A 57,671-nucleotide genomic window follows, 5' to 3' on the forward strand; every position below is an offset into this window, starting at 1 on the left:
ATCGCCAGTGAGCTGCCCGTGCTGCCTCCCGTGTACTCCACTACAGTACCGCCGGGACGCAGATCACCACGCTTTTCCGCCCCTTCGATCATCAACAGCGCCATCCTGTCTTTCATACTGCCTGTAGGATTAGCACTTTCTATTTTTACAAAAACTTCAGCCGCTCCGTGTTCCTGCAGGCGAGACAGCTTGATCAACGGCGTATTACCGATCTGTATCATGGCAAATTGTTTAATCGCGAATGCTTATTGTAATTTAATGAATTCTAACGTTCATTATTCGCTTTTCAAACTATTCACCGGATTGGCGAGTGCTGCGCGCACAGCCTGGATACTGATGGTAAGCAACGCCACCAATAGCGCTACCACTCCTGCAACAACGAATATCCACCAACTGATAGCAACACGGTAAGCAAACTGCTGAAGCCAGGTATGCATCAGCCACCAGGTGAGCGGCACCGTTAGCAGTACAGCCCAGGCAACCAGTTTGAGCAGGTCGAATGAAAGCAACGCAACTATACCGGCAACGCTGGCGCCCAATACTTTCCGGATGCCGATCTCTTTCACTCTTCTTTGTGCAGTATAGATCACAAGGCCCAGTAATCCCATGGACCCGATCACAATGGCCAGTACCGCAGCCATCGCCATGAATGCCTGTTGCTTTTCTTCCTTTTTATATTGTTGTTGAAAATCTTCATCCAGGAAAAAGTATTCCATCGGGTAGCCGCTATACACTTTATCCCAGGCTGCTTTGGCGTTTTCTATCATCCTGCCCGCTGCAATGCCTTCATACCTGACTGCAAACAGGTTCACATTGGCCATCGGGCTGAGCACAACAGCCCTGATGGATTCCTGTAGCCCATGCTGATGGTAATCTTTCAATACACCTACTACCCTTCCATCCTTACCGGAAGTAGACAATTTCTTTCCCAGTGCATTGGCCGCATTGCCCCATCCGAAATAAGCTGCAGCGGCCTCGTTGATGATGAAGGATTCTTCTTCATCAGCTTTGCTCCCCTTGAGGAAATCCCTGCCCGCACTCAATTGCAGGCCGATTGTTTTTACATAGTCCGCATCCACGGGAATGAATTCCACCGACAACGCATCTTCCTTCGATCTTCCTTCCGGATATGCGAATTGTCCATTCCATCCTGTCCGGCCCGGCACAGCATTGCAGGCGCTCACATGCTTCACGCCCGAAATACCCAGCAGCGCAGTTTTGTATACTTCTGTTCTTTCATGCCGGAGCATCCAGGGAACTTTGTTTACACTCACGAGAATGGTATTCCCCTTATCAAACCCTAATTCCCTGCTCTGCATAAATTGCATCTGTCTCCACATGATGATGGTGGCCATTATCAGTCCCGCCGAAATGATGAACTGCGTAATCACCAGTGCTTTCCTGAGCAATGCCCCGGAATTGCTTCTTCCAAAATTCCCTTTCAAAACACTGATGGGCTTGAAGCCGCTGAGCACAAGCGCCGGATAGAATCCTGCAAGAGGGATCAATATCAGTATGGTGAAGAACAGGCTTGAAAGATTTGATAATGAAATTATATCCAGCCAGGTAAATGATTTTCCTGTGAATTGATTGAACGGTTGCAGTAACAGTAAGGTAAGCAGAAGACTGATGCCTGCCGCAAACAAGCAGAGGAATGCAGCTTCAGTGAGGAATTGTAAGATCAGTTTACCCCTACTGCTGCCCAGCACTTTTTGTACGCCGATCTCTTTGGCCCGCTCAACAGATTTGGCTGTACTGAGATTGATAAAATTCAAACAGGCGATCAGCAGGATGAACAGACCAATGCCTCCAAAAAGCTTCACCATTTTGATACTGCCAACAGGACCGCCCGCAGTGGATGCATCGGAGTACAGGTAAATGTCCTGCACAGGACGCAGGCTCAGTGTGGATTTGAAGCCGGTGAACGCTACAGCTTCTTTTCCCGCTTCCAGTACCAGATTGCTGATCTTTGCCTGAGTAGCCAAAACGGAATTACTGTTTTGCAGTTTTACATAATTGTATACGTTGAGATCGAACCAGCCGGATGCGAACTCCTGTTCACAATCCAAGGGGTACATGGAACAGAAACTGGCAAAGGAACCGATCATGTCGAATTTTAGATGGGAGTTTTCCGGTAATTCGCCGAATACCCCTGTGATCCTGTACTGGACTGAATCATCCAGCACCAGCACTTTACCGAGAGCATCCACACTACCGAAATATTTTTCCTTCAGCGCTGCACTGATCACCAGGGAGAAGGGATCTTTCAGGGCTGTAGCTGCAGAACCTTCCTGCAGCGGGTAACCGAAAACGGAAAAGAAATGTTCATCGGCCAGCAATGCTTTTTCATAATAAAATGCCTGCTGATGTTTGATGATGGGCCTCCAGTTGCGGAGATACGTAAGCGATGCAATGTCAGGATAATCCGCTCTCAAATGTTTTCCCACCGGCCAACCTGCGGTGGACGTGGTTTCCGAGCCCCCATCAGGCGTGATGAGCTGGGTTTCCACCCGGCAGACGGCCGGACCATTGGCGAAACCAGCATCGAAACTGAGTTCATCCCGGGCCCAGAGACTGATCAGGAAAAAAAGGGTGATCCCCAGGATCAGACTGCTGAGACTGATCAATGTGAAACTGCGGTTCTTCCAGGTGTTCCGCCAGCTGATTCGCAGAAAGGACTTGATCATAAGAAGGTTTGGTTTAGGACAATGAAAAGATCCAACCCGTGGCTTATGGGACTGGAGCTGCCTGCCCAACCGGGCCCTGGATTAAGACGTATAAATTAATGAAATGTTACAGATTCCGGAAATCGAAGCCAGCAGGCCACGGTTAATGCCTTTTTCTTGTCTTATGACAGTTACAACCCGGTGGAACAGCGTCGATTAAAAAATTTTAACGGGGACCTGTTACCGGTATCCGGCCCGGGAAATGTAAAAAATAGTAACTTCAGACAGACGTCAATAACTCAATGAAAAAGACTAAAAATCAGTGTATGAAAAATTGCCTTTCGGCCTTATTGCTGTTCATTTCGGCATCGGTATTTGCACAGGAGACGGTGGTAGAGAAATTCCAGAAGATCGTTACCGTTCAGCAGGCGCAACAGTATATTGATGCCAATCCACAACTCAAACCGGCCCTTCTTAAACTGTCTGCCGGAAAAGATACCACCCTGATCGATAAAAGATTGCTTCGCCAGAAACAAGGCGATATCTTCTCCGTTGGATATGTAACCTACAAAGTGCTGGAAGCAAAAGAATCCATTCAGTTCCGCGCCAGCTATATCTTCCTTGACGGCGGTTCCCTCACTCCTTCTGAAATTGAATCCCTGAAGAAAGAGATCATGCAGAAGATCAATGCAGGTGAATCATGGAACGCCCTCTCTGATAAATACACTATGGACGGCAACAAAACCAAGGGCGATACCGACTGGTTCTTTGGTGAATACAGTTTCCCCAAAGAATTCCAGGATGCTGTTCAGAAACATAATAAAGGTGATGTATTCTTTCTCGATGTAGCTGATAAAGACTGGCACTATATCATCAAAAAGACTTACGACGATGATGTAAAAAAAGACATTACCGTTCTGCGCGCCAATGGCCGCTAAATAGCCGGTGAATATTCGGTGAAGAGATGGCATGATTTCCGATCATGCCATCTCTTTTTTTTAACTTACACAAAACCGATCTACATGAGAATGCTATCCCTTATCCTGGCTGGCAGCCTGTACTTCATCGCCGCAAAGTCTCAGACCAATACTGCTGCCTGGCAGGCAGATCTTCGCTTACTTCAGCAAACCATTCACAGGGATTACCCCTTCCTTTTTAAGAATATCAGCGCCGGCGCTTTTGATTCAGCCGCCGATAAACTCTACCAGGCCATGCCCCGCATGCAGGAACACGAATGCCTTGCAGGTCTCACACGCATGGTGGCCAGTATCAAATATGGCCATACGGCCTTGCCGTGGCGCGATTCCAAACTGAAATTCCATATGACGCCCATCAATTTTTACTGGTTCGCAGATGGATTGTATGTGGAAGGCGCCACCAGGGAAAATGCGGATCTTCCCGGAGCCAGGATACTGAAAGTGGAAGGCATTCCCATTGCAACCGTTCTTGAAGCCATCAAATTACTGGTCCCCTCCGAGAACAATCAGTTCTTCAAAGCCAGGGGCCTGGATTATCTCGGCATACCCGAAGCCCTGCACGCACAGGGAATTACCCAATCACTGAAGAACAGCATCAATTATACTTTTGAAAAAAATGGAAAGACATTCGATAAAACGATACCTGCGCGCGAAGCCTTCCAGATCCCCCGTTTCTATGGCTTCACCAAACCGGGAAAGGGTTGGCTAACGGCCAGGGATACCAGCAATACTCCTTCATGGCTCAGGCATCAGGACCGGATCTATTATTACGAATATTTTCCCGACAGCAAAACAGTATACGTCCGGCATAGCCAGATACAGGACGAACCAGGAAATCCCATTTCCGTTTTCTACAAAGAATTATATGGATTCATCGAAAAGAACGATGTGGAAAGACTGGTGCTTGACCTCCGGCTCAACGGCGGTGGTAACAATTATCTCAATAAACCCATCATCACAGGTTTGATCGAAACGAAAAAGATCAACAAGCCGGGAAAATTCTTTGTCATCATCGGAAGAAGAACTTTCTCCGCCTGTCAGAACCTGGTGAATGAATTCTCCAATTACACCAATGCCGTGTTTGTGGGTGAGCCCGGTTCGGAAAATATCAATTTCTACGGAGATAATAACCGCATCACACTACCCAACACACAAACCACCGTATTATTGTCATTCGCCTGGTGGCAGGATAAACCCCAATGGGAGAACGCTCCCTGGCTGGCACCTACCATTGCAGCCGACATGAGCTTTTCCGATTATCAACGAAACAATGATCCTGTACTCGAAGCCTGTCTTGCACATAATGAACGCAATACCATAACAGATCCGATGGAAAAACTAAAACGTTTGTTCATGACCGGTAAAATGAATGAGGTGGAATCAGAGGCAAAGAAAATGGCGCAGGACCCATCTTTTCGTTATATCGATTTTGAAGGAAACTTTATAGATGCCGGCCGCATGTTCATCAACAGGAAACAACCTGAAGTTGCCATCCGGATCCTGGAAATGAATACAAGGATCTTCCCTGCCTCCATCCGCTCCTGGCAAGGATTGGCAGAAGCTTACCTTACAGCCGGTGAAAAAGACAAAGCCCTGCGGGCTTACCAGAAAATAAAAGAATTGAAAACAGGAAACTGATACGATCTATGGATGCCATCAGCACAGCAGAGAATTTGTTATTGCCTTTCAGATCCGCGCTGGGAGCAGATTATGAAAAATACAGGAACCACGTGCTCCGTGTTTTCCTGAACTGCATGATACTTGATCATGTCCCGGCCAACCAGGAACGCTACGCCATTGCAGCCGTTTATCATGATATCGGTATCTGGACGGACCACACCTTCGACTACCTGCAACCCTCTATCAGACAGGTCGAAAAATATCTTTCAGAAAATGGAAAACAGGAACTCATTCCGGAGATCAGTGCAATGATCTACTGGCATCATAAGATCAAACCCTATCAGGGAGAGCATGAGCAAACAGTGGAAGTTTTCCGTAAAGCTGACTGGATAGACGTTTCACTGGGCCTGCTTTCATATGGAGGCGATAAGAAAACGATGGCATCGTACAGAAGCCAGTTTCCCAATCGCGGCTTCCATTTCTTTCTGGTGAAACAGGCTTTTAAGAATTTTCTGAAACACCCGTTGAACCCGATCCCGGTTTTCAAAAAATGAGCAGGCTGTAGCAATGGTTCCTCTTAATGGAACTGCGCCGCTTCTGTGCTATCAGCCATTGCAACAGTGGAAGCCTTGCCCTGCTGGATCACATTCTGCACAGCATCGAAATAACCTGTTCCCACAAAGCTCTGGTGCTTCACCGCTTTGAAACCATCATCCTGCAAGGCAAACTCCCGTTGCTGTAATTGAGAGAAGCCCGCCATTCCTGATTCCTTGTATGCTTTCGATAATTCGAACATCGACGTATTCAATGCATGGAAGCCAGCCAGCGTAATGAACTGGAAACGGTATCCCAATGCAGCCAGGTCTTCGCGGAAGGTTCGCATTTCAGACTCACTGAGATGCTTAGCCCAGTTGAAAGATGGGGAGCAGTTGTAAGCCAGCAGCTTTCCGGGGAATTGCGCATGAATGGCTTCAGCAAATACACGTGCCATTTCGAGGTCGGGATGCGAGGTTTCCATCCACAGCATATCTGCGTATGGCGCATAAGCCAAACCGCGGGCAATGCAGTTGTCGATCCCATTCCTGATAAAGTAGAATCCTTCATTAGTCCTTTGACCCGTAGTGAACGGCAGGTCACGGGGATCCACATCCGAAGTAAGCAGGTTGGCCGCCTCCGCATCTGTTCTGGCAATGATGAGCGTTTCAGTTCCCATCACATCGGCAGCCAGGCGGGCAGATACGAGTTTGTGGATTGCTTCCTGCGTAGGTACCAGTACTTTTCCTCCGAGGTGACCGCATTTTTTGGCGCTGCTGAGTTGATCTTCAAAATGCACTGCGGCAGCGCCGGCTTCGATCATGGCCTTCATCAGTTCAAAGGCATTCAGGTTCCCGCCGAAACCTGCTTCTGCATCAGCAATGATGGGGCGCATCCAATCCCGCGAATCCGTTCCATTCACAGAATCGATCTGCTCACAGCGCAGCAGTGCATTGTTGATCTTCTTCACCACTTCCGGAACAGAGTTCGCAGGATAGAGTGATTGATCAGGATACATCGCGCCGGCCATATTCGCATCGGCTGCCACCTGCCAGCCACTTAAGTAGATGGCATCCAGTCCCGCAGTCACTTCCTGCACAGCCTGGTTGCCGGTCATAGCCCCCAGGGCCGAAACCACCGGCTGCTCCTGCAAGAGCCGCCATAATTTTCCGGCGCCATTACTGGCAAGTGTATACGCTATTTCCACTTTTCCACGAAGCTTCAATACATCCTCCGGCGTATACGGACGGACAATACCTTTCCATCGGCTGTTGTGCTCCCAATCCCGGGACATCAACAGCGCTTTCTCTGTTGCACTCATACTTGTTTATTTTGACGGTGATTGGATCAGTGAAACATTCAGGCGGTTTTCATTTCCTCCTCAGGAATTGTCAGGGGATTTACGGATATGATCTCTTCGGTACATTGTTTCCTTTCTGCGTTGCTCAGTATCGATTGATAAGCCTGGGTGGTAAGGAATTCCTCAAAAGCAGGCTGCACTACCAACCTGTTGAAAATGCAAATGGCTTCCACATATTTTCCTTTCTGGTATCCTTCTGACCCAACACTTGATTGTATGGATTCGATCTCATCATCCCGCAGATCTTCATACAACTGCTGATCAAAGATCCTTCCATCACTCAGCTTCGCTTTGCTGTTCAGCCACTGCCATAACTGGGTGCGCGAGATCTCTGCGGTAGCTGCATCTTCCATCAGGTGATGGATAGCAGCAGCGCCATTTCCCCGAAGCCAGCTTTCCAGGTAGAGTATGCCTACATTGATATTGGCGCGGATACCCGTTTCCGTTATGTTGCCTGTAGGTAACTGCAACAACTCTGCTTCAGTGCAGGAAAAATCTTCCCGCTTGCGGTACAATTGATTCCTCTCCGGCATATACTCATCGAATATTTCCATGGCGGTGGCCACCAGCCCGGGATGCGCTACCCAGGTGCCGTCGTGCCCGTCCTTTACTTCGCGTATCTTATCCGCTTTCACTTTTTCGATGGCTGTCCGATTGGCTTCCGGATTGTTCTTTACCGGGATCTGCGCCGCCATGCCTCCGATGGCATGAGCGCCGCGCTCATGGCAGGTTTTGATCACCAACTGCGTATAGGCGCGCATGAATGGAACAGTCATGGTCACCTGTGAGCGGTCTGGGAACACATAACCCTGGATATTCCGGAACTTTTTGATAAATGAAAAAATGTAATCCCAGCGGCCGCAATTCATACCGGCAGAATGATGCCGGAGCTCATGCAGGATCTCGTGCAGTTGAAAGGAAGCCAGGATGGTTTCCACCAGTACAGTGGCTTTGATGGTTCCCTGGGGAATTCCACAATAGTCCTGCGCAAAAACAAACACATCATTCCATAGCCTGGCTTCTTTATAATGTTCCAGTTTTGGTAAATAGAAATATGGACCGCTGCCTTTGCTGATCAGCTTTCTGGCATTTCGGATAAAGAACAGTCCGAAATCCACGAGACTTGCACTGGCTGGCTCTCCATCGATGAGGATATGCTTTTCTTCCAGGTGCCATCCTCTCGGGCGAACCATGAGTGTAGCTGTATGCTCATTTAGCGCATATTCCTTTCCGTTATCGGGAGCAACAAAACGGATACTGCCGTCAATGGCATCGGTGAGATTGATCTGCCCTTCGATGATATTCCTCCAGTTAGGCGCATTGCTGTCTTCAAAATCAGCCATGAACACTTTAGCGCCTGAGTTCAGCGCATTGATGATCATCTTACGGTCTACCGGGCCGGTAATTTCCACGCGCCTGTCCTGCAGATCATCCGGAACGGGATCCACAGTCCATTTGCCTTCCCTGATGGACTTTGTTTCGGCCAGGAAACCAGGTTTCCAGCCCTGATCAATACGTTGCTGATTTTGCTCTCTTTCCAGGAGGAGGACTTTTCTCCGGTGGTTGAAACTGCGTTGTAATGCTACGAGGAAGCGCAGGGCTTCATCATTGAGTACATGTTCGTAACCGGGGTGCAGAGGGCCGGTGATCCGGAGCATGCTGTCAGGCAGATGCCCCATTTTGTTCGGGATGGTTGCCATAACGTAGAATTTACTCTAAAAATAGAAAATTCTTTCGAAAGCGAAAATTTCGCTGAATTATTTTTTTTCGGCAAAATTGGGTTTTTAGTTATTTTGGGCTCATGATATCTGAAAACGACAGCATAAGGCTGATCTTCGGTTTGAAAGTGCGTTCCCTCCGTCAGGAAAAGGGATTGTCATTTCAGCAACTGGCAGATAAAGCCGGGCTTTCCCTTTCCTATGTACACGATATCGAAACCGGAAAAAAATTCCCCAAGGCAGATAAGATCATTGCCCTTGCCAAAACCCTGGGCGTGGATTACGATTACCTCGTTTCCTTGAGAGGCAATAAAAAGCTGCAACCGATCATCGATCTTATCAACTCGGATTTCATCAATGCCATACCCTGGGAACATTTCGGCCTCTCGCCGGCATCATTGCTGGAATTATTTTCCAATACGCCAGACAAGGTTACGGCCTTCATCAGCACCCTCCTGAAAATTGCAAGAAGCTATCAACTGAGCCGCGAAAGCTTTTACCAGTCCGCATTACGCTCGTACCAGGATCTGCACGACAACTATTTTGAAGACATTGAAGAGGCAGTGGGCAGGTTCAGGGAACAATACAAGATGCAGGACCAGGTGCCTGTTGACGGCTCGCGGCTTGAAGCCATTCTCCTCGGCATGAATGTAAAAGTGAACAGGAAGAAAATGGCCGGCAACGATGCGCTCAATTCGGTTCGATCATACTATTCAGCCAATAACAATACGCTCTTCCTCAATAAAGGGTTGAGCCGAGCCCAGGAAAACTTTCTCCTGTCGCGGGAAGCAGGCTTTCAATTCCTGCAGTTCACAGAAAGGCCTTTTGAAACGGTGAGCCGCCATAGTGAATCTTTCGAGATCATGCTCAATAATTTCAAAGCTTCCTATTTCGCCGTGGCGCTCCTGATGCCGGAGGAACATTTTATTGATGATGTGAAACGGGTGATCAGTCAGCCAAAATGGAGCCCTAAATCCTGGCTGGACCTATTGAACAGCTATGATGTAACACCGGAAATGATGATGCAGCGGCTAACGAATATCCTTCCACGCCATTTCAGCATCGGCAATCTTTTCTTCCTGAGAGTGAATGGGTCCATGGATTCCGATCATTTCGAGATCACGAAAGAATTGCATCTATCCCAACTGCACAATCCCTATGCGAATGCATTGAATGAACAATACTGTCGCAGGTGGATCAGTATCAAAAGCATCAAACATATCGCGGAACTATTGAGGTCAAAGAAACTTCGTGCACCACTGGTTGAAGCACAGATCTCGGAATACTGGCAGACGCATAACAAATACCTCTGTATTTCCATTGCCAAACCGGTGGCAACCAACAGCAATGAACTGGTGAGCGTAACGCTGGGATTGCTGATAGATCAGAATCTACTTAGGACCATGCCATCTCTGAATGATCCGCTCATTCCTTCCTGGCTGGTGCATACCACCTGCGAAAGATGTGGGATAATGGATTGTAAGGAAAGAGCGGCTGCACCGGATATCATTACAAAAGCTGAAAAAGAAAAAAAGAAGAATAACGCACTGCGGATGCTGGATCAATGATATTCATTTTTAGCATCTTTTCCTGATCACCTGCAACAATCTTTCCTGGAAATCGGACAGCAATTGCCCGCCCCAGAATGCACCGTATACTGCCAGCAGAATCCCTCCATAGCACGTGAAAAAAATTTTCATGACAGAGGTTTAGGCTTTATTCCTTTCTTCCAGCAAATTCAGCAACTCAGGCAACTTACAATTCAACGTATTGGTAGAAATGGCAATCGGAGAACCGTAACTTCTCAGATTGTACTGCATTCCTTTTTTCTTCAAGATACTTTTCTGGTTTTCGATATAGAATTCCGGATTCTTCACAGCAATCACGAGGAATTGCTGTTTCATTACTTTTTCAATGGAAAAATTTTCGATATCCGTCCATGGGATGAAACCCGCTGCCAGCCCACCGGAATTATCGATGATCCCATTCTCATCTATGACCAGTCCTGGTTTCCTGTCCCACAGCTTGAACAGGTACATCACACCCAGGAAGCCGAAAAAGACGATCCCGGTAGCGGCAATACTATATTTGATCATGGGACTGGATAATAAGCCCCTGCCGGATGATGAATCTGTTGTGAGCATCCAGATGGAAGCAGCTACAAATATCACAGAGCCGGCAAAGCCTTTGATAAGCTTTCCTTTACTCAGGGGGATCTCTACAATTTTGTTCGGATTCATGATCAGGAAAAATAGACAAAACTTATGGAAGAAGGAAACCCCGGCAGCGGAAAACCCTATGAGCTCATTACATTACAATGCTGATACTCAAAAAAAATAAAAGGGATCACGATAGATCCCTTTATTCGCAGATGAGTGAATACCTGTAAAGGTTATTCTTACATGAGACAATAACAGTTACAATATTATCAAAACAACACGCCTGTTCTTTTTCCTGTTGGCTTCTGAATTGTTGGGCGCCACCGGCTGCAGATGCGCTCTGGATGTAGTTTGCAGGCTACCGGCGTCTACGCCTTCCGCTTTCAGTGCAGCAGCCACGGCATTGGCGCGCCCGAGTCCGATCCGCTTATTCACGGCGTCGGTCCCGATATTGCAGGTATGCCCTTCAATATTTACAATCAGCTCAGGGTGTTTCTTCAAAATTTCAGCAATGGCAATAACATGTTGCTTTGCGGAAGCAGATAAAGTAGTATCCCCTACTTTGCCGAACAGGAAAGGACTGCCCAATAACTTCATTTCATCGTCAGTGAGGCTATCTGCGTGAACCTCCGATACAACAACTGATTCTATCACTACGGGTTCAACCGGAACAGGAGTTACTACTACTGGCGTATCTATCACCAGAGCAGGTGGAGGGGGTGGTGGAGGAGCCGGTGGCGGTTCAATTTTCTTTTTCGTTTTACCGGAACCGAAGCCGATCCTCAACTTAATGCCATAGGCCATCAGCCTGGCATTACCGGTTTCATTCTTTAATGAAAAAACGCCGGCAGCTTTACTTTGTGCCAGACCTTCAGGTTGATAATTGAGTAAGCTCCCTTCTCCTTCTGATTTTTTGATATTGTTCAATCCGTAATCAACATAGAAACCTGCATACAGGTTATTGTTGGCTGCAATACGGAAACGCCATCCCAGTTCGGCTGCGGCTGACCAACTCAAATTGAAGTCGTACTCTCCTTTTCCTTTCCACCCATTCTGCGTACCGAAACCATGAACGGGCAGCTCAGTTATCTCCAGGTTGTAATCGGGATAATAACCTGTTGCGGATATCTGGTCAGCGCTGGTTGAATAACTGTTGCTTACGGGTAAGCCTAGTTGCACACCAAGCTGGGCATACAGCCCATTTTTATTGAATTCCGGATGGAGTTGCAACATCACCGGGATCTTCAGGGCCCAGAACTTTTGCTCTTCACGATAACCGTTTGCTTTTACACGATATTCAAAAGCGCTGTTCTCACTATCGATCTCATAACTGGTGAACTGTGTACCGGGATCAAGGCTCACCTTCGACTGGTATAATCCCAATTCTACTCCTGTTCTTATGCCCCATCTCCTGCCGATGCTTCGCATATATCCAAAGCCCAGTTGGAATCCGGGTTTCAGGGATACATCACCATGTTTCATGGAATAGTTGATCCCTTGCAAGCCACCGCCGGCAGCGATACTGAATTCCTGTTTTTGCGCGCTTGCAGAAACAGCCATTACCATTAAACAGCCTGCTGCAAACAAATTCTTACGGATCGATTTTCTTTTCATAACCGGATGATTAACGGATTACGGTTTTACGAGCACGTTAGTGGAATATGTTGCGCCGGATGCCAGCCTTAACTTAACAACGTATATTCCTGCAAAAGCCGGCATACTGATGGTTGTATTGGGCGTTACATTCTGAATCAAACCAACTTCGGTTCCCTGGATATTGATCAGGCTGATCAGTGCCCCGGTCAATTCAGCCTGTGTGAAACTGATCTTTGCCGTTACCTGCTGGCCGGTCCTTACCGGATTGGGTACAACAGTGATGGGATGTATGGTAGTACCCGGACTGATAGTAACCGGGCAGGTAGGCAATGCAATGCCTGCAGCGTTTGTTGCAGTGGCATAATAATCTCCGTTCAGTTTTCCACTTTCGTAGAAGTATTGACCGGTTGCATTGCTCACAGGCTGATCATTCCTGTACCATTGCCAGGCATTGTATTGCCTGCTGCTGTTATCGAAGAACAACACATCGTCCCAATGTTTTTTGATCAGGTAGGCAGGCAACCTGGAAGTAAGATCAAGTTGTACATTGGCAGCAGGGAGATAGTTCACATCGCCGCTCTGGATAGCTGTGATGGTGGCAAGACCCGGCGAGAGGAACGTCAGCTGATTTCCATTCACAGTTGCTACAACAGCATTGGAAGACTGATAGGTCACTGGCAAACCGCTATTGCTGCTGGCATTGAGAGCAAGTGTGGTAGCGCCATTACAATCGGATACGAGGGCCTGGGCCCAGTTGATTTGTTGCGTAGCCTGGTTGATCGTGAACTGTGCGCCTGTAAAAGCAATGGAATAATTCTGGTGATCCAGGCTTCCTGCCAAAATAGGATATACTCCGGCCTGTTCCCCTGCCGTACGGGACAGGGATCCGTTCAATACATCATTATTGATCAGGGCCGGAGTAATAGTGTAGGGCAATACAGGATCTGCATCACCATATGTTTTGGATGCATTCACTGCAGAAACGGCAATATTCTTTCTATCGATCACAAAATCATTGCCTGTGAACTGAAGGGTATAATTGTTGCTCAAAGCAAGGCTACCCTGTTGAATGGCATATGTGCCGGCATTTACTCCGGGCTCACGCGTCAATGAGCCTGTAAATGCATCGCCGGTAACAAGTGCCGGAGTAATATCATAAGTTAATGGCGGATCAGGATCGCCATAGGTTATACTTTTTGCTTCGGCATTGACTGCAATTCCTTTCGGTGTGATGGTGAATTCGGCGCCTGTAAAATTCAGAGCGTAATTGTCACTCAGCGATAAATTACCCTGACCGATATCATAGACGCCCACATCTGCGCCGGCTTCACGGCTAAGGCTACCCGTAATCCCATCTCCTGGTACCAGTGCCGGTGCAACAATGAAACTGAGCTCCGGATCAGTTTCTCCATATATTTTTGTTTTGTCCTCTGCTGTAATGTTTACAGGTTTCGGATCTACGGTCAATTGAAAATTCACAGGCTTTGCCGGATCATATTCAGCATTGCCCGCCTGGGTAACCTGAACGGTGGTTACTCCTTTTTTCCTTGCTGCGAGTTTGTTCATTCCATCGATGTCTAAATATAATTCTGCGATCGTATTATCAGCCGGAGCATAAGAAACGGGCAGTGGTGCAGTATTGGTGGCTGGAGCGATACCCGCAATACCATACACCACGGTCACATCGGAAGCAGCGATATGCTGCTGCTTCATTTGCCGCTCATGAGCGCCCAGATCGATGATCTTATCAAAATTCCTGATCTTCCTGTATTGGTCTATATCGTAGATCAGGCTATTGTTTCCAGGTTCTTCATCTGCTGCTTCATAGGCAGCATTATCTCCTGCATTGATGGCGGGACTACCGGCCAGCAATCCGAAATCTCCATTATTATTGACGAACCCGGGATCTGCATTCATCTGGTCTACACTTGCGTTATTCGCATAAATGACAGTGCCACCAAGCAGACTTTGGATAATATTCCGGTTAAGGGTAATTGTTCCTCCATTACTTACCTGCAACGAGCCACCACCCCACATAATATTATTGCTGAACCAGGATTGTGTACCGGGCATTGTTGAAATTGATTTTTCCATTCCCGGAATAATAGAAGAGTTTGCTACAAATGTGCAATTGGTGAGCCTTAACTCGCCTGCGCTCCGTATGGCCCCTCCCGTTGTATTGCAGTTATTACCAGAGAATACACAGTTCCATGCGTTCAATTTGCCCAGGTTGTTGATAGCCCCGCCCTCCACTCCATAATTTCCTGTAAACCTGCAATAGGTAAGTTGCAGATCGGCGCTGCTTTGAATAGCACCTCCATTGGCAAATTCATGGGAGCTGTTTCCATTCCGGAACCAGCAGCCTTCAAATCTTACCCTATATGTAGTAGTGATCTCAAACAGTTTCTTTCCACCCGCCGGTTCGAATATGGTAGGGTTAATGATCCAGTTTTGCTCATTGGTCTGCGGATCATAACTGCCACGAATAACCGCTGGCCTGCTCAAGACCTGCGGATCTATAGGGTAGGTCCCGCCTGCAAGACGTACTTCCATGATACCCGGACATAAGTTCAGTGTCATTACTCCAAGCGACAATGAATTCAACGCCTTATCCCAGGAGCTGCCCATATCTATTCCTGCGTAAGTACTGGAAGGATTGATATACAGAATGCCATTGGCATCAGGTTTGATCATGGACAAATCGATCTGTAAGATCTCATTGGCGCCGATATCTATGGCGCATCCCATAATTCGCTTCTGTCCATAAAAATCAACTGCGGGATAATCATATCCGAGATAAGCATCCGCGTTACCAATATCCTTACATAAGCTCGGGGCCATTAAAACAAAGTTGCCGGCTTCCGGATTGAAGAAAAGCGGCAGATAAAATCCATTATTGGCAATATTGGGAGCCAGGTTATAATGGGAATGAGCAAACCCTCCTCCTTCCACACTATTGTTTTGAATGATCAGGCCAACACCTAATTGGGAAGCAGCCCCGGCTGTATAGAGAGACCAGCCATTGATACCCAGATTGGCACTGAAGATATTGTTGTAGATATATCCGTTCACTTCACCAGCTCCGCGATAATTGTACTCCACTGCTCCACCCAGGCCGGGGGCTGCAACAGTCAGGTAAGCTTCATTTGCATAAAAGGTATTATTGATCAGTTTGAGTTTATTGGAAGCATATACAGCGCCGCCTGAAGTACATTTGTTTTTGTCGAGAATGCTGCCCACTATCTCCAACTGGTTTTCCGAACAGATGGCGCCACCTTTGGTATAGTTGGTAGAAAATTGACCTGTGGCAAAATCAAGATAGTTGCCGTTGAACCGCGTCCCGTGCACTTTTACAGTTCCTGTGACGGTGCTGTACACGGCACCGCCTTTATAACGGGAAGAGTTAAGGGAGAACTCGCAAGACTTTATGGAAAGGCTTCCGGTATTGTAGATGGCACCTGCCGTCTGCCAGCTCCGGTTCTGTAAAAAAACAGTATTGTCGATACTCAGGGACCCGCCTTCATTGTAAATAGCGCCTCCATTACTGAAGTCTGCAAAATTGGTTTCAACCAGTTTATTGCCTGTGAAGCGGCAATTAGAAATAATCACATTCCCTTTTGTGTACAGGCCTGCGCCCCTGTCTGTATCATAACCGTTGATGAATTCCAATTGCTGCAGACTCACGTTACACCCCTGCTGGATCTGCATGATCCTGTGACTGCCCTCACCGTCGAGTATAGTGGGATTAATTAATCTATCCTGTGTATCCGTATGCTTATTCCAGGAACCGCTGATAATATAACTCCTGGTCAGGATCAGCTCCGGGCCGGTGAAGGTTCCGCCCACCACCCTGATCTCCGTAACGGAAATGGTTGCGTTGGCTCTGGCTACGGCCGCCTGGAGGCTTTTAATGGCATCTACCCAGCTACTACCGGTATTGTTGCCCATAGCTGTGGGATTCACATATAATATAGCCGACTGTGCTATACCGGTAGTAAGGAATAAGGCAAGGATCAGAATGATCAATCTGAACCGTGATACGGCTGAGGGAGGGGTTATCGTATTTTCCATGAGATGGATTGAAGTTTTCAAAAGGAGGTTTCATCGATGACTTTTATCCGCTCTCCGAAATAATGCCATACCAGCAACATCAGCCCGATGGTAACGATGAGGCAGATGAGATAAATAAGCCAGGGATGAACCTTTGGTTTCGACACTATGCAAACCTATCAGGAGATGTTCCGTTTTACAAGGAACAGGGGCGGGCAATAGCGGATTTGAAGGCGGACAAATCCGGACAAACCTGTCCGCGGACAGTTGTTAATTATTGGAAGACAATAGATTGTATAGATATTCTTCAACGGTGACCGGATCCTCCAATTGCAGACGTTGCTTGAGCCTGCGCTTGCTTCTCAGTACTGAATCTTTACTGATGCCAAGGCTGCTTGCAATCTCATAGGTGTTGAGTTGAAGAAAGATGAGGGTGGCCAGCCGCTCTTCTGCCGGTGTGATCTGTGTAATTTTCTGGCGGATGATATTGAGAAAATCAGGATAGGCTTTCGCGAATTCCAGTTTGAATTTCTCCCATTCGGTATCTGTAAGCAATGTGTATTGCTGGAGGTTCAGGGCCACTGCCTGCTGATGCTGTTGCTGGTCCTGTTCATTGATCTGTGCTTCGAGACTGGCAATCAAATTATTTTTCTCAACGATATGATGTTTGAAATCACGGATCTGTTCCCTTGCGTTCCTGATCTCCAGCTCGGCTTCTTTCTGTTTTTGCGTTGCTGCCTGCCACACGAGCTTTTGTTTGAGGCGTCTTCTGTTGTACAGCAGTATCACAATCAGCGCCAGGCAGGCGATGCCTACCATGATCCCATTCCTGGTGGTTTTCTCTTTTTGCAATGCAGCCTGCGCCCTGTTAAAGGAAGATTCCAGTTCATCAAAACTGATCCTGGCTTTCAGGTTCGAGAGATGTTGCTGGCTCATGCTAACAGCCAGTGAATCCTTGTACTGATGATAAAGATCATAATAATGCCAGGCACTGTCTGTTAGTCCTTTCAGCCTGAAGATACCGGCAATTCCTTCAGAGGCCTGGATGGCATAATCTGCGGAACCAGCTTCCCTGCTATAAAAGTATGCCTTACGCCAATGGTTCAGCGCTGCATCATGCTGGTTGCAGTGATGTTCGATATTCCCGAGAAAATTATGCGCCATGGAAATGTTCAGTGCGTCACCGCTGGCAATACTGCTGGCGAGATAAGATTCGATCAGTGGCCTGGCCTCATCGTATCTGCCCTTCAGGATCAGGATATGCCCCAGGTTGCCTTCACCGATCCCGAGCCACAGTGCCTGCTTCACAGGATTGTCAGGGATAGCGCCGGGCACATAGTCCAGCATTTTTTTGTAATAGTAAGTTGCGCTATCGTACTGCCCCAGCTTTTTATAACAGGCGCCGAGAATATCCAGCTGGAAAACATATACTAACGGATCATAGTGATCGAAGTCAGTGATCTTTATTTGCAGGAATTCCAATCCGTAGCGGATGCTCTGGCGATAATCCTGGTTCAGGTACAGGGCACGGCTGAGATCGAACACCCTTGTATATACGAAGTAAAAGCGCTGCAGCCCGATCTTTTTCTGCAGTTCATATGCTTTGAGATTATATAGCAGGTAATTTTCCGGCCCGCTTATACCTGCATACACGCTGTAGATTTCGGCAGAGAGCTGATCATCTCCCAGGTCCAGCGCCAGGCGGATTGCTTTCTGCATCCGGTTGAGATAAACCTGGTCAATCGGATAACCGAACTCCAGTGCACCGAGGGTCTGGTACAATATGAAGCGGGCCTCCAGTCTTTTGGAAGGATTATCCCTGATGTACTGCTGAAGCTGACGGGTAATCCCAAGATAAAAAGCGGTATCTTTTTTCCTGTGCTGTATATCATAGAATCCTTGTGCAAGGCGGCTTTGCGAAGTATCAGTTACTTCCCATGCGCTGATAAAAGGCTGTATCATTTCAGATTGCGCCTTCAGCAGGGGGCTGGCCGCCAACAGGAGAATAAGAATAAAATTCGGCTTCATCTACAGGTTAGGTAGGCTCTAAGATACATCAATTTTTCACCGGCAGAATAGTGGAGAATATTCCTGATACGGAAAATATCCCTGTTTCAAGTGATGGAGGCCGGGTGGTTGCCCTGATCTCACCATTGCCATCAACAGTTTTGAGACTACCACCGGTGGCTACATACAAGGGAAAGATGGGTTGTGGTGATGACAAGATTTACAAGAACTGGACTTACAAATACAAACTGAAAGTGGACGAATTCAACACCGTTGCCGAGACCAACGAGAACAACAATATCGCCGAACATAAATTCGCCGGCAGCAAAGACGTGATGAACGAGCTGAACGGGGCCGGCATCGCCAAAACAACGAGGGAAAAAAATACACAAGTGAAAAACACTACAACCTCCCCCACTGCACCGCCACCTGCGCCGGCATCCGATGGCAGTTATGAAGTGCATTACACCATCAGGAACGCAGGCGTTGCGCCTGTGGAGATCAATGTGAACGGGATCCGGCTCTTTGGCCGTATCAGGGAAGATGGATTCGAAAGGATTGGCCAGCTATCCAACTGTTCCCTAAGCTTCCAAAACCCTTGCACCCGGAGGAATCATTACAGGATATTACACCATCGCCGGTGCCATGACCAATATGCTCACACAGGGAACGCAGTACGAATACTGGTTAACGGTGGATTCCATAAAGGATATCGCGGAAGGCAATGAGAACAACAATGATTTCAGGATAAATATACGTGCCGGGTATTAAGACTTCGGCACGATATTTCGTGCCTTTTCCGATAAATTGCCTTCGAAAAAAGTATAATACCATGAATCAGCAGAACCCTATTGAACAATACCTTCAGACGTTGCGGGCCATGGGAATGAACGAAGAAGCCATTGCCATGTACCGCCAGCAAATGGAACAATCCATCAACATGACCAATCAATGGGCCAGCCAGTTCGGACAGAACTTCGATCCCATGAATGCCATGAACCAGGCGTTTGGTTCATTCGGGGCATTTGGTGACGGTAATGCTCAAACGCAACTTGAGCTCAATCCGGAATCCACGCTTACCATCCGCCAGCAATGGGCTGTAGCCTGCGGCGCAGATCTGGCCATGCTCAATGGACAATACCTCAATGATGTCACTACCGGTTTTTCCAGGGCTGAATGCCGCCAGTTATTGTCGCAGTGGTGGGATATAGACAGCAAGGAAGAATTATTGGAAATGATAGAATGGCTTTTCGCTGAAGGCCATCGCATCCAGTATGATCTGATCTGGCAGGCGATGACCACCATTTCCATGAAAGAAAGCAAGGAATTCCTCCGCCAGCATGTAGCCACCAATGAGGAGGAAGAAGAGCTGGCATTGCATCGCCTTCGCAATATGCGCGATGCGCTGGAACTGTTCCAGGAGCAAAAGCTGATCGCACCTGATTTCCAGCCGGAGATGCTGATCTGGGATTATGCACGGGTGATCAATCTCAGCCGTGGCGGCGTTGATGCCGGGTATATCACCAGGGAGGAAGCGCTGGTCATCATCGACAAGTGTATCGAACCAATTCGCAAGATGTATACTTCATGGAAACAATTGTCGGTTTCTTATCAGTTTGCCCGCTATGTGTGGAGTGATCTGCAGGAGGAAGATGGAAGGGAAATGATGGAGAACATGGAGATCCTGCTGACCGATCCTGAAAGTCCCTGGGTGAAATTGAAATGGAATGAAGCAATCTGATCATCTTGATAAAATAAAACAGAATAGTCCCATCTCTTGCAGGATGGGACTATTTTTTAACTACGCCTTCGTATCGAGTTTTACTGATGTCATCGTCAATGATCCTCCAACAGCTTTGTCGTTGAAGAAGGATACTTCGTCTTTAGTTCCTTTTAATCCAAGCGTATACAGAAGAGGCAGGTAATGCTCCGGGGTAGGGATTGCCAGTTGGGCTTCCTTGCCCATCGATGTATACTGTATCAGTTGCGAATGATCGCCTGATACTATCTGGTTTTTCATTTTTTCATTTATCTGCAGCGCCCAGTGGTAGCCATATTCAGGCTGGTCCATTTTATCCCATGCTATCATGCGCAGGTTATGCACCATATTGCCGCTTCCCATGATCAGAATGCCTTTGCGGCGAAGCGAATACAGTTCTTTTGCAAGATCATAATGGTATCGCGGCGGTTGTGTGTAATCGATGCTCAATTGCATTACGGGAATATCTGCATCGGGATACATATGCCGGACGATGGTCCAGGCGCCGTGGTCCAGGCCCCAGTCGTGGTCCAGTTCCACCTGTGCGGAATGCAGCAACTGCGCGGTTTCCGCGGCCAGTGCGGGATCACCGGGAGCCTTGTATTGCACATCGAACAATTCCTGCGGAAATCCTCCGAAATCATGAATGGTCTTTGGAAAATCCATTGCAGTGATGCGGGTGCCGCGGGTAAACCAGTGTGCCGACACCACCAGCACAGCTACCGGCCTGGGGATCTCCTTCGCCATGGCTTTCCATTTCGCCGAAAATTCATTATCCTCGATGCCATTCATGGGTGAACCATGACCAACAAACAGCACCGGCATAAGCCGCTCCTGATCCTTCAATCCGCTGGTGAATTGATTCCACGCCGATAATCCGGTTACGCCCGCTACTCCCATCATCATTGTTTTTATGAAGTCTTTTCTTTCCATTTTTATCCTTTTTCAGGACATACGATTATTGTTGAGAGAACTCGCCATCAGCTTTGATACGCACAACATCACTCACCATTTGCTCAGGGAATTTGCTTCCGATTCCAAAACCAGAGCGCTTGATGCTGCCCGTAAGCTGAAAACCTGCTGTGGCTTTTTTGCTCAAGGGATTTTCAACTGTGCCCCTGTATTCCAGGTCCAGCGTAACTGGTTTGGTAACGCCATGCAGGGTGAGATCACCGCTGAGCTTGAATTTGTTCTTGCCCGCAGCTTTGAGTGCTGTACACATCGCTGATGCCAAGGTGTGTTACAGTGAATGCAAGCTGCGAGTGTGCCGCATCATTCTTCCAGGTAGCGTTGAGTACAGTGTATGCCGAGAATGAAACAAAAGCTGCTGCGATAAAAAATAACTTCTTCATGGTTGTAGTGTATGATTTAGTAATAAATGAATTAGTTGTGCAGGACTTTCCAGCCCGCATGCCAGTTATAGTCATACTTCATGGTGAGTGAAATGAGCAGAGACTGCATGCTTTCCAGGGTGCGGCTGATAGAGAGATCGCCTGCAACGATGGGATTGAATCCAGCTGTGGCAACCAGCTCTACCACAATTTCCAGAGCCTCCGGATCACTACCCGCAATAAAGCCATCTACTTGTTTTCCATCGATCACCGGGTTGGTAAAATCGGCTGCATAAGTGGTATTGAAGGCTTTCACCACTTTGGAATGCGGCAATAATTGCTGCAATTCTTCTGCTGCGCTTGTTCCCGGATCGGTTACCAGACCTGAATAAGTTTCATTGAGTGGATTGGCGATGCTGATCACGATCTTTTGATTGGCCACTTCCTTTATCTTCTCCGCCACTTCTTTTTCTGCGGCATATGGGACTGCCATAATAATGATATCCGCTTCCCAGGAAGCCTGCGTAGAGCAATCGATCAGCTCGGCATCTGCGCCGGGATGCTTTTCGTGTATGCTTTTCAGTAATGTGGCTGTTTTCTCCTGGTTGGTGGAATACAAAAGTAAGCGGTAATTCCCGCCGGCCAGGCTTTTGGCAATGGCCGATCCCATATTTCCGGATGCGCCGATAATGGCAATGGTTTGCTTTGTTTTCATAATTGATCCGTTTGACAAAGCAAAACTACCACCATACCCTGCCCTGCTCCATTGAGTTGAGGCAAGAAAAAGCATTGATCCTGATCAATGAAAATCCGCTTATTTATTTTGGGAGATCCGCTTTCTCACGCGGCTAAGTGTTTCGGGAGTAAGCCCCAGGTAAGACGCGATCATGTGCTGCGGAACGCGCTCCGCGATATGCGGATAAAGAGCAACGAAGGCTTCATAACGCTCTTCCAGGCTGGCACTGGTAGTGGAGGTCAATCTTTTCTGCATGGCCAGGTAAGCTCCGGTGATATTGAGACGTGTGAAGGTTTCGTATGCACGGCACTTCACGAGCAGCTCTTCATGTGCAGACTTGCCAATGAGCACCAGTTCAGAATCTTCGATGGCATCGATGGCATAAGTGGCCGGCTCGCCGGTGAGAAAACTGTACAAGTCTGAAATTGCCCATCCTTCCAGTGCGAACTGAAGGATATGTTCACGACCTGATTCATCCAGGCTGTATTCACGCAATGCGCCCTTCTCCACAAAAATGATATTCTTGCAAACATCCCCTTCCTGCAACAGGTATTGCTTTCTCCGCACTTTCTTGGGCGTGAGATATGTTTTGATGACGGCTTTGTCAGCCTCCGTAAGCGCCACCTTTTTGTTGATATTTTCGAAGAATAATTCGTACATGGGATGCAGGCCGGAGTTTATGGCCTGTGGCAAAGATGCGAACAAATCTTTAATGAGGGATCTGAGGAATTCGATCTCACTTCAGTTTAGCAATCTCCCCCTCAACAACTTTCATCGCCCGCTCACGCAAAGCCTGATTCCCCTTGTCCATTTTTTTCAAAAGCGAATGACATTCCCGTAAGAACACATGCGTAAAATCTGTTTCCTGGCTGGCAAATTCAGCACTGTTATCGATTATATCTGCGTATTTTATCGTTTGTGCATCTCCGCTGGTAGCAGCTAATCTTTCAGCTTCCCTGGATTTTCTTGTACGCCGGTTCAATTGCGGATATGCAGCTTTTACGAAGCGGTCAGTTAATTCATCAACCAGCTGAACAGTCCGCCTGGTGGTAGCATCATCCATTTGTGTTAACAGGAACTTGCTGATCTCATCTTTTGTAACAGACGTATCTTCCAGAACATCGTGCAGCAGGGCAGCTGCCAGCACTGCCGGATCTGAGGTATATCCTTTACATATTTCCATCACACGGATGGGATGGACAATATAGGGTTCATCAATGAATTTCCGCCGCTGGCTTCCGTGGGCATCAGAAGCAAACTGAGTCACTTGTTCAAGAAGGGTTTGCATTGGTCGCTTTTAGTGGAATAATGTAAAAACCATACCAGCCGCATGATCTTCTTCTCATCATTTCAACGCAAACTCTTTCAGTTCCTCCAGTTCCTTCAATATCTGTGTCTCCCACTCCTTTTGCTTTTCAGCTACGGTAGCATACCTGGTTTCTTCTTCGTATTGCAGTCTTCTTTTGGTGAAATCAGACATCACCTGTTCACTGAGCCCATTCACAAAATCCAGTCCCATCACTATCTTCTTCTTGTTCTCTTTTAGCTTTTTCCTGAACTGCCTTGCATACACTTCGCTCAGATCGAAAAGAGTTTGCTGATAGGTCAAAACAAGACTGGCATCTGCTGTAGTATCGATCCAGGAAGCAGATGGAATAAAATGATTGAATATCCTGTTGTTGAGGTTCTTGCTCAGGAAGTCAAAGCCTTTTACACTATATCCCATGGAAAACTGTGCAAAGGAACTGGAGGTGGCTCTTCCCTTTTTGATCTTGAAATCATCGGCCGTTAGTTTCCGCGCAGCATTCCAGGAGAAAAACTCTTCTCCCTTGTCCTGGCTGAAAGCAGATACGGTACATAACATCAACAACGAAAAAAGGAAATGGCGCATAGCATCAGGGTTTGTTCCTGCAAATATATCTATTCTTCCTTGCCTTCCACCAGGAACTGCCGCATCACATTCAGCAGCGGATAGGCAGTATTGGCATTCGTAAATATCACATAGCCCATCTTCAGGTCTTTGTACACTTCAAAATGACAACGGAAATCACCATTGTTGCCTCCATGACCAAATGATTTCCCATAAGGCGTTTCCCTGATCTCGAGGCTCATGCCCATATAGGAAGGGTATCTGGGTTGGGGCTCGCCCGGATCGAATTTGAAATCGGAATGCCTGCTGAACATGGAATCATAAGTGGCGGCGCTCAGCCCTTTTTGTTCCAGCATGTACAGCATAAAGCGGGTGAACACTTTTGCTTCGGTGTGCATGGAATAAGCCATGCCAGGCGCTTCAGGCAATGGATTGTAAGTGGGAAGCATATCGTAATGTCCATTGGATTTTACCTGCTTCAATGAATCGTTGGCAGAAAAGAAAGTATGATACAATCCTACAGGATCCAGCACTTCTTCCTTCAACACCTGTTCAACATTCTTTCCTGTGATCTTTTCCACTACTTTCTTCAGGTATTCAAATCCTTCTCCCGAATAATTGAAATCAGTGCCGGGCACGAAGAGAAGGTTTAGTTTTTTGTCTTCATTCATCCATCGCCAATTGGGGAAACCGGTACGATGTGTTAGTACATGCTTTGCCGTTATGAGCTTGTATCGGTCATCATAAGCTATATCCGGATAGGGCAGATATTCATACAGAGGTTTATCGAGATCGATCACGCCCCGTTCTGCCAGCCGCTGCACTGCAAATGCGAAGACAGGCTTGGTTACGGAAGCTGCTTCGAACAATGTATTGCTATCCACTTTTTCTTTGGTGATCGAATTCTTGTATCCGTATGTTTTGTAGTAAACCATTTTTCCGTCTTTGATCAGTGCCATTGAAATACCCGGTATACCATAGTATTCCTGGTATGTTTCAATAAAATGATCGATCTTTTTTGCGGATGCATTGCTGAAATCATGCATTATGCCTTTTGCCGGCAGCAGGTCAGGCACCGGAGTGCCGGGAATAGTGATGGCCGGGATAATGCTTTCTTTGTTCGCCACCACGTTGATGCTTACCTGCTTATCCGGTTTGGAAGCGTATATTTTCTCCCCGCTATAGAAGTATGGTTCAATAAAATCCAGCTTGTATTTACCCGCCGGCAGCCAGGCTTTATAATTCCCATTGCTGTCGATGGCAGCAGCCACCCAGCATTTTGGGTTTTGAACAGAGGTAAGCATGATACTTGAAGGCAAGGGTATTTTCATTTTCATTTCCCTGTCCCAGTTCAGCTTTCCTGAAACCTTTCCCACCTGGCTCAGCGAGGGCATCAGGATGATATCGCCCAGACTTTTGGCATTTCTGTATTTGGAATCTCCCCTGCCCCAGCTATGAATGGCGAAGTTGCCGCTTGAATCTTTATCGAATACGGCAAAGTCGAGGCCGATTGATTTACCAACCACCAGCTGATCATCCAGCCGGATCTTCCATTCAATGTAACGCGTGTTGCCTTTCCTGGTAGTGGCCACTTCCATGATCTCCCAGTTGGCGGCTTTTGCAAACAGATCGAATGCTGCATGATTGGTGTTCCGTAATTTCTTGCTGTACATAAAGCCCGCCACGCCCGATCCAAAACTCAGATGGCGCGCATCGAGGCCCAGCTCCAGGCAATCCTGTGTATTGTATGCAACGTTTGCAGAAGTATCTTCTATAAAATCATTATCGGTAATGGTAAAAGCCAGGTATAAGGATTTTTCCTCAGCACGATATCCCACCTTGAAATAACCTGAAAAATCTTCTGCATTCAGGGGCTTTCCGGACAGTACTGTTTTGATATGATATTTGGTGGCAGAAACAGGCCAGTCAGAAAGATTGCCATCTACAGTGATCCTGCCTAGCGGATATGCATGCGCTATCTCGCCATTATGCGCCAGCAGGGAATTTACAGACAGGAAGGTCAGCAACAGGATGCAAAATGCTTTGCCCACAATATTGAGGTTCATAGTGGAAGGTTTGGTTTGTGCAGGTAAGACGTTTATAAAAATAAATAAGTTACAATCTGCGGCAAAATGATACTTACCATAGCAGGATAAAGAAATGTCCGCTAAGTCTAATATCCTTAATTTTATAAATATTACTAAGACGAACTATTGGCGGCTGATCCAACATACGATGAAAACGAACTGCTCCAGGCTGTAGTGAAAGGTGACGAAACGGCGTTCCGCGAGCTCATGAGCAGGTACTGGGACAAGATGTACAGTAATATATTGTATCACTGTAAGCAGCAGGAACTTGCCGAAGAGCTGACGCAGGACCTCTTTGTAACCGTATGGCAGAAAAGAGAACAGCTTCCGCAGATCAGGCAGTTCGACGCATGGCTCTACACCATCGCCAAGAACCTGGTGCTCGGCGCCTTCCGTAAAAAAGTATTACCCCTTCTCGATGCCGATACATTCGATCCATTGTTCCACGATGATGGACTTACCGGCGTGGACCTTCTGGAACTCAAAGAGCTTCATTCCGTTCTCAATAATGAAATAGCTCAACTCCCCCCGCAACTGCAACGCGCCTTTACCCTGCACCGCATTCAGGGACTATCGCACGATGAAGTAGCTGCACAAATGAATATTTCACGATTCAGCTCCCAAACCTATGTTGCCCGCGCCACCATCATGTTGCGCGCTGCCTTATCGAAATACAGTGGCAAAGCAGGTTTCAACTTTTTTATGCTTTTCCTGTAAAAAATCTTCCCGGCAACGTATTAACCCTTCCGTTTTCTGTATCTCTATTGGTACAGCGCATCACAAGCGCCAACATAAACCACTATGGAAAACGAGAAACTGGCCATATTATGGGAACAATATCTTTCGGGAAGGATGAGCAGGGCCGAGAGGACCGAGCTCAGAACCCTGCTGGAAGATTCCAACAACCAGGAACTGCTGGAGATCCTGCTCAACCAGTCAATGGATAATCCTGACATCCCTCTTCAGAAAGATGGAAAAAAGGACAAACATATCATTCAGGTGCTGGACGCGATCCGTTCAAACACCACCCCAACCCTAAACCGGACTCAGATCCGCACCAGGAGCTGGTTTCGTTACGCAGCTGCCGCAACACTGGTACTGTGCGCCGGCGCGTACTTCCTGTTCAGGCCAACCGGTAAGGATATGAAAACAGAACAGACCACTGCTGCTGTTCACAATATCCAGCCGGGCGGCGACAGGGCCATGCTAACCCTGGCAGATGGCTCCGTGATCCTGCTTGACAGCACCGGCAATGGTTCCATCGCCCTGCAGGGCAGTACACAGATCATGAAACAGGCTGATGGAAGGATCGTGTATGGCAACAATAATTCAGCAGGCGCCGCCGGCATGATGAATACCATGCGCACGCCAATCGGTGGAAAATACCAGCTCATCCTGCCGGATGGCACAAAGGTCTGGTTGAATGCCGCCAGCTCCATCACTTTTCCTGTAGCATTTCAGGAAAAGGAACGCAGGGTAACAATCAGTGGCGAAGTTTATTTTGAAGTGGCGCAGGATAAGTCGCGGCCCTTCTCCGTCACAGGTGGTAACGCCAATGTACAGGTGCTCGGCACACAATTCAATGTGAATGCCTATGAAAATGAGGACAAATTGAAAGTGACCCTTCTGAATGGTAGTGTGAAAGTATCGGACATTCAATCGAAACAAGCCACAGTGCTGGTTCCCGGCCAACAGGCGCAACTAACTGCTGAGCAACTCTCATCAACCGGAAATATCGATCTGAACAAAGTGATGGCCTGGAAGAACGACCTTTTCAATTTTGAAGATGCGACCCTTGATGAAGCGATGCGCCAGATCAGCCGCTGGTACGGCGTGAAAGTGATCTATGAACAAGGTATACCCAAAACGCAACTCTGGGGTAAGATGAGCAGGAATACCAGCTTCGAACGTGTATTGAGAAACCTGAAAGATATAGGAGTGAATTACAGACTGACCGATAACAAGGAACTGATCATTTTACAATAACCTTATCCGGAACATTTAAAGAAAAGCGAAAGCCAGGAAATATTTAAACATGCTAAACGAAAACCGGATTCTGCGGGCAGGCAGAACCCGGCGAAGTCTAGTAATGTAAAAGTCGTGTTGCTTAACGATTATTTTTTACAACCTAAACCAGTGCAATTTATGCAAAAAACTGTTTATGGGCGCCGGTCCGTCTATACGAGGCCCCGGCTCCTGGACCAACTGCTGCTATTGGTGCGAACGCTTTTTTACAGGCTGCATCCATCTACCAGCAGGCCATTTATGTTAGCGATGAAATTAACTATCGTATTTCTGACTGCCGCTTTTCTTCAGGTACATGCAAACGCCGTATCGCAATCCGTTACGATCTCCGGCAAAGACCTGTCACTGAAGAAAGTGTTCTCCATCATTGAGCAACAAACGGGCTTTGTAGTGCTTTCCAACAAGAAAGACCTGGAGGCTACAAAACCTGTAACGCTTTCCGTTTTTGATATGCCATTGCAGCATCTGCTGAATATGGTGCTGAAAGATCAGCCCGTCAATTTCAGGCTGGACGGGACCACCATCGTATTGAGCAGAAAACCGCAAACAAATCCTCCCGGCCAGTTGAATGTTTATCGCGCAGGCGTTCCGATTGATGGCGGTGTAGTTGACTCTGCCGGAAAGCCCATCCAGGGCGCCTCTGTGCGGCTACTCCCGATAGACAAGGGAACTACCACCAACCAATTCGGATCTTTCTCCATACCTAATGTACCCCCAGGAACTTACACACTTGAAGTGTCTTTTGTTGGTTACGATGTCCATCGTCAGAGATTGACTGTTCCTCAATATGGAGTGATGCAGCTTGGCAGGATCGTTTTGAAACGGACCAATACAAGTATGGATGTGGTTGAAGTAGTGGTGACCGGTTATCAAACCCTTCCCAGGGACAGGGCCACCGGTTCTTTCAGCACCGTGAACCACGAACTGCTCAGCACCCGTGTGGAGCCCAGCCTGATGACGAGAATGGAAGGACTGGTACCCGGACTTTTCTCCAAAAATGGCGATTTCAATATCAGGGGCCTTGCAACATTGTATGGCGAACGCAGACCGCTGATAGTTGTAGACGGCTTTCCTTATGAAGGCGATATCAATTATCTGAATCCGGACGATGTTTTGAATGTTACGGTGCTGAAAGATGCAGCTGCTGCTTCCATCTATGGTACACGCGCCGCCAATGGTGTGATCGTGATCACCACCAGGTTAGGAAGCGCCCGCCAGACACGTATCAATTTCAACAGCACCGTATTCATCACACCCAAGCCCGATGTATCATATCTGGACCTGCTCAATAGCAGCGAAACAGTAGACCTTCAGCGCGATCTCTTCAATAAGTTCCATGTGATGGAACCTAATGGTTATGCCGTTCCCAAAGTAACCGAAGCGATGTACAAGTTTGAAAGAGGCGATATCACACAGGCACAACTGGATGCTATATTGAATGAGCTCAGGAGCCGCAACGGAAAATCACAGATCGATGACATGCTGATGCAAAGCATCGTTTCACATAAGCACAGTTTGTCCGTTTCAGGCGGCAATGAAAAGAACCAGTATAGCATCAACCTCAACTATATTGGTAACAGAGGCTATACCATCAATACCAATTCCGAAGCCATCAATCTCAGCCTGAACGACAAGGCTCAGGTATTCAAATGGCTGACAGCAGAAGCAGGCATTTTCGCCAATTTCTCGAAGAATAAATATGCCGATATCAACGCTACCCAGTATTACAGATGGATGCCTTATGAGATCCTGAAAGATGACAAAGGCAATTATGTTCCCTGGAACTACCTGAAATCTCCAACCGAAATTGAACGACTGAACAATCTCGGCCTGCTGGATGAAAGCTGGAACCCTCTCCAGGACATGAGCCGCTATGATATCCGCAGCAATTCACAATATGTGCGTGTGCAGGGAGGCTTCAATATCAAATTCACTAAATTCCTCAACCTCGATGTAAAATACCAGACTGAACGCGGCAGCAGCTACTCAAAGAACTATCAAAGCTTCGAAAGCTGGCGAACTGCCAACGTGATCAACGACGCCACACAGATCACCAACGGTGAGATCGTAAAGAATATCCCCGATGGCGGTCAGATCTGGGAAACCCGCGGAGATTCCAGATCCTACACAGCCAGGGCACAACTTAACTTCGACAAACGCTTTGGAACGGATCATCAATTGACGGCCATTGCAGGCACCGAACGTCGCTCTGTTTTACGGACCTCCACAACCTTACACAGGTTTGGTTACAACGATCAAAACCTCCAGTTCCAGCCGGTGAATTATGATACACTCGGCAATCTGAAAGGAACACAGGCCATCGGTGGCGACTTCCGGTATATTTTTCTCGATCATAACAACTTCAGAAATACTGAAGAACGTTACGTTTCCTTCTATGGCAATGCCGGATATACTTTCAGGGGAAGATACAATCTCACCGGCAGTGTTCGTGTTGACGATTCCAATCTCTGGGGAACTGATCCAAAATACAGGCATCTTCCTCTCTGGTCTGCAGGTGCAAGCTGGCGCATTTCATCGGAAGACTTCATGAGGAATTTATTCTGGCTGAACAACCTGAACCTGCGCGCCACCTACGGCAGCGGAGGTAACACAGCAAGAGAAACAGGTCCCTACCTGATCGTTAACTCCGGCTATTACAATGAAACGGATGCGATCGGCACCAATATCGTTTCTCCTCCCAACAAGTCGTTAAGATGGGAAAGGACCCAAACCACCAACTTCGGACTGGACTACGCCATTCTCAAAAACAGGATCTCCGGCTCTTTCGATTATTATGTCAGGAAAACAACTGACCTCCTCGGTGAGAAACCTACCGATCCTACCAATGCATTCAACTCAGCATTGATCAACTATGGAAGCCTTACCAATAAAGGGTTCGAGATCGCTCTGAATACTGTGAACATAGACCGGAAAGATTTCAGCTGGAGCAGCCGCATCTCTTTCACAAAGAACAAGAACAAGATGACGGAGATCGCTCCCCGCTCTAGTCTGCTGGTTGAATACCTGCAGGGCTACGGCACACAAGTGAAAGGATATGCGATGAATTCCATTTTCAATTTCCGCTCAGCAGGCCTCGATCCCACCAACGGTACGCCGATGGTTTACGATAAAGATGGGAAAGTGGTCACCAACTACGATCAAAATGGAAATATCGTAACCAATATGACCGAGCTGGCCGGACTGGTACCTGGGGGCACCCTGGATCCTACTTATACTGTAGGCTTCATGAATACTGTTCGTTTCAAGCGCTTCACATTTACGATGATGATCATCGCCAATGGAGGTAATGTTATTCGCGATGCCATACCTGGTACAATCACTTCCGCAGCCTTCAATCGCAATATGGACAGAAGAGCGCTGAACTACTGGAAAAAGCCCGGTGATGAAAAATTGCCTGACGTGCAACCCGCACCTGCACTCAGAAATACATCAGATTATTATCTGCAGTACCTCTGGTTTGCAACTGATGCCAATACCATGAAAGCAGATTATATCAAAGTGAGGAATATCGGCCTGAGCTATGATTTCGCATCACATCTCAGCAAGCTGACCAAAATCAATGGAGCTACCGTACTGGTACAGGTGCAGAATCCATTCAGCTGGTTCAGGAATGATAAGGACCTGGACCCTGAAGCGTATATAATCGCTACAGATGGCGCTACGCGCAGCTTGCCCGTGATGCCTGTGTATATGATCGGCCTTAATGTAACCTTCTAATTCCGAACAAATGAAATTGAAACACATACTCCCTATATGCGCAACTGTACTGATGGTCAGTTGCGACAAATACCTCGATGTAAGACCGAAGGATAAATTCATCCCGGAAAGCGTGGAAGACTACGAGAACATGCTGAACAGCGCCAACCTGGTGAACTCCGGAGATTATTTCCAGGACCTGCTCACAGATGATGTTTTCCTTCCTGAAGGACAACCTGCCAACCTCTATTCTAACCAACAGGCACATGCGAGAAGGATCTATACTTTCAACAATGTTCCATACGAAGCCAATAACAACGACTTTCAATGGAGCGAAGGTTATAAAAGGATCTTCTACTTCAATACCGTGATCAATAATGTGCTGGATGCCTCCGGAACGAAAAGCGAAGAATACAAAAAATCGGTGAAGGCCGAAGCGCTGGTGGGACGTGCCTTTGAGCACATGATCCTGGTGAATCTGTATGCAAAGCACTATGATGCAGCCACCGCTGCAACAGATCCGGGAATTCCCATTGCACTGATCGGAGACATCAGCGCCAAATTCGTCAGGAATACCGTACAGGAAACCTATGATCAGATCATCAAAGACCTGACAGATGCGCTTCCCGATCTTCCTGCATCCCCCAAAAAGACAAGCTTCAGGGCCAGCAAACCCGCTGCCTATGCATTACTGAGCCGCGCTTATCTCTATATGGGCAAATGGGACCTCGCCGAACAGAATGCAGAAGAAGCACTGAAACTGAAAAGCGAATTGTTCGATATGAACAATTATGCCGTTACCGTGCCCGGTCCCTTCCCTTATGTACCCGGCACCCCCGTTGGCTGGACCAATGTACCCGATGCACAAAAGAACCCTGAAACCCTGTACGCACGCCACTTCCTGCGTCCCATGGGATTGGGACAATTATCCTGCGCATCTTCCGATCTAAGTTCATTGTTCACCAATGACGACCAGCGCTGGGTGCTTTACTATGCCAATGGCTGGCCCCCTGCACCTCCCTACAATTACTGGAATATGTACCAGGTAAAGATCTTCCTGCGTGGTGACTACTATAACAATGCAGCAGGACTTCCTGAAGTATATCTCAACGATGCTGAAGCAAAAACAAGACAGAATGATCTTTCCGGCGCACTCGACCTCATCAATGAACTGAGGCAGCACAGGATCAAACCTGCCGCCTATGTTGAAAAAACATTGGCTGACTTCAACAATGACCAGGAAAAAGTACTGCGCTTCGTTCTCGAAGAAAGAAGAAGGGAACTCGCGTTCATGAATATGCGACATATCGATCTCAAGCGACTCAATAAAGAAGCGCGATTCCAGAAAACCATTGTTCATAATGCAGAAGGCATTGAATACAGACTGGAACCCAATAGCGACAAATACCAGCGCCAGATCTGGCCTGCAGCTTCTGCTTTCAATCCCGACTGGGAACTCAATCCATAAAGATTTCTGATTAAGTATGCGGCAAAAGCCGGTTGGACGGTCCCGTTCCGTTCCAACCTGGCTGATGCCTTAATTCAAAGTATCCATGCAGCAAACGATCGTTAAACTAGAAAACCTATCCCACCGGTATAGCCAGCAATGGGCGGTAAAAGATATCAGTTTCGAAATAAACAGAAATGGCATATTGGGATTACTCGGCTCCAATGGCGCCGGTAAATCCACCACCATGAATATCCTTTGTGGCGTATTGAGCCAGACTGAAGGACAGGTAAGCATCGATGGGATCGACATCCGGCAAAATCCCGAAGAAGCCAAGAAACGGATCGGCTTCCTGCCACAGCAGGCACCCCTCCACCTGGAACAAACCGTTGACGAATACCTCACTTTCTGCGCACATATCCGCCTCCTGCCCAAACGTGATATCAAAGCCGCAGTTGAAGCCGTAAAAGAAAGATGCGGTGTAGCACATTTCAGCAACAGGCTGATCGGGAATCTTTCAGGCGGTTATCGCCAACGCGTAGGCATCGCACAGGCCATCATTCATAAACCACTGCTGGTTGTACTGGATGAGCCCACCAATGGACTTGACCCCAACCAGATCCTTGAAGTAAGACAACTGATCAAAGAAATTGCAGCTGAACGTTCCGTGATCTTCTCTTCCCATATCCTCGCAGAAGTACAGGCCACCTGCCACGATATCATTATGATCGAAGGCGGACAGGTAGTTTTCAAAGACACCATGCAGGCCTTCAACAATTACATCGCGCCTGACAGCCTCATCGTTTCCTTCGAGAATGCACCTTCCATCGAAGTACTGAAAAGCATTCCCGGCATCACGTCAGGAGAGCAGGTAGAAGACAAGACCTACCGGCTGCACTTCGATGATGCCCACCAGATCAGCGAGAAAGTAGTGCTCAAAAGTGTGGAAGAAGGATGGAGACTCACAGAGATCAATCTCGAAAAAGCTCGCTCGACGCCATCTTCGCGCAATTATCTAACAAAAGATCAAGTCAAACAATATCATGAGAAGCATATACAGAATAGGCCGTCAGGAACTCAGCATCTTATTTCACTCACCTGTGGCATGGCTGATCCTGATCGTATTCCCGATCCAGATCGGGATGGACTTTGCAGAATATATCCTCATGCTGGGCCGCTCCCAGAGAATGGGCACCTCCTTTCAACAGGTGACCAATATCGTGTTCGCCAGCCAGAATGGATTCTATGTTGGCGTAAAGAACACTTTGTATTTCTATATTCCATTACTCACCATGGGACTGATCAGCCGCGAGCTGCACAGCGGTTCCATCAAACTGCTGCTCTCATCTCCCGTAAAAGTGAGAGATATAGTGCTGGGAAAATATTTATCCATGATGGTGTATGGATTGATCCTGGTAGCCATCATCGGGATGTACGGATTCGCCGGCTCTTTCTTCATCGGGAATATCGATTACCTGATGGTGATATCCGGAGCATTCGGATTGTATTTGCTGATCTGCGCCTATGCAGCCATCGGTCTCTTCATGTCCAGCCTCACCAGCTACCAGGTAGTGGCTGCCATCAGTACCCTGGCAGTGCTGGCCCTGTTGAATTTCGTAGGCGGACTGTTCCAGGGAAATGATGTGATCCGTCATGTCACCTATTTCCTCAGTATCTCCGGAAGAACAGAACAATTCATAAGCGGATTGATCAGCTCAGAAGATGTGATCTATTTCCTGCTCATCATCACCTTCTTCCTCAGTATTACCGGTATGCGATTGCAGGCCGGCAGGGAAGCGAAATCTGTGAGACTGAAGATCACGCGGTATGCTGTGCTGATAGCCGGTTGTGTGATCATTGGCTATATCAGCTCACGGCCACGGACAACCGGATACATCGATATGACCGTTTCCAAATCGAGAACACTCGGAGAGAAAAGTGTAGCCTTCCTGAAACAAATGGACAAGCCCCTCAGGATAACCACTTACGTGAATGTACTTGGCGACAATTTCTACCTGGGCGCTCCCGAGAAGAAAAGCTTTGATGAAAGATTGTTCAATCAATACAGGCGCTATATCCCGGACCTCCAGATGGACTACGTATACTACTACGATATGGCCGATAACAAGAACCTCCTCAAAAGCAACCGTGGGTCCAGCATCGAAGAGATCGCCAAAAAAGTAGCAGATATCCAGAAAATGGATTTCAAGAAACTGCTCGGACCTGCCGAGATCAGGAAGATCGTTGATCTTGCCCCCGAACAGAACCGCATCGTGCGCCAGCTTGAATACGGCAACAGGAAAACATTCCTGCGTTATTATGAAGACATCATGACCTACCCCAGTGAACAGGAGATCACTGCCGCCATCAAACGACTGATGGAACCGGAAAAGATCCCCGTGATCAGGTTCGTTACAGGTCATGATGAAAGAAGCGCCTTCAGATCAGGAGATGCCGATCTCCGGAAATCCGCTGCGGAACTCAGCTTCAGGTATTCACTCATCAACCAGGGCTTTGATATCGATACCCTCAACCTGATTAACGACAATATCCCTGCCGGAACTTCCGCCCTCGTACTCGCCGATCCCAAAAATGCGTATACGGAAGCCGAGTTGCAAAAGATAAAAGCGCATATTGATGCAGGTGGTAATATGATGATACTTTCCGAAACAACATCACAGGCTTTCCTCGATCCTGTTTGTGAATACATCGGCGTAAAAACAGGCACTGAAAACATCATGCAGCAGAGCAAAGACTATGCACCCGATCTTGTTCAGGCCTTGTTTACACAAGATACAGACGCATTCTCCGACCGTTACAAAATGATGCGGGCAGACAGCGCCATCATCACAATGCCCGGTGTTTCCACCGTGAGCTATATGGAGCAATCCTTCAAAGCGATCCCTTTACTGAAAAGCTGGAACGAAAAGAACCTGGCGGCCGCCCTGCACAGAAAGATCAGCAATAAGGAACAGAAGATCATTGTTGTTGCCGATGCCGATTTCCTCAGTACAACGGAGTTGAGCAGACGAAATCCGGAGAACAGCAATTTCGGGCTGGTTACCGGCATCTACAGCTGGTTCAGTGATGGTGAGTTCCCCGTGAATACCCAACGAAAACGTTCAAAAGATGTGATCGACAGTACGGACGATGGTGTAATGATGCTGAGATTATTCTTTTTTGGTCTCTTACCCGCCTGCTTCCTGATTGCCGGCGCTACTCTATTGATCTACCGGAAGAGACGTTAGTGCGTTCCCTATGCAAGATTGAGCACTGCAAGCTGCTGTATGGTTTTCCATTCAGCAGCTTTTTCTTTTATCCTCCCTCCTCTTATATAGTGAAACATCTCATGCTTTCACGAAATACAGTGAAATAATTTCTCCCGAAAACACTTCACCTAACTGGTTTTCAATCCATTGAACAATTGGCATTTAGTTGGCTCCTATTCAGCAATAATCAATTGCTCAATACAAACTGACCAGTATGCCATTCCAGGAAAAACAAATTCAATCGGTAAGAGATATTCCCATCAGGTTTTTTCGCTCCCATTTACTTGCCCAAACATTGGAGGAACTGAAAACCCGCGGCTACCAGCTTCAGTTCAGGAGGGAAGCTACCTGTCTTTACTGCAACGAATTGGAGCAATGGATCAATCCTGAAAGTTTTGTAGTGGACGAGTATTATCATTTCGAAGATGCTTCTTCAACTGATGAAGCAAGGACCCTCTATGCCATCACTGCCACTGAAGGGAAAAAGGGTTTTCTCGTTGATACATGCCTGGTATATGAGGACAATATCAGTCCGGAAATGACACAAAAATTAAGATGGGAATATGAAGTATCCGGAACAATCCGAGCTTAATCAAAAAATGAAATGATATGAAAAATTATGATTCACTCGTAGATGCATTATCGGACCTCAAAACCAGAGGTTTCGAATCCGATTTTGCCATTGAAACCACCTGCATCTATTGCGGAGGACTTGACCTGAGATTACGACCCGAAGAATTCATGGTGGAAGAAGTGTACCGGTTCGAAGACGATTCCACACCGGACGACAGTTCCATCCTCTACGCCATTTCATCTTCTGCAGGTGTGCGCGGAACATTGGTTGACTCCTATGGCGCCTATTCCGAAAGCCTCAGCTTCGAGATGGCGCAGAAATTAAAGATGCCAACCATCCGCGCATAAGCACAGTATCACGCCTGCATTAAACTATAAAACCATTGATCATGAAAATTGTAGTAGTTGGTGGTACAGGGCTGATCGGTTCAAAGCTGGTGAGTAAGCTCGTGATGATGAACCATACAGTAATTGCCGCCGCACCATCCCTTGGTATCAATACCCTTACAGGTTTTGGCCTTAACCATGCATTGCAGGGAACGGATGTGGTAGTGGATGTATCCAACTCCCCCGGCATAGATGGCAATGAAGCACTGGATTTTTTTCAAACGTCTACCGTGAACCTGGTGACTGCCGGACTGTATGCGGGAGTGAAGCATCATGTAGCGTTGTCTATCGTTGGAGTGGAACGCATGCCGGACAGCGGGTATATACGTGCCAAGCTTGCGCAGGAAGACTTTATCAGGGAATCCGGAATAAACTACAGCATCTTACGCTCTGCACAATTCTTCGAACTCGCGGGCAGGATTGCAGAAGCCGCCACTACGGGTGATGAAATGAATATCTCACCGGCAGCCTTTCAACCAGTGGCCGGACCTGTTCTCATGCCAATGTATGAATTCATCCGTTATTACCTGAATGCCACCGAAGACCCCAGGCAGCTCTTTGCGGATGAACATGCCCGTTATTACGGGGCAGCGCTGGATGATGCATCACTCACGCCCGGCGAGCACGCACGTTTTGGCAAGATCAAATATGAAGACTGGTTCCACAATCAATTGATCAATCAACAATAGTCACCCCAAAAAACTAATAGTATGTTACCAAGAGGAACGTCTGCTCCGGACTTTGAGCTCTACGCAACGCCGGATCAGAAATTGAAACTAAGCGATCTGAAAAACAAAAAAGTGATCCTGGCCTTTTACCCGGCTGACTGGAGCCCTGTTTGTGACGATCAGATGAATCTGTACAACGAGATGGGCAAATTCTTTTCCAGGCACAATGCACAGGTGCTGGGCATTAGTGTAGACAGCAAGTGGAGCCATCTGGCTTTTACTGATCACAATAAATTCCATTTTCCATTATTATCCGATTTTGAGCCAAAGGGGGAAGTAGCCCGTCTGTATGAAGTGTACAACGAGAAAACAGGAGAGTGTCAAAGGGCCTTGTATGTAATAGATGAAGCTGGTTTCATACAATGGAGCTACCTCTCTCCTGTTGGCATCAATCCCGGTGCAGACGGCATCCTGAATGCACTGGAAGAATTAGATAACGCAAAAACCATCAACCAATGAACCAGTTATATCAACCCATCAGCAACAACGACCATTTTTACGGAAACCCGGATGCAACAGTATCCCTGGTAGAATACGGAGATTTTGAATGCCCCTACTGCGGCCGTGCATATCCGATAGTAAAGGCGATCAAGCAGGAACTGGGAAAGAACCTGAAATTCGTATTCAGGAACTTCCCCTGACAAAGATCCATCCGAACGCCTTCTCTGCTGCAGTAGCAACTGAAGCAGCAGCGTTGCAGGGAAAATACTGGGAGATGCACGATATCATTTTCGAGCACCAGCATTCACTGGACCCTGAAAATGTATTCCTGCTGGCTGGCAGGATCGGGCTGGACCTGGCAAAATTCAAGCATGATATTCACGATGATAAACTCATAGATAAAGTGGAGAAAGATTTTGAAACCGGCCTCAGAAGCGGCGTGAACAGAACGCCCAGTTTCTTTATCAATGGAGAAAAATTTGAAGGCGATTGGGGAGCAGGGCAATTGATGGAACGCCTGAAAGCTACGCTATCGGCTGATCAAATAGTAAATAAATAAATTACATCAATACTAGTAATCTTCCGAAGGCTGTTGCGGCTATCCGCCAACGGCCTTTTTTATTTATTGCCTGCATCAGAGAACAAAGCTTTTTTAGTATATTATGAAGAAGAACATCTTTTACTGAAAACCTTTCCCCTATGTATTTTGCAGACCTGCAAATGCAAAACGGCAGAAGTCCCCCTTATACTTACTTTCCTGGTACAGCCCGCCAGAACAAGTACTGCTGATTCACCATTTTATTTTTCTTTCAAACCTTTTCACATGAGAATAATTCTAGTATCGATACTGGCTGCTACCTTTTTTGTTTCATTGCCTGCAGCCGCTCAAATGGTATGCGCTACTTCTTTCAATCCGGAAGCAGAAAAAAAATCTTCCTCCGCCAGGTACAACCGCTTTCTCAAACTAGAGCAGCATACCAATCAATTCAGGTTATCTGAAAAAACAGCCGTAAAGGCAGGCAGATTGGCCAATCCCAATAATACCATCATCATACCCGTAGTTGTTCACATCCTTCACTATGGAGAACCTGTAGGAACAGGCAGAAATATTCCTGACGCTCAAGTACAATCGCAGATCGATGTATTGAATGAAGATTCAGAAGATTGAATGCAGACAGGGTCAATACGCCGGCAGCTTTTGCAGGAGTAGCCGCCGACCCCAATTTTGAATTCAGACTGGCTTGCATTGATCCCAACGGGAACCCCACCAATGGAATCAACAGGGTACAGACTGCACATCCCTCATATAGTATTGTTGCGATTGGTAACGAAATTCAGGAAACGTCCACCAGAATCAAGTTCAGGTCAGAAGGCGGTGAAGACGCATGGGCAACCAACACATATCTGAATATCTGGGTTTGCAATATTGCGCCTGATCCTGGAGGCCAGACAATGGGGTATGCGCAATTCCCTTTCGATTACAATGCAAAACCCAATACGGACGGTGTTGTAGTCCATTACAGAGCTTTTGGCCGGAACTCCGGATCTACTTTTTATGACCTGGCAAGCGGATTTGGATTGGGCCGTGTTGCAACGCATGAAGTTGGACACTGGCTGAACCTGTATCATATTTTCGGGCCCGACTCAGGTTGTACCAATGATGACTTCTGTAATGACACCCCAATTCAGGCTGTTCCGAATGGCGGTTGCCCTTCATTCCCCAACATAAGCTGCAGCAATGGTCCCAATGGTGATATGTTCATGAACTATATGGACTATACTTCCAATGCCTGCATGAACATTTTCACACAAGGTCAGCGAACAAGGATGCGGGCCATTTTCGCCTCAGGTGGTGAAAGATATTCGTTCATCAATAATTATTTCAGGATCAAACCCACTGCCAATGCCATCTGTAGTACCGGCTCAACGCTTTCTGTTTCCAACCCGGCCTGCCTGAATGTAACCTGGACAATTGTTTCTGGTCCGCTGAGCATTGCTTCAGGTCAGGGCACCAACACAATTACACTCAACAAAACGGGAGACGGAGTGGCCGTGATAAGAGCTACGGCCGGAGGATATATAGATGAGCTTACTATCCAGGCAGGTATTCAAACTCCTACCAATATTGCAGGACTGGTACCACCATTAGGTGTATTTCCAGGAGAGCTGCTGGAGCTTGAAGCAGAAGAAACTGCCCCGGCATATTCATGGTCTGCGCAGGGAGGAAATATACTCGGATACGATAATCAGAAGCGTGTAACGATACAGGTTGATATGTGCTCTCCATTTATGGTCAATGGCTGGCTTAACGTGCAATTATTCTACACCAATGCCTGTGGTGTGGGATCATATGGAGAGTTTACCACTATTGATTGCCCAATTGGCGGACCATTCATGATATCTCCCAATCCAGCCAGCGGGCAGCTATCTGTTACCGGTAAAGAAAAAGAGATCAGGGAAATTCAATTAATAGACAAGAATGGAAACCTGAGGAAACATATTCGACTGGCCACCCAGCAAAAGAATGTAAGATTGAACATTACTGATCTGAAACCTGATATTTATTCTATCAGGATCTTTGACGGCAAAAACTGGACAACCAGGAAACTTATCATCAAATAACAGGCAAAGGCCGTTCTTCATATTACAGAACGGCCTTCCTTTATTTTCAATACCATCAATAGAACAATATGACATGCTTGCATACCTGATTTTCTGATAACTTTGGCAAAAATCCGCCTATGCCTCCCAACAGGTCGCTGGTATTGGTCACACTAATGATCGGCACTTCGATGGCAGCCATTGACAGCAGCATCGTGAACGTGTCTTTGCCTATCATTCAGCGGGAGTTCAATGTACAACTGGATGCCATTGCCCTGGTGGTTACAGTATACATGATCACCTATAGTTTGTTCATCCCCCTTACCAACTGGCTGAAGAATCGTATTGGCTATTACAATCTGTACATGACCAGCATTTCACTGTTCGTGGCGGGATCACTGTTATGCAGTCTGGCAGACAGTCTTACTTTTCTGATACTGGCGCGGGCTGTACAAGCCATCGGTGGTGGCGCCATTGCGCCTACTTCACTCGCTATACTGAGCGAGACCTTCCCGAAAGAAGAAAGAGGAAGCGCCGTTGGCTGGTGGGGAATCGGTAACGTGATGGGACCTGCGCTGGGCCCTACTTTGGGCGGTATCCTCACCCAATACCTCGGATGGCAATCGATCTTCTATGTTAACGTACCGGTTGGTATCGTTACCATCTGGATGGCAGCCAGGAACCTTCGATTCCTGAAACAAATACCCATCACAAAACCACCTCTCGATCTGAAAGGATATTTGTTGCTGGCTGGCTTCGTGTTATTGTTACAGGCAACCATTATACCTTTTGCATCCCGCTACGGACTTACATCCTGGCAGTTCCTCAGCTGCTTTGTGATCACTATTACCATTCTGGTTCTCTATATCCGTTCTTCTAAAAGACCTGATCCTTTACTTGATCTGTCCATTTTCAAGATCCCGGATTTCAGAAGACCTTTCATTATTGTCGGTATCCGTTCTGTTGCATTGTTCGGCGGGATGTTCTTTCTTCCCTTCCTCTTGCAGGGCTACCTGGGGTACTCCGAGATCGAGAGCGCGATGCTGTTATTGCCCAATGCCCTGATCATGCTGGTTACCCGGCCGGTTTCAGGAAAACTGGCAGACAAAGGAATGATCAGGTATATCTCCATTATCGGTATCCTGCTGGTGTCTTCTTCCTTTGTACTGTTTTCCATGATCGATATTGGCGCCAGTGTAGCTTTTATTGTAACAGCTATGATCATACGGGGATTGGGCATCAGCTTCCTGATAGCGCCAGTATCCACCGCCCTGTTGAACTCCGTGAAATCCGAGCAAACAGCAACCGCCACTTCATTGAATACGCTTATGCTGCAACTCGGAGGATCAGTAGGCATTGCTGTGAGCAGCGCCATTCATACGCATCTGTTATCGCACTATGAAAGCAAAACTGGTACGCACCAACTGGCAGAACATTATGCGTTGCAGGATGGATTCCTTACTACAGCAGGATTGATCCTGTTGGCATTATTACCGGCGGTGCGGCTGCCACAAAAAACAAGGAAAAGATTGGTAGATAAAAATGTGTTGGGCTAATTATCAGGTGCTGGCGCCGCAGCATCTTCCTTTTCCAACCTGAACACGATCGGTAATATTTTGTAAGAGGCTACCGGCTTCCCTTTTAACAAGGCAGGCTCCCATTTGGGCATGGAAGATACAACCCTGATGGCTTCTTCCGCCAGACCAAACCCTGGCACCGGATCCTTTGGCTTCAGATGAACGTCTCTTACTGCTCCATGCTTATCAACTGTGAATCTTACATTAACCGAAGCCTCAATTTCATATTTTAAAGCAGAATCCGGGTATATGAGATTCGCCGCAATAAATCGCTTCAGTGAATCCATGCCTCCAGCAAACATTGATTGCTGCGTAGCTTTTTTCATTTTACCAGGAGAGCTCGGAACAGTATCAGATTGCATTTGAACAGGAATATTCTTTTTCATTTCCCCGCTGGAACTATTTGAGAAAAAGGATAAAAAGAATACTACCAGAATAGATATTTGAAGAATAAGTTTCATCATGGCTACATTAGAAGCTTGACAAGATATTCAATTTCCACCGGGAAATGAACAAAAACAAAAAGCAGGGAAAATCTCCCTGCTTCTTGAAAAAGAGCCTTAACCAGTTCTCAGATGAAATTTTGCAGTTCTATTGTCTTCTCCTCCTGAACCAGATCACCAGGTAACTCACAAGCATGATGGCAGGTAAAATAAATGTGAAGATGATCCTGGAGACCCTGAATCCGCTTTTCCCGATATGAATATCATTGTCGGTGAATGGCGGACGGCTCACATCCACAGGAGCATCATAGTTGGATAGCCAGTTGAATGATCCGGCGATCAGCAGAAAGTTCCCGGCAAAGATATCCTTGCGTGAATGCCCCAGCTCGCCGTTGCTGATACAATCTGCATCGCCAAGGATGATCACCTTTTGTTCCTTCTCTCCAACTTTCCGGCTGAGTGCTACAGCGGTGGCAACATTTTCGGCTGCTGTTTCGCCGGCAGCCGGATTGAACACAGTACTATCGTCAATAAAATCGATCGTTTCCAGTTCATTCCAGGCGCCAGCGGAATCAGTCACCAGCCAGGGTGTTGCCGCATATCCATTGGCGTTAGCATTGCTGTACTGAAGGCCAACTGCTGAAGGCATCACTACCACCTGGTTATTCTTACGGAGGATACGGAACATTTTTGAAAATTCACCTGCTGCTTCCGTAGGTTGTGAAAAGATAAGATCCGCCTGATAGTCTTTATTAGGCTTAACCAGTCTCCCTTCCATCAATCGCACACCAAAAAGTTCAGTAATGGGATTCATGGTTTCCTGCCTTTTGGGTTCACCGGCAATAAGAAGGTTCCCTCCCCTGGCTATGTATTGTTTCAAATGCTCCAGGTGCAGTGCAGGCAAGGCTGTTTTCACATCGGCGATCACCAGGATGCTTACGTAGGCAGGTACTTCCTTATCCAGCGTAAGTTGCTCGAAATCGAAGCCCTGGTTGATGAGAGAATAACGGAATGTATTCTCTTTGGCGAACTTGTTGTAATCTCGGTCTCCTTCCCTGATACAGTCGCGCTCCCCATGTCCTCCCACAAAACCTACTTTAGGCAATGTGACCACCAGTCTCTTGATGGCGGCGCTGATCTCTGCTTCTGAAGGAAATCCCATCGCATCGTTGAATACACGCAGAACAGAACGTTGTCCGCTATCCCGCTCCAATACTTTGATATATCTGAAATTCTCTTCGGCAAGTGTGGTTTGGATCTTTCCCAGTTCACTCACTGGCTGAAAGATCGCTGAGTCCACACCGTAAGTCTGTGCTACTTTGGCCATCCTTTGCCTGTCGTTCAAATTGGGGAATCGCTGGTTCAGGGATTCTTCATTATTTCCTTTCGCGAAGTAGCGAACATAATTCATTTTGATCTCCGGCTTGAAGCGCTGGTATTCCCTGAAGCGGCGCATATCATCCAGTTCAGCCCTGGGCATACCCATCCACAGCCAACGGTCTTCGTCAAGCGCATTGGAAAAAGTGGTGATGGTCAGGCCGCCTTTGGCTTTGCTCACAATGTCCTGGCTGGCTTTGGTGAGGGTACGCAGTTTTGTTCTGGTGGCATCATAATAGAGCATCATGGCAGGTCTTGAGCTCAGGTAGCCCACCATCACAGCAGCGCCTATCACCAGGGCATATCGGCCCAGCGAAACAATGGCACGTGTTTTCTGTCGGATTGCGCGGAATCGGAAAATACAAAGTCCCAGGAAGAGCCCAACCACAGTTATGAAATAAATCACATCTTCAGTACTCACAATGCCGCCGATGAATTCATGCGTTCTGCCTCCCATCGATAACCAGAACATGATATCGCGCACGAAGGCGATATCCTGCCATAACTGACTTGTATAATTCAATACAGCAAATACAGCGAAAGTCCCCATGGCCGCCACTACCTGGTAAGAAGTTAGGCTCGACATAAAAAGACCTACAGCCCCATATGCGCAGATCAGCAGGAAAATTCCCAGGAGCCCGGGCATGGTAGCCGGAAAATCGAACTTGTCTACCACAAAGGCGCCGTACAATGTAAAAATGAAAACGATGCCAGTCATCAACAATGCATAAGCCGCAATGGACATAAACTTCCCGAAAATGATCTGGGCATCGCTGATCGGCGAGGAATATAATAATTTGATGGAACCGCTGCTGATCTCCCGGCTCATCATTCCCATCGTGAGCAGTGGAATATAGAAGTACAGGTAACCGAGCAGCCGGGTATAAAATCCTCCCCAGGGATCAGTATACAATTTCAGTGTAACACCTTCCAGGCTGTATCCCATTTCCTTGAACTGTACCATTCCTTCCAGTACTCCGGAAAAAACAATACCGGCCTGAATGGTAAAAACAATAAGGATCAGCCAGGCTATCGGTGAAAAGAAAAGCAGCTGTAATTCAGTACGGGCAATTCTTATAGTTTGTTTCATTATTTTATTTTCTACGTTAGGAGCGTGACTGTTTTTTAGACAATTCAGCAAAAATGGTATCCATCGAATTCTTCTCCGCGTTGATTTCTTTCAAACGCCATCCATTGTGAACGCTTTGATCGATGATTTTTTCCAGCATATCATCCACACTGTCTACTTTCACGCGATAACGGGAACCACCCAGTGTTTCCACCGCCACCACATTGGGGATCCGTTTCAATTCCTCGGCACCCCGTGGCTCCAGCATCGTCAGCAAAATGGTGCCGGGCGCAGCATAACGGTCAAATTCATCCACACTACCGGAGAAGACTACCCGACCATCTGCCAGCATCAGGATATAATTGCAGGCTGCCTGTACTTCAGACAACATATGCGTGGAAAGGATCACCGTTCTTTCCTCCGCGATCTCTTTGATCAGGTTCCTGATCTCTACGATCTGGTTGGGATCGAGGCCATTGGTGGGCTCATCCAATACCACCAGTTCCGGATTGTGAATGATGGCCTGTGCAATGCCCACACGCTGCTGGTAGCCTCCTGATAAATTCCTGATCAAACGTTTCCTGAAATGAGTGATACCGCATTTTTCAAGCACTTTGTTCACGGCATTTGCCTGCTCTTTACGCGGTATCAATCTCAGTCCGGCGCAGTGTGTGAGGAACTCATCGATGGTGAGGTCGATGTGCAGGGGAGGCCTTTGCGGGAGAAATCCCATCAGGCCCTTGGCAGCGATGGCATCCTTGCGGATGTCCACCCCATTGATAAAAACATCACCTTTCGTTGGTTTCAGCACTCCGCATAGAATGTTCATCATGGTTGACTTTCCCGATCCATTGGACCCTAACAATCCGTAGATACCACGTACCGGTATCTCGAAATCGATATCACGTATGGCCCATTGAGCAGTATAGCGATGCGATAGCTGTACTGCTTTTACTATTGGTTGTTTCATATTGTTGTTTACATCATTTGATTAAAGCCGAATCCCATCTTGTACATACTGCTTACCGGGACTCCCTTGTCGAGTACGATCTTCTTTTTCAGCCTGCGTGCAGGATCGGCTATTTCGTCGGACAGGATGCCGAGAATGTATACATCACCATTCTCCAGCCCTACCATGATCTGATCATGGGTGAACACGCCCATCAACTGGTTCTGGCAGGCCGTGATGGTTTTGATTGGGGAATCGAATGAATAATATTCCGAGCTCATGGCAGGGCCATGTTCATACAGGTAAAGCGTTTTGTTGCCACTGCCGCCTGAATAGAACATATAATTCTCGATACGGGGCAACTGGTAGAATATGCTTTGCGCATTGGCAGTGCCGGCGCCGAAAGAAGTTTCTCCCATGAATACCGCCTGGGCAGTGTAGAACTGGTCTATCACCATGATCTTCTGAACGTAGTGCTGTGTGCCATTGTAGAAGATCAGGTTATAGGAAGTGGTGAAGCGTCCCTGCTTCAGGGGACCTACATATACCAGCTCCTTGTCCATGGCATCGATCATCGTAGTGCCGGGAGGAATGGGCGGTCCGGGCATATAGTTGATGGGTATTACCTGCCCGTGATCTGACCCTTCGAAGAGTTTGCCTTTGGTCTTATCGTAGAGAATTGTCTGTCCGCTCATATATGAGCCGCTCCAGCCTTTATCAAATTTCACACCACCGGGAATGAACATGGGCTTGTTGGGATATACGCCTGATTGGGAATAAGCATTGTTGACATGTTTTCTCGTATATATATTCCCGTTATCATCCAGCATGATGCTGTAGTCCCACATGTAGAATTCACCTCTCGGTCTGAAATCCTCCGGAACTGTATTGCCGAGAAAGAAGGTATTGGTCTTGTAAATAGGGTTCAGGGTGGTACCATCAAGCTCTATGTTTCCGGCAGCATCATTCCTTACTATGAGTACATTACCGGGATTGCTCAATCCTCCGCCGGCCATCCAGTGCTCTCTGACTTCAATGGCATTCGGCCCGAGCTCTTCTCCGGAGATAGTGGTATAAAAATCTGCAGTTACTTCAAAGGTCACGGGATCGATAAAGGAGATGATACTTCGGTTATCCCTCTTAGTTAGCATCACCCAGCCTAAGAGGTAAGCAGGAATGGCATCTACTGTGAACCCATCCAGGAAGGTGGCTTCATTCTTCTTATTCACCACTTTCAGTTTTATATAAGGGCGGATGCCGGTGAGATCGCGGACAGGATAGTCCAGGATAGGCCCTGTGGCAATTTCCTTTCCGTTACAGTACCAGGTAAATGTAAAATTTTCCGCCACTGTATTGGCTCTTACGGTATCTCCACTGAAAACAAGTTTGGGATTGATATCGAGGGTATCACTGGAACGGGGATTGATGAACCTGCCGCCATCAAAGATGATCTCTACTTTGCTGAGGTCATCATACGCATAGTTGCCTTTGTCTTTATAGCAGGAGGATGCCAGTAAGAACAGCAGGGCGATAAGACTATATTGTTTTACATTTTTCATGTTCATGCGGGGTTACTTATCAGAATAAATTCGGTGATACATTGATCTGGCCGTTCTCATCTTCATACACTTCTCCGTTCTCACGGCCGCGGGCGAGGAAATCGCGGAAGATGATCGCATAGGCGCGTTGTTCTGTTTCGGAGAGACCGGTCATATCTGCGATGCCGGTGGCTTCGATGAACAAACGGTATTTATTGTCGGAATACTTTGCCAGGAAATTGGCTTCCACTACGGGAGTCCACCAGCCCGGACGAGCGATCATGTCTGAAAAAGTAATATCGATAAAGCGATTGGCAGGCGGGCCTAACTTAAAATTCTCATTTTCCTGCAAAGCCAGTCTGATCTTGAATTTGCCGGTCTTCAACCTGTCGGAATGATGAAGCACCAGGGCAATGGTATCCACAGCACGGCCTGCACGTAATTCAATATTGGCAGGTAAATCATAATCGCCGGCGATGGCTGTGGTTTGTGAAGGGTCTACTGTTAAGGTAACAGTCCTGTTCTGGTCTTTGAGTTTACCCATCAGTTTGATCAGGAGCGGCAAAGTGTCTTTGACCTCTCCGGGATGGAAGGCAAAGGAATATTCGATGGGTTTCATCGCACTGGTGTCTGTTGGTGTATTCACCAGGTAAACAAAGGAAGTATCTCCATATTCGTCCACTGCATCCTTGCTGCAGGCAGCAAGTAAACAGCAAAGGATGGTGATGATATATAATCGGTTCATGAATGCTTATTTTGAATTGACAATTATCGTTCTGTTATTGGCAAAACGAATTTGTCTGTCAGTGTTTGGTTGCCGTTAGTTTCGTCCAGTATTGTTTTGTTAAGCCTTTTATAGAGGAAGAATAATTTTCCTTCGCCAACAAACTCCCTTCTTGCATCATTGATGATGGCATCCAGGAAGGCGGATTTGTCGGGCACTGAAGGCAATGGAGCGGTGCAGCCTCTTTTCGTGCGCAATGTATTGAGCAGCGCCATGGCCCCGCCAGGATCAGAATCGTATTGTGTTTCCGCAGCAATATGATACAATTCACTCAACCTGAACATCGGAATGGCTGCTGTGATCTCCCTTCACGATCCTGCGTGGTATCAAACTTCAGCAATTGCCTTCCGTTGGCAGTGAGATAACATTTCTTCCTGTAGTCGGAGTTCAGATCACTACCGAAGATCTGATTGGTATTGGGCAGTAAGAATGTAACATGGTTGAACTCACTCTCATATCTTTTCCTGTACAATGCGAAGATGAGATCTTCAGAGAGCAGCCTGTCGTATGCGCCCACATCGATAACAGTTGACGCCGTAAATCCAACGGTAGGCTCATTACCCACGGTCTTATCATTGATCACTTCCATGGCGCTGGCATGCGCCAGTTGATTGTTGTTGGCATATAAAGCAACACGCGCCAGCAAAGCTGTGGTAGCATAGTATCCCATGCGGAAGCCTCTTTTACCGGTTCCGAAATATGTTTGGTCCGTTCCGAAACGGAAGCGGTATTTCAGGAAATCATTTTTGGCTTCAGTGCGCGTATCGTAAGTTTTCTGCAATTCTTTACTACGAGTGAGGTCAGCGATGATCAGCTGCAATACTTCGCTGGTTCGTTTTTCCGGCATGGGAACATGCGTGAGCGTAGTGTAGTAGGGAATGGCAGCCGCATCCTGCACAACAGGAGCAGGCGCATACAGGCGCAGCAGGTCGAAATGCAACAGACCGCGGATGGCGAGCAATTCGCCTTCCAGTTTAGCCCGTTCCTGCTCTTTGAAAAAGCCTGGCGCTTTTTTGTTCATCTCCTCCAGTAAACCATTGCAATTGGCGATGGTAGTATAAGCGAGCGACCAGATCCATTGATTCGTTGCTCCATTCCTGCAGACACATAATCATAGGTCTTCAGCTGGTCGTATTGCGTATTCTTCAGATCATAGCAACGGGCCAGCACATCAACAAAGCCATGCGTGAGCTCACCGCCGTACAGGGTGCTGGTGGAGAGGTTGGCGTAGATGCCATTGAGCGCTATTGTAAATCCTTCCGGTGTTTCCAACAACACATCCACGGATACTTCTGCTTTCGGTTCCAGTTCAAGCCAATCCTTCACGCAACCTGTGGAGAGCAACATGATGCCGGCAATAATGAACAAGTGTATTTTTTTTATCATCGGGAATGACTTTAATGTTTAGAAACCCAGGTTAAGCGTGAGGTTTACAGTTCTTGCATAGGGATAATCCGTTCCGCGTTCGATATCGATACTGGAAATCCGGCCCAGTTCATTGCTGGTCAGCTGCACCCTGCAATTGTTCACTTTCCAGCGCCTGAGGAATTGCTGGGGAAGATCATAACCGATGGTGATGGAATTGAAATCGATATAATTGTTGCGCTGTACAAAACGTGATGTCACTTTTGTGGTTTCATTCCAAAGACGAACATCTTTCAGATGCGTTATATCTCCGGGTTTCTGCCAGCGGTCTGAAAATACGCGGCTGTCTACATTCGTATATACATTCGCGTTTTCCACCTTGTCTACCATTGTACTGTTGTACATATCGCCGCCGTATTCATAGAGGAAGCCGGTAAAGATGAAGAATGATTTATAATTGAAATTCAATCCGAAAGAGCCCTGAGCTTCGGTTCGGAATCACCTACCACTACGTGCTGCGACTGATTCCAGGTGTAAGTGGTCTGACCATTCTGGTCTAAAAACACTTCACGTCCATCCGCGGGATTGATGCCCAGCGATTTCATTGCATAGATGGCGGTTTGGGAAGCTCCTTCAAAGTACTTGTTCAATGGCTTGTTCACCACGGAATGGTCCTTGTAATATTGCTCAACGCGGTTATTGTATTCTTTCAGCGCGTCTCCGATCTTCAGGAATTTATTCCTGTTATGCGCTGCAGTGGCATACACATTCAGGTTGAAATTTTTCCGGGTCAGCACCTGGTACCTTGCACTGATCTCGTACCCTTCATTCAAGATCTCGCCCAGGTTGCTTTTGTAGGATTTGAATCCGGTTGAAAAAGGCAGCGTGATATCACCGATCAGGTCTACCGTTTTCTTATTGTAATAATTGACGGTAAGACTGAGCTTGTTGAAAACAGTGATATCGAAACCTGCATCGAACATGGTTGTTTTCTCCCACTCCAGATCAGGATTAGCGATGGTTACCAGGTTAGCGCCGATACCGAATGCATACCAGTTATCGAAATTGTATCTGTATGTGCTTTTTGATACACTTTGTGAGAAACCTGCTTTACCCACCTGTCCGTAGTTGGTGCGCAGCTTGAAATTGGTCAGCCAGGGATAGTTCTCCTGTACACCTTTGTAATTATGAAGATTGATACCAGCGCCCAGGGACCAGAAAGGCGCGAAACGCACATTGGAACCGAATTGTGAAGCGCCATCATAACGGCCTGAGAAATCAAGCAGGTAAATATTGTCGTAGCTGTAGTTGGCGGAAGCCATAAAACCCAGCAGCCGGGATTTTTCATTATCGCCCGTTGGTTTGCTGAGGATATCTGCGGCAAAATTCACATCATCTGTATTGCCCGTGAGAAAACCAACAACAGAGTAACCTGAACGCGTCATATTCTTTTGAGCAGCATTGGCGCCGATAGTAGTGTTGAGATAATGTTTACCGTATCCTTTTCCATAAACAAGCAATGCATTGAAATCCCAGGTTTGCATCTCATCATCCAGGATGGCCTTTGTTCCTTTTTTGGTGAAATCCAGTCTGTCGAACTGGGACGATGCCGGGTCTTTGAAATCCTGCTGCTGGCTTTTCTGCAGCATTACTGCAACACGGGTATCGAGGCGAAGCCCATCGGTAATGGTCCAGCGAAGATTGAAATTGTTGGAGAAATCATTCTGCGTGGTACGATTGTAGCTTTTCAGATGTGCGTCGTACAAAGGATTGCCACGACTGCCCGGATGCCCCCAATCTCCCAGCTCTTTCAGGTAATTACCTTCTTCATCACGGATGGTTTCATAGGGATTCTGTCGCGCATAGTTACTGAAGGAACCGAATGGGGATTCCTGTGATTGTATATTATTCCATTGAATATAGTTCCTGAACATCAGGTTATTCTTCCTGTAGGAAATGGAAAAACCGATGGAGTTATTGCCTCTTGCTGAGCCTTTCATGATGCCCTGCGTACGTGCGAAGTTGAGATCTGCACCGAAAACGAATTCTTTCGATCCACCTTCAAGCAGGATATTGTGCCGGTGATTCAGATCAGTGCGAAGTGGTTGTGAGAGCCAGTCGGTTTCCACGCCCCTGTTCACTTCAGCCAGTTTTGCATAATAGCTGCGCTCCCGGATCATTGCCTGCTCAGGCAAATCATTCTGACGGGGATCGAACAAACCGGAGATCCTTTCCAGTTCCAGTTTCTCTCTTGCATTGAGCAGGTGATAACCTGAAAGGTCGGGTACAGATACACTTCCATTCATTGAATAATTCACGCGTAAACGTCCGCTCACCGGTTTCACCGTTTCTATCACCACTACTCCATTTGCTGCACGCGATCCATAAATGGCGGTAGAAGCAGCATCCTTGAGAATGGTAATAGACTCCACGCGTGTGGGATCAAGATCGAAGATCCTTTGAACAGGAACTTCATAACCATCGAGGATGAAGGTGGGAAGATTCGGATCATTGCGAAGCTGTGTGGGAGAAAGCGCTGCTTCATCATCGGGCAGTGTAACATCACCGATACCTGAACGGCCGCGAATATAGATGGGGTTGATATTGTTGGGATCGGAACCGAGACTGTTATTATCGATGACCTTGAAGGAAGGATCGAAGATCTGCAAACTGCGCAACACGTTATTGGGCGACACTTTCAGCAATTCTTTCCGGCTGATGGTTACTGCCGATCCTGTAAAATTATTCTTGTTGATATTGGAGTAACCATTCACGATCACCTGGTTCATCTGGTTATTGCTCGTTTCCAACACGATCTCGACAGTTACAATCTGCCCGGGTGTAGCCTTCACATTCTCGTCAAGGTCTTTCTTCACGGAGTTGGCCGTATAACTGCCAGACTGTTCGCGGATGCGGATCTCGATGGGTTCATAGCCGATCATCGACAATTGGAGGATCGTGTTCTTTTCGATATTGCCCAACCGGAAAGAACCCTGTGTATTGGTAACGGTGCCAATGGTGGGTGATCCTTTCACACGGATCGATACGCCTACCAGTAATTCTCCAGACGCTGAGCGCACAGTTCCGGTAACGATGGCCGGCGGAACCACTGCAGGAGCGGATGGCGCAGGCTGTTGCTGATTGGGAGGCGCTTCCTGTTTGGAAAGAAAGATATTCTTTTCCCTGAAACGATAAGTGATGCCCTGATCCTTGAAAACGAGCTGGAGGAATTGTTCCAGCGGAACGTTGTCAACAGATACGGTCACGGGTTTGGATGCGGTGAGGATGTTCTTATCTCCTGAAACCACATACCCGGTTTGTTTTTCGATCACCTGGAACAGTTTCTTCAGAGGCGTTTCCTTCCCTGAGAAAGTGATGGTTTGTGACATTCCGGATACGCAAAAAAGAAGGAAGGCCGCATTAATGAATAAAGCAGTTAGTCGCATGTACGCGGTATTTTGGTTTTGGGTTTGGCTTCTGCAAGCCTATTGAAAAGTCTTAATCGACTCCGGTGACAATTAGTTTTCTTCCTTCCAGTCTTAACCGAACGCCCCAGTCTTTCATCCCTCCATAAAATCCAACAGGGAAAGATTCCTGTTCACTTTTCCAAAAAATGATTTTGACGGAACTCCATTCTCATACAATACTTCCACATCATACCATCGCTCCACTTCCCGCATCAGCTCTTCCAGCGTAAGATCATCGAAACTGAAATAGCCATTTTTCCATCCCATCACTTTTTCGATATTCACCTGCTGCACCACAGTGAAAGGTTGGATGGCCGGTATATTCTTCCATTGCGCCTGCTGTCCGGGTTTCAGCACAACGCTGGTCCCTGGCTGATCCTGGCTCTGCATCCTGATAGCCCCGGTAAGCAATGTTGTGCGAAGTATCTTTTCATTCTGATAAGCGTTCACATTGAACTCGGTTCCCAGTACCTCGATGGTAGTTTGATGGTCTACTTTTACCAGGAAAGGTTTTTCCACGTCTTTCCTTATCTCGAAATACACTTCGCCGCTGATCTCCACATTCCTTTCATTGCCTGTAAAGGCTGTAGGGAAACGGATGGAACTTGCCGCATTCAACCAGACCCTGGAACCATCCGGAAGGGAAAGTTTATAGATCCTTCCTTTGGGCGTAGAAAGGGTATTGTAAAGAACTTTGGCGGAAGGATCAGTACCATTGTAGGAAAGCAGTCCTTCCGATTTGGTGATCTGTGTATTTCCTTCCTGTGCAATTGCGCCATCCTTCGTTTCGTCCAGGATAATTTCTTTTCCATCGGCCAGTTTCAGGATGGCTCCTTCTGAAGCTGGCTGTAGGTCCTGCTGTATTACCGGCCTGGCGGTAGTCTCAGCGATCCTGTTGTCTTTCCTGTCCACACTCCACCAAACCAATACTCCTCCGATCACCAGGATAGAAGCCGCAATGGCAGTAAGTCTCCCGGGATTCAACCTCCTGATGCCTGCGCTTTTTATTTCTGTTTCCCCGCTAAGCGGGATCGCTTTTTTTATTTTCTCGAATATGATCTTCCTGCTTGTCTCATATTCGCTGATAGTGGCGGCCAGGGTTTCTTCATGGGTGAGTTGTTCAAAAAAAAGCCGGTGTTCTTCAGACTGTTGTACCCAATTATCTAATTCCTGTTTTTCCTGATCGTTCAGTTCATCATTGAGATGCTTACGGATCAGGTCCGCAATGGTTTTTGAAATTTCATTCATAAAATCAATGTTGATAAGGCCGTGAAACAGGAATCCGGGCAGACCGGCAGTTGATGATCCGCCGGTTGAGTATATAACCGCAGGGAATCCTGTTTGTCCCGAATTAATTGAAAAAAAATACAGAGGCCAGTGGGAATCCGATTTTCATGTTCCGGTTCAGGAACACCATCCTTACTGTTTTCAATGCGATGGACTTTGCATTGCGAACAGTTTTTTCACTGATCTGAAGCATGTCTGCGATCTCCTGGTTATTATATCCCTGGAAATAGGATAACTGCAGGATCTTCCTGTAATACTCAGGCAGTTTTTCCACTTCTTCGCGGATGCTGGTGATCAGTTCAGACTCGATTTCGGAAAAGAGGATCGACATCTGTTCTGCATTGGAGAAATCACTGATCTCTTTGTCAATGGCAGTTCTGTTCTTTTGGTTGCGCAAAAAATTATAGCATTTATTCCTGGCGTTCAGGAACAGGAAGGCACGCAGGTGCTTATATGAATCCAGCGCTTCCTTTTTTTCCCAAAGCAGGATAAAAATCTGCGCCGTCATATCCCTGGCGTCCTCGATTGTTGGGAGAAGGTATTTGCAGAATGAGAAGATATTGTTGTAAAAATGATTGTATATGGCGGTAAAGGCCGGCTCATCCCCGTTCCTGAATTTCAGTATGGTGTCATAGTCAATTTCAATGTTTGACATGAGACGGGTGTTTAATCTTCTATCATTTCCAGGATCCTTTCGTTCTCAATGATCAACATCCCATGACGATCATTGGTGATACCTGTTGTAAGTGTATACGTATAGCGCGGTACGCTGCCTTCCATAATGGTGGGAAGATAAGAAAATTGCAGGTTATCACAATCATGCTGCAACACTTCTCCCACTTCGATGATATGGGTTGAGATCACGAAGAAACTATTGTGATATGCAGCATACTCTTTGGTAACGGCGAGGGTGGCATCATAAGCGTCCTTCACATTGGTTCCCTTGAAAAGTTCATCGAAGATGATCACGAGATCATTCCCCTTTGCCACTTCTTCCGCCACCTTCCTCACGCGCAATACTTCCGCATAAAAATGGCTGTAACCCAGGTTCAGGTTGTCAGGCACATTGATGGAAGTATACAATCCGTCCCTCACGGAAAACACCATCTCCCCGGCAGCCACTGGAAATCCCATATGGGCCAGGTATACGGCAATACCCAGAGACTTCATGAAAGTGGATTTGCCGGCCATATTGGCCCCTGTGAGAAAAAGGACGTTCTGATCTTCATGCAGGCTGAGCGGATTGGCTACTGCTCTTTCGAGCGCAGGATGCCTCAATGCCGTAGCCCGGAAAATGTATTCATCCTTTGGCAAGGCTTTGGCATATTGTAGTTTTTGGGCGCGTGCAGTATCGCTGACTGCGATGTAAACGTCCAGATGATAAATGAAGTCGAGTATATTCTCTACATCTTCCCGGAGTACATGACGAACCAGATGATCATATTTTGCGAGTTGCATCACTGCAGGTTTTGTGTTCTGTAATTCCTGCATCCACTGCATCTTAGGGCCGGAGAATAAGTCCTTTATGATTTTGAATAGTTCTGTATCAGGGAAATCGTTGTTTATTTTTTGCAGAAAATCGCGCAAATTGCTGAACACTTCAACAGCAGCAAGCAGGCCGCGTTGGAGGTGTTCATACTGCTCATCTTTCACCGCCATATGCAGGAATTTCTTCTGCAGCAAACCGCCTGCTACTCCCAGAAAAGAACCGGATGTGCCGGCGCCAAGCCAGACTTCCGCTTCCTGGAAAACCTGATGACCGAATGGAAACGACAGCTTTCGCTCGTGAAAAAACCTGAATACTTCACTGCGACTATTAATGGCCGCAGGATTTGACAGCGGCTGGTTGAACATCTTTTCCAGTAATTTTTCACCACCCGATGTTTGCGTGTGGTTGAAAAGATTGAATATGGATTGAGGCTTGAACTTCCCGGTAATATTGAGGTCGTCCAGTGTTTGCTTATCTGTGAGGAAGCTCATATGCAGTTTTTTTTCTTGGTTTCTTTTTCCCGTTTTGCAGGATATCCAGGATCTTTTCGTTTTGGATGATCACCATGCCGTGACGATCACCGGTAATGCCTTGTTCCAGTGTGTAAGTGTATGCTGGCTGATTACCATTCATGCGTGTAGGGAGGTAAACGAAATTGATATTCCTGT

Annotated in this window: 48 protein-coding genes and 2 pseudogenes (2 of these 50 only partly in view); 20 read left to right on the plus strand and 30 right to left on the minus strand. The window is 47.1% G+C overall.

Annotation, left to right across the window (positions count from 1 at the left end; genetic code table 11):
• Positions 1-221, minus strand: partial view of a PLP-dependent cysteine synthase family protein gene (locus FSB84_RS02650; protein ID WP_130543028.1) — the 5' portion only. The gene continues 691 nt to the left of window position 1, outside the view; the window shows 221 of its 912 coding nt (coding positions 1-221); the start codon lies at positions 219-221; the stop codon falls past the left edge of the window.
• Positions 222-275: 54 nt separating this feature from the next.
• Positions 276-2,687: an ABC transporter permease gene (locus FSB84_RS02655; RefSeq protein ID WP_130543027.1), complete on the minus strand. Its 2,412-nt coding sequence runs from the start codon at positions 2,685-2,687 to the stop codon at positions 276-278.
• Between the two features lie 305 nt (positions 2,688-2,992).
• On the opposite strand from FSB84_RS02655, the gene FSB84_RS02660 reads away from it, so the two are divergent.
• The 3 genes from FSB84_RS02660 to FSB84_RS02670 all read left to right on the plus strand — a co-directional run bounded on the left by FSB84_RS02660 (position 2,993) and on the right by FSB84_RS02670 (position 5,817).
• Positions 2,993-3,604, plus strand: a complete 612-nt coding sequence (locus tag FSB84_RS02660; protein ID WP_158643757.1) for a peptidylprolyl isomerase — start codon at positions 2,993-2,995, stop codon at positions 3,602-3,604.
• An 84-nt stretch (positions 3,605-3,688) separates the two neighbouring features.
• A complete protein-coding gene (locus FSB84_RS02665) occupies positions 3,689-5,281 on the plus strand; it encodes a hypothetical protein (RefSeq protein WP_130543025.1) in 1,593 nt (530 codons plus the stop codon).
• An 8-nt stretch (positions 5,282-5,289) separates the two neighbouring features.
• Complete coding sequence (locus FSB84_RS02670; RefSeq protein WP_130543024.1) at positions 5,290-5,817, plus strand: HD domain-containing protein; 528 nt, start codon at positions 5,290-5,292, stop codon at positions 5,815-5,817.
• Positions 5,818-5,840: 23 nt separating this feature from the next.
• On the opposite strand, the gene aceA is transcribed toward FSB84_RS02670, so the two are convergent.
• Both aceA and aceB read right to left on the minus strand, forming a co-directional pair.
• Positions 5,841-7,118 carry an isocitrate lyase gene (gene aceA, locus FSB84_RS02675; protein ID WP_130543023.1) on the minus strand — a complete coding sequence of 426 codons (1,278 nt, stop codon included), beginning with the start codon at positions 7,116-7,118 and terminating at the stop codon, positions 5,841-5,843.
• 38 nt (positions 7,119-7,156) lie between these two features.
• On the minus strand, positions 7,157-8,857 hold the full coding sequence (gene aceB, locus FSB84_RS02680) for a malate synthase A (RefSeq protein ID WP_207234302.1): 1,701 nt from the start codon (positions 8,855-8,857) through the stop codon (positions 7,157-7,159).
• A 101-nt stretch (positions 8,858-8,958) separates the two neighbouring features.
• Here aceB and FSB84_RS02685 point away from each other — a divergent pair, with 101 nt between their 5' ends.
• Positions 8,959-10,443 (plus strand): XRE family transcriptional regulator, encoded by a 1,485-nt coding sequence (locus FSB84_RS02685; RefSeq protein ID WP_130543022.1) that lies wholly within the window; start codon positions 8,959-8,961, stop codon positions 10,441-10,443.
• A gap of 9 nt (positions 10,444-10,452) precedes the next feature.
• Here FSB84_RS02685 and FSB84_RS31355 read toward each other — a convergent pair whose 3' ends face one another.
• The 5 genes from FSB84_RS31355 to FSB84_RS02705 form a co-directional block, all read right to left on the minus strand.
• A complete protein-coding gene (locus tag FSB84_RS31355; protein ID WP_262713788.1) occupies positions 10,453-10,575 on the minus strand; it encodes a hypothetical protein in 123 nt (40 codons plus the stop codon).
• Between the two features lie 9 nt (positions 10,576-10,584).
• Positions 10,585-11,115, minus strand: a complete 531-nt coding sequence (locus FSB84_RS02690; RefSeq protein ID WP_130543021.1) for an STM3941 family protein — start codon at positions 11,113-11,115, stop codon at positions 10,585-10,587.
• 177 nt (positions 11,116-11,292) lie between these two features.
• A complete protein-coding gene (locus FSB84_RS02695) occupies positions 11,293-12,648 on the minus strand; it encodes an OmpA family protein (protein WP_130543020.1) in 1,356 nt (451 codons plus the stop codon).
• An 18-nt stretch (positions 12,649-12,666) separates the two neighbouring features.
• On the minus strand, positions 12,667-16,701 hold the full coding sequence (locus FSB84_RS02700) for an MBG domain-containing protein (protein ID WP_130543019.1): 4,035 nt from the start codon (positions 16,699-16,701) through the stop codon (positions 12,667-12,669).
• Positions 16,702-16,950: 249 nt separating this feature from the next.
• Positions 16,951-18,708 (minus strand): tetratricopeptide repeat protein, encoded by a 1,758-nt coding sequence (locus FSB84_RS02705; RefSeq protein WP_130543018.1) that lies wholly within the window; start codon positions 18,706-18,708, stop codon positions 16,951-16,953.
• A 50-nt stretch (positions 18,709-18,758) separates the two neighbouring features.
• On the opposite strand from FSB84_RS02705, the gene FSB84_RS02710 reads away from it, so the two are divergent.
• The gene (locus tag FSB84_RS02710) at positions 18,759-19,415 is read left to right on the plus strand and encodes a hypothetical protein (RefSeq protein ID WP_130543017.1); all 657 of its coding nucleotides are present in this window, start codon (positions 18,759-18,761) and stop codon (positions 19,413-19,415) included.
• Between the two features lie 104 nt (positions 19,416-19,519).
• Positions 19,520-20,428, plus strand: a complete 909-nt coding sequence (locus FSB84_RS02715) for a DUF1266 domain-containing protein (protein ID WP_130543016.1) — start codon at positions 19,520-19,522, stop codon at positions 20,426-20,428.
• 60 nt (positions 20,429-20,488) lie between these two features.
• Here FSB84_RS02715 and ygiD read toward each other — a convergent pair whose 3' ends face one another.
• The 7 genes from ygiD to FSB84_RS02750 form a co-directional block, all read right to left on the minus strand.
• Positions 20,489-21,379 (minus strand): 4,5-DOPA-extradiol-dioxygenase, encoded by an 891-nt coding sequence (ygiD, locus tag FSB84_RS02720; protein WP_130543015.1) that lies wholly within the window; start codon positions 21,377-21,379, stop codon positions 20,489-20,491.
• A gap of 25 nt (positions 21,380-21,404) precedes the next feature.
• The gene (locus FSB84_RS02725) at positions 21,405-21,668 is read right to left on the minus strand and encodes a YceI family protein (protein WP_207234301.1); all 264 of its coding nucleotides are present in this window, start codon (positions 21,666-21,668) and stop codon (positions 21,405-21,407) included.
• 161 nt (positions 21,669-21,829) lie between these two features.
• Complete coding sequence (locus tag FSB84_RS02730; RefSeq protein WP_130543014.1) at positions 21,830-22,492, minus strand: NADPH-dependent F420 reductase; 663 nt, start codon at positions 22,490-22,492, stop codon at positions 21,830-21,832.
• 99 nt (positions 22,493-22,591) lie between these two features.
• Complete coding sequence (locus FSB84_RS02735) at positions 22,592-23,173, minus strand: Crp/Fnr family transcriptional regulator (protein WP_130543013.1); 582 nt, start codon at positions 23,171-23,173, stop codon at positions 22,592-22,594.
• A gap of 76 nt (positions 23,174-23,249) precedes the next feature.
• Positions 23,250-23,801, minus strand: coding sequence for an HD domain-containing protein (locus tag FSB84_RS02740; RefSeq protein WP_130543012.1), 552 nt, complete (start codon positions 23,799-23,801; stop codon positions 23,250-23,252).
• A gap of 57 nt (positions 23,802-23,858) precedes the next feature.
• Positions 23,859-24,404: a hypothetical protein gene (locus FSB84_RS02745; protein ID WP_130543011.1), complete on the minus strand. Its 546-nt coding sequence runs from the start codon at positions 24,402-24,404 to the stop codon at positions 23,859-23,861.
• Positions 24,405-24,433: 29 nt separating this feature from the next.
• Positions 24,434-26,449: a serine hydrolase gene (locus tag FSB84_RS02750; RefSeq protein ID WP_130543010.1), complete on the minus strand. Its 2,016-nt coding sequence runs from the start codon at positions 26,447-26,449 to the stop codon at positions 24,434-24,436.
• A 147-nt stretch (positions 26,450-26,596) separates the two neighbouring features.
• Here FSB84_RS02750 and FSB84_RS02755 point away from each other — a divergent pair, with 147 nt between their 5' ends.
• From FSB84_RS02755 to FSB84_RS02820, 14 genes and pseudogenes are all read left to right on the plus strand, one after another.
• Entirely contained in the window at positions 26,597-27,187 is a 591-nt protein-coding gene (locus tag FSB84_RS02755) for an RNA polymerase sigma factor (RefSeq protein ID WP_130543009.1), read from the plus strand.
• Between the two features lie 84 nt (positions 27,188-27,271).
• On the plus strand, positions 27,272-28,456 hold the full coding sequence (locus FSB84_RS02760; protein ID WP_130543008.1) for a FecR family protein: 1,185 nt from the start codon (positions 27,272-27,274) through the stop codon (positions 28,454-28,456).
• 159 nt (positions 28,457-28,615) lie between these two features.
• Positions 28,616-32,233 (plus strand): SusC/RagA family TonB-linked outer membrane protein, encoded by a 3,618-nt coding sequence (locus FSB84_RS02765; RefSeq protein WP_130543007.1) that lies wholly within the window; start codon positions 28,616-28,618, stop codon positions 32,231-32,233.
• Positions 32,234-32,243: 10 nt separating this feature from the next.
• Positions 32,244-33,680, plus strand: a complete 1,437-nt coding sequence (locus tag FSB84_RS02770) for a RagB/SusD family nutrient uptake outer membrane protein (RefSeq protein ID WP_130543006.1) — start codon at positions 32,244-32,246, stop codon at positions 33,678-33,680.
• An 85-nt stretch (positions 33,681-33,765) separates the two neighbouring features.
• Positions 33,766-34,200: pseudogene (locus FSB84_RS30905) on the plus strand (ATP-binding cassette domain-containing protein); the annotation flags it as partial.
• 502 nt (positions 34,201-34,702) lie between these two features.
• The gene (locus FSB84_RS02780; RefSeq protein ID WP_130543004.1) at positions 34,703-36,907 is read left to right on the plus strand and encodes a Gldg family protein; all 2,205 of its coding nucleotides are present in this window, start codon (positions 34,703-34,705) and stop codon (positions 36,905-36,907) included.
• 235 nt (positions 36,908-37,142) lie between these two features.
• Positions 37,143-37,520, plus strand: coding sequence for a phosphoribosylpyrophosphate synthetase (locus FSB84_RS02785; protein WP_130543003.1), 378 nt, complete (start codon positions 37,143-37,145; stop codon positions 37,518-37,520).
• A gap of 17 nt (positions 37,521-37,537) precedes the next feature.
• Positions 37,538-37,849 (plus strand): phosphoribosylpyrophosphate synthetase, encoded by a 312-nt coding sequence (locus FSB84_RS02790; RefSeq protein ID WP_130543002.1) that lies wholly within the window; start codon positions 37,538-37,540, stop codon positions 37,847-37,849.
• Positions 37,850-37,890: 41 nt separating this feature from the next.
• Positions 37,891-38,577 (plus strand): SDR family oxidoreductase, encoded by a 687-nt coding sequence (locus tag FSB84_RS02795; protein ID WP_130543001.1) that lies wholly within the window; start codon positions 37,891-37,893, stop codon positions 38,575-38,577.
• A gap of 21 nt (positions 38,578-38,598) precedes the next feature.
• Positions 38,599-39,075 (plus strand): redoxin domain-containing protein, encoded by a 477-nt coding sequence (locus tag FSB84_RS02800; RefSeq protein WP_130543000.1) that lies wholly within the window; start codon positions 38,599-38,601, stop codon positions 39,073-39,075.
• Positions 39,072-39,616 (plus strand): annotated as a pseudogene (locus FSB84_RS02805) (DsbA family protein). Before FSB84_RS02800 ends, FSB84_RS02805 begins: the two are co-directional and overlap by 4 nt.
• Before the next feature lie 264 nt (positions 39,617-39,880).
• A complete protein-coding gene (locus FSB84_RS02810) occupies positions 39,881-40,225 on the plus strand; it encodes a hypothetical protein (protein ID WP_147122019.1) in 345 nt (114 codons plus the stop codon).
• A complete protein-coding gene (locus FSB84_RS02815) occupies positions 40,222-41,679 on the plus strand; it encodes a M43 family zinc metalloprotease (protein ID WP_147122022.1) in 1,458 nt (485 codons plus the stop codon). The genes FSB84_RS02810 and FSB84_RS02815 overlap by 4 nt, the downstream gene beginning before the upstream one ends.
• A gap of 119 nt (positions 41,680-41,798) precedes the next feature.
• On the plus strand, positions 41,799-43,214 hold the full coding sequence (locus FSB84_RS02820) for an MDR family MFS transporter (protein WP_130542997.1): 1,416 nt from the start codon (positions 41,799-41,801) through the stop codon (positions 43,212-43,214).
• Here the strand turns inward: FSB84_RS02820 and FSB84_RS02825 are convergent.
• The 14 genes from FSB84_RS02825 to FSB84_RS02890 all read right to left on the minus strand — a co-directional run.
• A complete protein-coding gene (locus FSB84_RS02825; RefSeq protein WP_130542996.1) occupies positions 43,211-43,699 on the minus strand; it encodes an energy transducer TonB in 489 nt (162 codons plus the stop codon). The two genes, FSB84_RS02820 and FSB84_RS02825, sit on opposite strands and share 4 nt — an antisense overlap.
• Positions 43,700-43,826: 127 nt before the next feature.
• Positions 43,827-46,145, minus strand: coding sequence for a Gldg family protein (locus tag FSB84_RS02830; RefSeq protein WP_130542995.1), 2,319 nt, complete (start codon positions 46,143-46,145; stop codon positions 43,827-43,829).
• A gap of 16 nt (positions 46,146-46,161) precedes the next feature.
• A complete protein-coding gene (locus FSB84_RS02835) occupies positions 46,162-47,094 on the minus strand; it encodes an ABC transporter ATP-binding protein (protein ID WP_130542994.1) in 933 nt (310 codons plus the stop codon).
• A gap of 8 nt (positions 47,095-47,102) precedes the next feature.
• Complete coding sequence (locus FSB84_RS02840; RefSeq protein WP_158643759.1) at positions 47,103-48,632, minus strand: PKD-like family lipoprotein; 1,530 nt, start codon at positions 48,630-48,632, stop codon at positions 47,103-47,105.
• A 19-nt stretch (positions 48,633-48,651) separates the two neighbouring features.
• On the minus strand, positions 48,652-49,356 hold the full coding sequence (locus tag FSB84_RS02845) for a DUF4843 domain-containing protein (protein ID WP_130542992.1): 705 nt from the start codon (positions 49,354-49,356) through the stop codon (positions 48,652-48,654).
• 23 nt (positions 49,357-49,379) lie between these two features.
• Positions 49,380-49,679 carry a RagB/SusD family nutrient uptake outer membrane protein gene (locus FSB84_RS02850; RefSeq protein ID WP_147122024.1) on the minus strand — a complete coding sequence of 100 codons (300 nt, stop codon included), beginning with the start codon at positions 49,677-49,679 and terminating at the stop codon, positions 49,380-49,382.
• Positions 49,667-50,470, minus strand: coding sequence for a RagB/SusD family nutrient uptake outer membrane protein (locus FSB84_RS02855; protein ID WP_147122026.1), 804 nt, complete (start codon positions 50,468-50,470; stop codon positions 49,667-49,669). The genes FSB84_RS02850 and FSB84_RS02855 overlap by 13 nt, the downstream gene beginning before the upstream one ends.
• Entirely contained in the window at positions 50,413-50,781 is a 369-nt protein-coding gene (locus FSB84_RS02860; RefSeq protein ID WP_147122028.1) for a hypothetical protein, read from the minus strand. The genes FSB84_RS02855 and FSB84_RS02860 overlap by 58 nt, the downstream gene beginning before the upstream one ends.
• 18 nt (positions 50,782-50,799) lie before the next feature.
• The gene (locus FSB84_RS02865) at positions 50,800-51,228 is read right to left on the minus strand and encodes a hypothetical protein (protein WP_147122029.1); all 429 of its coding nucleotides are present in this window, start codon (positions 51,226-51,228) and stop codon (positions 50,800-50,802) included.
• Entirely contained in the window at positions 51,225-54,206 is a 2,982-nt protein-coding gene (locus FSB84_RS02870) for a SusC/RagA family TonB-linked outer membrane protein (protein WP_147122031.1), read from the minus strand. Before FSB84_RS02870 ends, FSB84_RS02865 begins: the two co-directional genes overlap by 4 nt.
• 114 nt (positions 54,207-54,320) lie before the next feature.
• Entirely contained in the window at positions 54,321-55,475 is a 1,155-nt protein-coding gene (locus FSB84_RS02875) for a FecR family protein (RefSeq protein WP_147122033.1), read from the minus strand.
• A 103-nt stretch (positions 55,476-55,578) separates the two neighbouring features.
• Complete coding sequence (locus FSB84_RS02880) at positions 55,579-56,169, minus strand: RNA polymerase sigma factor (protein ID WP_130542988.1); 591 nt, start codon at positions 56,167-56,169, stop codon at positions 55,579-55,581.
• A gap of 11 nt (positions 56,170-56,180) precedes the next feature.
• On the minus strand, positions 56,181-57,494 hold the full coding sequence (locus tag FSB84_RS02885; RefSeq protein WP_130542987.1) for a MutS-related protein: 1,314 nt from the start codon (positions 57,492-57,494) through the stop codon (positions 56,181-56,183).
• A protein-coding gene (locus FSB84_RS02890; protein ID WP_130542986.1) for a MutS-related protein crosses the window boundary here: on the minus strand, positions 57,475-57,671 show its final stretch. 1,165 nt of this gene lie beyond the right edge of the window; 197 of the gene's 1,362 nt are visible here — the last part of the coding sequence; its start codon lies beyond the right edge, outside the window; it ends in the stop codon at positions 57,475-57,477. Before FSB84_RS02890 ends, FSB84_RS02885 begins: the two co-directional genes overlap by 20 nt.

Origin of the sequence: Pseudobacter ginsenosidimutans, from assembly GCF_007970185.1 — a bacterium.
Taxonomy (GTDB): domain Bacteria; phylum Bacteroidota; class Bacteroidia; order Chitinophagales; family Chitinophagaceae; genus Pseudobacter; species Pseudobacter ginsenosidimutans.

Bases quoted from the DNA above. Each gene is read 5' to 3' on its own strand.
- FSB84_RS02655 (WP_130543027.1), bottom strand. From the start codon at position 2,687: ATGATCAAGTCCTTTCTGCGAATCAGCTGGCGGAACACCTGGAAGAAC.
- FSB84_RS02725 (WP_207234301.1), bottom strand. From the start codon at position 21,668: ATGTGTACAGCACTCAAAGCTGCGGGCAAGAACAAATTCAAGCTCAGC.
- FSB84_RS02770 (WP_130543006.1), top strand. From the start codon at position 32,244: ATGAAATTGAAACACATACTCCCTATATGCGCAACTGTACTGATGGTC.
- FSB84_RS02780 (WP_130543004.1), top strand. From the start codon at position 34,703: ATGAGAAGCATATACAGAATAGGCCGTCAGGAACTCAGCATCTTATTT.
- FSB84_RS02695 (WP_130543020.1), bottom strand. From the start codon at position 12,648: ATGAAAAGAAAATCGATCCGTAAGAATTTGTTTGCAGCAGGCTGTTTA.
- FSB84_RS02700 (WP_130543019.1), bottom strand. From the start codon at position 16,701: ATGGAAAATACGATAACCCCTCCCTCAGCCGTATCACGGTTCAGATTG.
- ygiD (WP_130543015.1), bottom strand. From the start codon at position 21,379: ATGGAAAGAAAAGACTTCATAAAAACAATGATGATGGGAGTAGCGGGC.
- FSB84_RS02685 (WP_130543022.1), top strand. From the start codon at position 8,959: ATGATATCTGAAAACGACAGCATAAGGCTGATCTTCGGTTTGAAAGTG.
- FSB84_RS02870 (WP_147122031.1), bottom strand. From the start codon at position 54,206: ATGCGACTAACTGCTTTATTCATTAATGCGGCCTTCCTTCTTTTTTGC.
- FSB84_RS02825 (WP_130542996.1), bottom strand. From the start codon at position 43,699: ATGATGAAACTTATTCTTCAAATATCTATTCTGGTAGTATTCTTTTTA.
- FSB84_RS02760 (WP_130543008.1), top strand. From the start codon at position 27,272: ATGGAAAACGAGAAACTGGCCATATTATGGGAACAATATCTTTCGGGA.
- FSB84_RS02785 (WP_130543003.1), top strand. From the start codon at position 37,143: ATGCCATTCCAGGAAAAACAAATTCAATCGGTAAGAGATATTCCCATC.
- FSB84_RS02885 (WP_130542987.1), bottom strand. From the start codon at position 57,494: ATGAGCTTCCTCACAGATAAGCAAACACTGGACGACCTCAATATTACC.
- FSB84_RS02845 (WP_130542992.1), bottom strand. From the start codon at position 49,356: ATGAACCGATTATATATCATCACCATCCTTTGCTGTTTACTTGCTGCC.
- aceB (WP_207234302.1), bottom strand. From the start codon at position 8,857: ATGGCAACCATCCCGAACAAAATGGGGCATCTGCCTGACAGCATGCTC.
- FSB84_RS02820 (WP_130542997.1), top strand. From the start codon at position 41,799: ATGCCTCCCAACAGGTCGCTGGTATTGGTCACACTAATGATCGGCACT.
- FSB84_RS02850 (WP_147122024.1), bottom strand. From the start codon at position 49,679: ATGTTCAGGTTGAGTGAATTGTATCATATTGCTGCGGAAACACAATAC.
- FSB84_RS02750 (WP_130543010.1), bottom strand. From the start codon at position 26,449: ATGAACCTCAATATTGTGGGCAAAGCATTTTGCATCCTGTTGCTGACC.
- FSB84_RS02880 (WP_130542988.1), bottom strand. From the start codon at position 56,169: ATGTCAAACATTGAAATTGACTATGACACCATACTGAAATTCAGGAAC.
- FSB84_RS02740 (WP_130543012.1), bottom strand. From the start codon at position 23,801: ATGCAAACCCTTCTTGAACAAGTGACTCAGTTTGCTTCTGATGCCCAC.
- FSB84_RS02795 (WP_130543001.1), top strand. From the start codon at position 37,891: ATGAAAATTGTAGTAGTTGGTGGTACAGGGCTGATCGGTTCAAAGCTG.
- FSB84_RS02690 (WP_130543021.1), bottom strand. From the start codon at position 11,115: ATGAATCCGAACAAAATTGTAGAGATCCCCCTGAGTAAAGGAAAGCTT.
- FSB84_RS02730 (WP_130543014.1), bottom strand. From the start codon at position 22,492: ATGAAAACAAAGCAAACCATTGCCATTATCGGCGCATCCGGAAATATG.
- FSB84_RS02705 (WP_130543018.1), bottom strand. From the start codon at position 18,708: ATGAAGCCGAATTTTATTCTTATTCTCCTGTTGGCGGCCAGCCCCCTG.
- FSB84_RS02830 (WP_130542995.1), bottom strand. From the start codon at position 46,145: ATGAAACAAACTATAAGAATTGCCCGTACTGAATTACAGCTGCTTTTC.
- FSB84_RS02840 (WP_158643759.1), bottom strand. From the start codon at position 48,632: ATGAAAAATGTAAAACAATATAGTCTTATCGCCCTGCTGTTCTTACTG.
- FSB84_RS02735 (WP_130543013.1), bottom strand. From the start codon at position 23,173: ATGTACGAATTATTCTTCGAAAATATCAACAAAAAGGTGGCGCTTACG.
- FSB84_RS02745 (WP_130543011.1), bottom strand. From the start codon at position 24,404: ATGCGCCATTTCCTTTTTTCGTTGTTGATGTTATGTACCGTATCTGCT.
- FSB84_RS31355 (WP_262713788.1), bottom strand. From the start codon at position 10,575: ATGAAAATTTTTTTCACGTGCTATGGAGGGATTCTGCTGGCAGTATAC.
- FSB84_RS02875 (WP_147122033.1), bottom strand. From the start codon at position 55,475: ATGAATGAAATTTCAAAAACCATTGCGGACCTGATCCGTAAGCATCTC.
- FSB84_RS02800 (WP_130543000.1), top strand. From the start codon at position 38,599: ATGTTACCAAGAGGAACGTCTGCTCCGGACTTTGAGCTCTACGCAACG.
- FSB84_RS02670 (WP_130543024.1), top strand. From the start codon at position 5,290: ATGGATGCCATCAGCACAGCAGAGAATTTGTTATTGCCTTTCAGATCC.
- FSB84_RS02835 (WP_130542994.1), bottom strand. From the start codon at position 47,094: ATGAAACAACCAATAGTAAAAGCAGTACAGCTATCGCATCGCTATACT.
- FSB84_RS02715 (WP_130543016.1), top strand. From the start codon at position 19,520: ATGAATCAGCAGAACCCTATTGAACAATACCTTCAGACGTTGCGGGCC.
- FSB84_RS02810 (WP_147122019.1), top strand. From the start codon at position 39,881: ATGAGAATAATTCTAGTATCGATACTGGCTGCTACCTTTTTTGTTTCA.
- FSB84_RS02860 (WP_147122028.1), bottom strand. From the start codon at position 50,781: ATGATAAAAAAAATACACTTGTTCATTATTGCCGGCATCATGTTGCTC.
- aceA (WP_130543023.1), bottom strand. From the start codon at position 7,118: ATGAGTGCAACAGAGAAAGCGCTGTTGATGTCCCGGGATTGGGAGCAC.
- FSB84_RS02660 (WP_158643757.1), top strand. From the start codon at position 2,993: ATGAAAAATTGCCTTTCGGCCTTATTGCTGTTCATTTCGGCATCGGTA.
- FSB84_RS02790 (WP_130543002.1), top strand. From the start codon at position 37,538: ATGAAAAATTATGATTCACTCGTAGATGCATTATCGGACCTCAAAACC.
- FSB84_RS02665 (WP_130543025.1), top strand. From the start codon at position 3,689: ATGAGAATGCTATCCCTTATCCTGGCTGGCAGCCTGTACTTCATCGCC.
- FSB84_RS02765 (WP_130543007.1), top strand. From the start codon at position 28,616: ATGCAAAAAACTGTTTATGGGCGCCGGTCCGTCTATACGAGGCCCCGG.